Genomic DNA, 57,671 nt, shown 5'->3' on the forward strand with positions numbered 1-57,671 from the left:
GAAGAAGCTGTGGAAAAAGCCAAGGAAATGGCGTAAGAGGGGAGTGACCAGTCATGGCCAACCAGACCTACCTCCTCGAGGTGGTTACTCCCGAGCGGGTGGTCGTCAACGAGGAAGTGGAGGTCACCTCCGCCCCCGGTACCGAGGGAAGCCTTGGTATACTGGCCGACCATGCTCCCATGCTGACCGCCTTGAACATTGGCCTCTTGGAGTACGGCAAACACGGTGAAAACAAAAAACTGACCATCACCGGCGGTTTTTTGGAAGTCGCCAACAACAAGGTCACCGTCCTGGCGACCGCTGCCGAAAAAGTCCAGGAGATCGACCTCTCCCGGGCGGAAGCAGCTCGCCGCCGGGCGGAACAGCGCATTGAAAAAGCGCAGACCGGCAACTCTGAAGTAGATATCGACCGGGCCGAAATGGCCTTAAAACGGGCGTTACTGCGCTTAGAGGCTGCGAAACATAACCAATAGTAAATGGAATTGATCCCAAGGGATTGAAAAACGCCAACCTTCCGATGCGGAAGAGTTGGCGTTTTTTCTTTGACCGGTTGATCAAAGACTACAATAATAGTAAAAATTTAAATTTTAAGGTGTAGATTTGAATTTATTAGGTTTTATTGCTAGAATAATTATAGTCCTGTATCCTATCGCATAACAGTATTATCGCATAAACGATAACCGTAAAAACGAAAGTAATAGCATCATAAAGTAAGAACAACATTAGTCAGTAATCATGTACTATCAAGCGAATGGTTGTTCTATACTAGATAATGCGGTGATAAATAAATCGAATCAAACCGATAATCAAGAACAACAAAGTAGGTATTAACCAAATGAAAGAATTCCGGGTAGTCCTTATCGGATTGTATAACTCCAAAGCGTTGGGTGTTCGTGCGCTTTCCTCGGTGCTAAAAGCCAAAGGTTACACTGTTAGTATCATCTTTTTCAAAGACTTCAACAGTCTGAATGCCCGAGAACCTTCCGAAGCGGAGTATAGACTTCTCCTGGACAAGCTAATAGAAATTAATCCCCATATGATCGGCCTGAGCGTCATGTCTTCTTTTTACCTGTCTGCAGCCCACGAAATGTCTCGGCGGATCAAAGATAACATTCCACAAGCTCACCTGATTTGGGGAGGGGTATATGCTACCCTCTTTCCGAAAGAAAGTATGGAATACTGCGACTATCTCATGCGAGGAGAATGCGACGAGGCGATTATCGACTTGGCCGAAGCCCTGGAAGGTAAAAAAGACCTCAGTCGTGTTCCTAATCTATGTTACCGTCGCAGTGATGAAATCGTGTTTAATGAAATGAAGCATCTGCAGGCGACACTAGATGAACTTCCCTTTCCCGACATGGGCGGCAGCGATATGTATCATATCTCCAACGGCCAACTAAACACCTGCGATCCTCAAGTTAGCAGCATATCCTATGAAATGAGTGCGTCCCGCGGCTGTCCTTATGTCTGCTCCTACTGCAGCAGTTTAAGTTTAAGACGATTATATAAAGGAAAAGGGCCTTTTGTACGCCAGCGATCCGTAGAAAGCACCTTGTCTGAACTGAAGTGGGCCCAAAGGCATGTAAAAAACATGCGGATGGTTTGGTTTTGGGACGAAATATTCGCCGATGAAGAAGAATGGGTCAACGAATTCGTAGCTCGATATAAGCAAGAAATCGGCTTACCCTTCAACATTTGGGGGCACCCCTTAAAAATTAAAAGAAAGACCATCGAGAACCTCGTAAAAGCGGGCCTCCACCAAGTTGTTGTAGGTATTCAGCACGGTTCTCCGCGTATTCGCAAAGAGATTTATTATCGCAAAGAAACAAATGAACAAATCATCGAAATGAGTCGTATCTTAGCAGAAGCGAAAGTACCAGAAGTGGTCTATGATTTAATTTTAGACAGCCCCTTTGAGACGGTCAATGATTTAGAAGAGACCTACCACCTGTGTATGAAGCTCTATAAGCCCTATACCCTGAACTTGCACGGCCTCAGTTTTCTGCCGGGAACGGATATTGAAAAGCTCGCTGTGAACCAAGGATTGTTGACCTGGGAAGACCTTAAAAAGCAACAATCCAAACCGATTGAAGAAATGTACCGTACCTTCAGTTGGTGGACACACACCGGTTCCCAAGAAGACCGTGAACGGGCCTACTGGAAAAACATGATCCACTTGACCCAATTCGGCTGGGCCTCTGCCATCCTACCCCTGTTAGAAAAGGAATACTTTAAACGCAACCCCGAATCTATGAATTTCTTACGCACATCGGCTAACGGTTGGAACCTAATGCGTCGTGTTAACCGCAAAATCCTGCTGAAACTCGGATTAACCTAGATTAAAAATGAACCTAGATTAAAAGACACCCTCGATGGCAAGAATGGAAATAATTACTGCTGCTGAGGGTGTCTTTCATGATCAAACTTATCGTTCAAATCGCCATGCAGACGATTCTCTTTACTGTCGTCAGCGTTTATCTCCTCTTTCGCAATGACGGGGAAGGCGCCAAGTGGTTGATAACCGAAATCCCCATCGCGGAAAAGAAAATTACCGAATGTATCAGTGGATATATTCCAGCACTAACAAGACAATGGGATACTATACTTCACCTAGAAACGCCGTTGCAAATCTTTAATTCTTCGAACGGACAGAACGGTCATTCAAAAAGCACGATGACCAATGGCGGCATAGATTCAGAAATTGTAAATTCAAACCAAAACGATCCTGCCAAAAGTGAAGAACAGATAAAAATTAACGTAAATGCAATCACAAAAATATACACCGCCATGGAACAAGTATCTATACAACCCAAAGAAGGGGTAGTAACAGTATGGATACCGGTTAAATTTAATTTGCCGGGAGAGGAAAAAAGGGGCTTCTTTAACCTGGACAGAGTATATGGCTCTCAGGACCGGGATATCCAAGGTTCCGCCGAAACATATCTCCTCAACACCTACAAAAGGGTGACAAACCAAGATTGCACGGAAGCGCCTACCATCCGAACGGAGGGCCGGCGGCTTTATGGACGACTGCGAGGAGAAAATAACGGGGGAAACCCAGTCGAACTAACGTTACAAATGGAGGGCCAACAAGGGCACCTTACCGTTACAATTCGCCAGGACCTCCCGGAAATTTCCGGGATCTCTGCTTTTGAGAGCCTGAATAAACTGGCTGAAGGAAATCAAAAGTTCGAATATAGCATCACCCTGCTGGGAAGCCGGCCAGGGCATTTATCGCCCCAAGAACAAGAAGTCGCCATCAGTTCTTGTTTTGATCGCATCCAGGCCGAGCGGCTTCGAGTGAGCGTTGACGATGTGATGATCGTCAGCGCCTACTGGTCCCAGCTACCGAGTGGTATCAAAATGGGAGAACGAGACATCAATTTACAGGCTTTAGTGCGCTATCACGGTGTGGATCAGAGAACCTACTTTGCCATCGGTTACCCCTTGGTGATGCAGGAGATGTAGGATAGAAAAAAGGTTTTCGGAAAAATTATTTTAGGCAGGAAAGCCAATGAACCTGTCGAAAATTATTCAGGTTGGGAAAAAACCTAATAAGCTTCTACATATCCAGAAGAATATGGAAAAACCCTAAGAAGGGGGGAGCCGCCGGCTTCCAGAATCGTCGATGAAGACGGCATAAGCAGCAAATGGAAACAAAGATAGTCGTAAACGGGGGGATCCCCCTCGTAGGAAATATTCGCGTCGGCAACGCCAAAAACGCAGTACTACCGATATTAATCGCCACTCTCTTGGCTGACGGCGAATCGATTATCGCCGATGTGCCCCGATTGGCGGATGTCGATACGACCTGTTCGGTGCTCCAACATATGGGTTGCGAAGTAGCCCGTGTTGAGAACAATATCGTCGTCCGTTGCGGAAAACTGATCAGCCATGAAGCGCCCTACGAATTTGTCCGGCGCATGCGCGCCTCTTTCTTAGTGATGGGACCGTTGCTAGCCCGCTTGGGGAAAGCGAAAATCTCCCTACCCGGTGGATGCGCCATTGGTACTCGGCCGATCAACCTGCACCTAAAAGGCTTGGAGGCAATGGGTGCCAAGGTTCGGATGGAACACGGCCACGTAGAAGCCCGATGCCGTCGCCTGCAAGGTGCCCAAATCTATTTAGACTTTCCTTCCGTAGGGGCAACGGAGAACCTGATGATGGCCGCAGCCTTGGCTGATGGGCAGACAGTGATCGAAAACGCCGCCGAAGAGCCCGAAATTATCGACCTCGCCAACTACCTGAACGCGATCGGTGCCAAGATCAAAGGAGCCGGAACGCGCGTTATTAAGATCGAAGGCGTCAACCACCTGAACGGAGCCAGCTATACACCAATTCCTGACCGCATTGAAGCCGGATCCTATATGGTTGCTGCGGCCGCTACTGGCGGAGACCTCACCGTCGATAATGTCATCATCGACCATGTCAAACCAGTCATCGCCAAACTAAAAGAAATGGGCGTCACCGTTCAGGAAATGGAATCAAGCCTGCGAGTCAAAGCAGAACAACCGCTCCGAGCAGTAGACATCAAAACTCTTCCCTATCCGGGTTTTCCAACAGATATGCAAGCCCAGATGATGGCCTTGTTGGCAGTAAGCGATGGAACGGGCGTCGTCACTGAGACCGTCTTCGAAAACCGATTTATGCATGTGGATGAACTCAAGCGTATGGGCGCACAGATTAAGGTCGAAAGCCGGACTGCCGTCGTGCAGGGTGTATCGAAGCTCTACGGAGCTCCGGTCAAAGCAACAGATTTGCGAGCTGGAGCTGCACTTGTCATCGCCGCTCTCTCGGCAGAAATGTCTACCGAAATCAGTTGTGTTCACCATATAGACCGTGGATATGACGACATCGTCGGAAAACTGCGCGCGGTGGGTGCCCGCATAGACCGGCATAACGGGGACTGCTAAGCGTTGAGCCCCTAAAAGAAACAAATACGTAGTCATCTATGATCCCTCCTCGTCATAAACATGTAGGCGCATGGGCGATGACGGGAGGGATTTTTTATGCCCGCAAGACGAAGTCTATGGAAACCGTGGAAACTATATTTCATCGGAACCATCATCACCGCCATGCTGCTGGTCTTGGGAATTCCCTTGCTCATCCTCAAAAACCCACAAATCCTTTTTTGGAATGTCCCAGTAGAAGGGCCCAAGATAAAACTCCAACTAAAAGACGGAAAGGTCTACGACATTCCCATGGAAGAGTATCTTGCCGGTGTGCTTTCCGGAGAAATGTCCCCGCTAGACCCCCCTGAAGCATTAAAAGCGATGGCCGTAGCCGCTCGCAGCTATGCCTGGTATCACGCTTTAAAGGGAGAACCGATTTGCACCACTGTGCACTGCCAAGTTTGGCTCTCGTCGGAAGAGCGGGAACAACGGTGGGGGCAGAAAACACAGCTCTACACTTGGCGGATCGAACAGGCCGTTAAAGCGACTCAGGGGCAATTTCTCCTCTATCACAATCAGGTCATCGACGCGACCTACCACGCTGCCTGTGGCGGCCATACAGAATCGGCTGCAGACGTATGGGGAACAGACATCCTCTACTTGCAGAGCGTATCGTGCCCGGAAAAACCGGTTGTCAAGGAAGCCCGATTCACCCCGGAAGAACTCGATGCCAAGTTCGGGACTGCCTTAGCAACGATGAGCCCGAAAGACCGGGCAAAAGCGTTGCAAGTAGCTGACAAAACGGCCGGCGGTAGAGCGAAGACCATCCGGATCGGCCGAACCGACTTAGAAGGGACCAAATTTCGCTCTCTTTTAGGACTCTCCTCGACAGATCTGCAGATGGAATGGGACAAGGATCAACTGCGTATTCAAACCCGTGGGTACGGCCACGCTGTCGGTCTTTGTCAAACCGGCGATATCACTATGGCCGAAGAAGGGAAGAACTACGAAGAAATACTTGCTCATTATTATCCAGAAACAGAGTTAAAAAAGATGTATTAGCCCTCGAATACGGCAGCAATTCCCGAATATGACCGGATTTTACCGCCTTGCTCCGGCAACCCTCGCCGTTCTTTTTTCCTCCCTCCCTCATATAATCTAACTGACTTCAGGTGAGGGAGGGCCGGGCATGCAGGAATACATCCGCAAACGAGTGATGGAGGTATCTCAGTACATATTAGATACCGCCTCTACAGTACGCCAAACGGCAACCGTCTTTGGAGTCAGCAAGAGCACCATCCACAAGGATGTAACCGAACGCCTCCCGTCCATCAATCCGGAACTGGCCGAGGAAATCAAAAACGTCCTCGAACAAAACAAGGCAGAACGGCATATTCGGGGTGGGGAAGCAACGCGCAAAAAGTACCAAGAGGCGTTGTAAACAGTCAACCCAAAGACCGAATGTGCTTGTTGCAAAAATTTCATTCCCAGTTCCCCTTGGCTGCATGTATTCGACAGGGTATACTGTATTTGACATAGAAACTCGAAATTTTGTCGCAGACTAGGGGGACGGCGCGTGTTTGGGTTAAACGTGGACATTGGGATTGATTTGGGAACAGCCAGCGTGCTGGTTTTTGTAAAGGGAAAAGGCATTGTGCTCATGGAGCCTTCAGTGGTGGCCATCAACAAGGATACAGGCTCTATCATTGCCGTTGGTGAAGAAGCAAGGCGGATGCTTGGGCGGACGCCGGGCAATATCGTCGCTATCCGGCCCTTGCGGGACGGAGTCATCGCCGACTATGATGTGACCGAACGGATGCTGCGCTATTTCATCACGAAAGCTTGCGGCAAGTCTTTCTTTTTTAAACCGCGAGTGATGGTCTGCATCCCCTCCGGCGTAACCGGCGTCGAAGAGCGGGCCGTACGGCAAGCAGCACTCCAAGCCGGTGCCCGGCAGGCTTATCTCATTGAAGAGCCTCTAGCGGCTGCCTTGGGAGCCGGCCTGGACATATCGGAAGCCTCCGGTTCAATGGTTGTTGACATCGGCGGTGGCACCACCGACATCGCCGTCCTTTCGCTGGGCGGCATCGTCTGTTCTAAATCGCTTCGTGTCGGTGGGGACAAGTTCGATGAGGCCATCGTCCGTTACATCCGGAAAGAACACTCGCTCATGATCGGTGAGCGGACTGCAGAAGAACTGAAGATCAAAATCGGCACCGCCTACCCGCAAGGGCGAAAAGGGGAAGAATACGCCGAGATCCGTGGACGAGACCTCGTCAGCGGCCTGCCTAAGACGGTCCGGGTATCGACCATAGAAACCTACCGGGCCATGCAGGAAAACATCGAAGCTGTCGTCAGCGGCGTCAAAGAAGTTCTCGAACGAACCCCTCCGGAACTGTCTGCCGACATCATGAACAAGGGCATCGTCATGACCGGCGGCGGATCCCTGCTGAACGGGCTCGACACCCTTATCTCCAAAGAGACCCGGCTGCCTGTTCACGTGGCCGATGAGGCCATCTCCTGTGTAGCCTTAGGTACGGGGCTTGCCTTAGGCATGCTGAATTACCTACAGAAGAACACCATTCTATCGAAAAAAGTAATGTAGCACATAAACAAGTACAAATCATAAAACAATATAGTAAAGATTTCGTCGGCGACCGTTTATAGGTCGCCGACGGTGCTCTAGAGGAAGTGGTTTGTATTGCGTAAAAAGGTGCGAAAAGCCATTATTCCCGCCGCGGGGTTAGGAACACGATTCCTTCCAGCCACCAAAGCACAACCAAAAGAAATGCTTCCGATCATCGATAAACCGACGATACAATTCATCATTGAAGAAGCTATCGCAGCCGGTATCGAAGACATTCTCATCGTTACCGGCAGGAACAAACGGGCGATTGAAGACCATTTTGACCGTTCCGTGGAGTTAGAAGTGTTCCTGGAAGAAAAACAAAAATGGGATTTGCTCGATACAGTCCGGCAAATCGGAAGCCTAGCCGATATCCACTATGTGCGACAGAAAGAGCCTCTCGGCCTCGGGCATGCCATCTATTGCGCCCGATCCTTTATTGGAGACGAGCCATTCGCCGTATTGTTGGGGGATGATGTCATTCACGCCAACAAACCATGTATCGGACAACTGATGGAAGCGTACCACCAGGTCAAAGGAACTGTCGTAGGGGTTCAGCCAATCCCACGAGAGCACAGCCGTAGATATGGAATCGTATCCCTAGAAGCGGAAATCGGGCAGAACCTATGGAAACTCAATTCAATCATTGAGAAGCCCGATTCTGACAAAGCCCCGTCAGACTTAGCCGTTATGGGCCGGTACATCATTGAGCCGGATATCTTTGACGTCCTCGAACACCAGGCGCCGGGGAAGGGCGGCGAGATCCAACTGACCGACTCGCTCTATGCGTTGCACTCCGTCGAAAAACGGGGCCTTTATGCCTATATCTTTGAGGGGATTCGGTATGACGTGGGAGATCGGCTGGGATACTTGAAGGCCACAGTTGATTATGCATTGCGCAGAGACGATCTCGCCGATGAGTTTACTACCTATTTGCGAGAGATATTACAACGCCGGTGATATTAACCCCGGCGTTTTCTTATTCGTAATAAAATTTTACAAAAGGAAAAATTTTAAACTAATGATTCTTGAGAGAAATGACGATATAATTAGAGTGTTATTGTCTGCAGTCAAAATTGTTCGATTCCAGGGCTTCAAAACAAGTTACATAAGCCTGTTTATACACCGGGAGGTGGCCTACTCCGCATGATTCGTGGCTTATACACATCGGCTTCTGGCATGTTAGCTCAACAAGCAAACCAAGACGTGATCGCGAACAACCTGGCCAACGTCAATACAGCGTCTTACAAAAAAGACCGGGCTGTTTTTCAAGCTTTTCCGGAAATGCTCATCCGCCGCATAGCCGACTTTAGCCCGCCTGCACCGGGAGAGATCGAAAAAAATCCTATCATCGGCCGTTTGGGTACCGGTGCCACACTAGATCGGATTTGGACGGATACATCCTACACCGGTGTCCGCAATACAGACGTGCCTACCGATGTAGCTATTGTCGGACAGGGATACTTTGTCGTAAACACACCGGATGGCGAACGGTACACTCGCAACGGGCAATTTAAAGTGCGCCCTGACGGAACCCTTGTCACATCGGATGGGTTAGAGGTTCAAGGGCAAAATGGCTCCATCGTCGTACCTTCCAGTACCAGTATCCGTATCGACGAGAACGGCCGAATCTTAAACGGAACACAGGAGATCGCCCAGCTTCGGATTGTCGGATTTGACGAGGCCCAAGCCAGTCAAAATCTGCCGATTGAAAAACAAGGGGACAGCCTCTACCGGCCCAGTCAACAAAATGGAGCAGGCGGTCTGCAAAATCTGCCACAGGGGCAAATCCAGATCAAATCGGGGGCCCTCGAGTTATCAAACGTCAACGTCGTCCAAGAAATGGTTCAAATGATCAGTGCCACGCGGGCCTATGAGGCAAATCAAAAAGCCATTCAAGCTCAGGACGGCACCCTCGAAAAGACTTGTGGAGAACTTGGGAAAGCTTAGCATACCAGAAATGACCAAGAGGTGAAAGCGCTATGATGCGAGCCCTTTATTCGGCCGCCACGGGGATGATCGCCCAACAGCTAAATATGGATACCATTGCCAACAACCTGGCCAACGTAAATACATACGGATATAAGAAGAACCGCGCCGAATTTCAAGACCTCCTTTACAGTACGATGCGGAACGCAACAGCACAAGTTCCTACGGGAATGCAAGTAGGATCGGGGACACGGCCCAGTTCCATCACCACCATCACGACGACAGGCAACATGATTCAAACGGAAAGCCCAACCGACCTAGCTATCACTGGTGAAGGGTACTTCCGGATCACCAACCCGAATGACGATAACGTCCCCTTTTACACCCGTGACGGTAGTTTTAAGATAGACAGCCAAGGCTATATGGTAAATGCTGACGGATACCGACTCGCCGACATCGATCCCTTTCCCGAAGGGGCAACGAAAATCGACATCAATTCAGACGGTGCGATCTCTTACCAGGACATCAACGGAGATCGGGTCAACACCGGACAAAAGATTCAACTCTATACCTTTACCAACCCGGCAGGCCTAACCCGCCAAGGGCGCAACTTGCTGACGCAATCAGCAGCCTCCGGTGACGCTACCGGTGGTGACCCTAATGTGGACGGAAGAGGCGGTATCGCCCAGCGTTACCTAGAATCGTCGAACGTACAAGTTGTTGACGAGATGGTCAACATGATCACGGCTCAACGGGCTTACGAAGTGAGTACGAAGGCGATCCAGTCTTCCGATGAGATGCTCGGCCAGGCGAACAACTTGAAACGCTAAACCCCTTCGCTAACAGGAAAAATGATTTTTCTTTCATCGAGAATACCGTTTTGCAAATTTTGCAGACGGTCTTTCTTTTTCAGCAGGATAAATTAACGAGAAAAGAGAAAAAAGATACAAAACACCAAAGGGGGATCTAACGATGACGAGAAAGCAAATACCTAACCTTTTCCGAAAAATCGGGCTCGCCATCCTTTTGACTCTTTTCGCCGCATTCAGCCCATCCGCCCATCCCGCCCAAGCGGACGACGGAGGATATCAAGTCGAATGGGTATACAGCACCACCTCGCAAACAGATCTACGGAACATACGGGAAGCTGTCGACGAGTATATCCGGAATGACGGAGCCCTCCGCGGATATGCCGGACAACCCATGGTCGGATACGGCGGATATCCTGACTCGGAAGATCGACATCGCGTCTTATACAACATTCACTTCATCGGCTATAGTGATCCTAAGAAACCATTAGAAGTATCACCCGTAGAACTCAGTCGAGGTACAATCTCCTTTGGAAAGCTGCCTGATGGATACCAGAGCACCTACTCAGCTACCTTTCAAGTAAAAAAAGATGATTCTCAACCGGATAAATGGATTGTTGAATCGGTCTATGGCGGAAAACCGCCTTTCTACCGAATTGGATTTATCGTCGGTGGAAATGATTCCAGTATACCGTCCTACGCCACAGTCATCGTACCCCGAAGCGGTAAGATCACAAACATATACGAAACGACCGCACGGTTCCAAGCGAGTATTCCCAGTTCCTGTGTGGATACCGTTACGACCTTACGGTATTGGCAGTTAGATGTACAGAAAATCACCGGAGACCGTAACGTGTTACCGCCTTACCCGCTGCGGGGAATTCACTTGGAATCCCAAAAGGACGAAGGCAGAGCGACTTTGTTTGTAAATCCCTTTAAAATTCGGTTTGCCGTGGATGATATTCAGACGCCGAGCATCGCTCTATGGGACAAAGACAAGAAGACATGGCAACCTATCATAACCAACGTGGTTACCGATGGTAAAGAACGTTGGGCCGAAGCAGAGACGGCTTTCACAGGCGATTTTGCTTTGTTCTCGCAGGCTGTCAGCAAGCCTGTAGAAGCCGATCATAAAGCCAACATCTTTGACTCCCTTGAACAAATCGGCGGTGTCAACGTGAATAAAACACCAGTCCGCTTTGATATCGCCAAACCCTACATCGAAGATAATCGTGTTATGGTTCCCCTGCGGCCGATCGCGGAAGCCATCGGTGCTACGGTCCAGTGGGAACTTGACGAAGAACAACAAAAAGTAGAGATATACAAGAACGGAAAACAAATTGGTTTTTATATCGGTCAAAAACGGGTTATAACAAACGGGCCGGCGTTAGAAATCGATGTTCCAGCAAAAATCGTTGATGGACAGACCGTAGTTCCTGTCCGGTTTTTGGCCCAAGCTCTTGATTTAGACATCGCTTGGGATTCCCTGAATAAAATCGTGAACATCACCGCAAAGGATTAAACCATAAGGGACGCAACCAGCACGTTGCGTCCCTTTATTTGACACCTAAAAAAAAGCTACCTATAATGAACTTTGACTGACCATTCGGTCGGAATAGAGGAGGCAATAGGCCCATGGAACAGGGGAAGCCGTGATGAAACCGGATAAAGACAAACGAAGCCGGATCTTGTTAGCTGCCGTGCAAGCCTTTTCCAAGCAAGGCTATCACAAAACCAAAATCGAACAAATTGCACAAAAAGCAGATGTAGGAAAGGGAACCGTTTATGAATACTTCGCCAGCAAAGAACAACTATTCTTTGAGATGATTAAATACAGCTTTGCTCAGTATCGATACTACATACAAGAAGCGGTGGTAAAAGAAAAAAAGGTTGACGGGAAACTACGTGCCTTTATCACCCAACATTTCCAGTTTGCAGAGGAATACAGCACGTTAGCTAGGGTCATCTTTTTGGAAAACATCAATCAAGATGGCTCTTTGCATCGTTGGTTCCTCGAAGAACGGCAGCAGCATATCGCCTGGCTAGAGCAACTACTAGCACAAGCCAAACAACAAGGCGAAATAGTCGAAATATCAGAAAAAGTCCTAGCCCGGGCAATTTTTGGTGCTGTCGCTTCGGTGGGGCACATGTATATCCAAGAAAAAAGTGCACTTAATCGCCGAGATGTAACAGAACAATTACTCTCAACCTTTTTGTCAGGAATCACGAAAAATACAATAAGCACATAATGGAGAACGCAAGAGCAGCTAGTGAACAAGGGAAGGGCTTCCCGGAAACGATTGGGAGGCCTTGCTCATTTAAGGAATCTTTTACAAAACTGACGGAGAGGGAAGGAAGTCCAACCCTTGTGCAGAATATCAAGGATAGCCCGACCGACGACGTAGGGGAGAGGAACATTATGAAGTTGTTGAAACGAAAAGTCTCTACGCTAGTCCAAAAAACTGTCGCAATCTTACTGACTATCGCCCTAACCCTCACCATCATACCACTAAAGCCTTCATGGGCGGCGGCGACCGTCACCAAGATTACATACGCAGCCCAAGACGCGCCTGCCAACGGCAGCAGCGTCACATTATCACTAACGATCGTGGGAACAGGCGTCTCCACGGCAAATGCATCGAACATATACTTTAAATACGGCAATACAACGATTCCCTTCACAAAAACGGGTGGTTCATCGGCTGGGAGCGGGACAGACTTTATCACCGGTAATATTGTGATGAAAAGTGAGTATAACATTCCCTCGAACAGCTATCTAACCTTATTTTTTGACGGCAACTTATACGAAAACGGATTTCTCTATCGGGCACGGACGACAAGGGAACTTTCCGTAGATAAGACCTACGTACGAAACGACGTCAGCACCCAAGTCACCTTGAGCAGTTCCGGTTTTTTTGACGATGGCGACAACTGGGCCGGAACGATTGTAAAAGAGCGAGTAATCAATTTTGGCGGTTTATTGACGTTCCCTGTCGTCCAAAGCGCACCAGCGGGGCAGGAAACAAACTATGCCGTGAAAGCCGCAGGTTCGGAGAAGATCAGCTTCTGGACCCCGACCGCAGGCCAGGGATTATATGACATAACCATGCGACGAGCTATGGAATTCCCGTCCCCGGCGGGTGCCTTTATCAACCGAATCGAAGAAGATACCGTCTACAAGGGATTTGGCCTTACTGGAGATTACTCTCAACCGCCAGTTCTGACCAAGATTGAGGCGAAACCTCTCGCAAACCTTGATCCGGACTCAGACCCTCCCGGGGATCGTCCTGGAGACTTATCCCTCCAGTACAGAACTAGCGCTGTGCAAGACTTACAAGATTATATCCGCGTCTATGTATGGTTTACCGATATTGCCTCCAAACTGACCGATCCCAGTATTCATTATGATCTGGTCATCAAAAACTCCATAAATAGGATTTACAAGGATACTAACGGGTTATACTACGCGGACGTACCTCGAACAATTGCCCAAAGTAAAGAAAACGCTCAGGCCTTTGTGGCCAGAAGTGACTATATCAACTCCCTAGGATATTCCGTCACCCTTTGGGCCGACCCGTATCACCGCTATAACGGCAGCAATATCCAAATCAATAAACCGGTGATAGGCGGTGTGGTGTACTTAAAGAAAGGCGACACCTCAACGCTCGAAATCGCCGATACAAATGTCCCCGGCAACTTCAACATTAATAACCTGTCCGATCCTACAAGCATAATCAGTAATGACGAATTGCAAATCCGAGTCGGAAATAAAGAAAACGGCACCTGGTTAAAACCGGAGAACCAAGCGGTTAACGTGACCTCTCCAGGAGCAAATAAAATTACCTTCAGCCTTCAAGCGAATGTAGACGTCAACCCGGGAGAAGAAACTCCGATTTGGATCTTCAGCAAGTACGGCTACTCCAAAATCGATTCCAAGATCGTCTTTCTATCCCAACAGGATTCACCCAGCATCGCCTTAACCGATGGAGTAAAAGTCGATGCCTATAACGGTCAATCTGTCAGCTCCTATACCGTACACGCTACATATCCCCAAAGGGAGTCGGGCTTGGAACGCACTGTACCGCGCGACGCTGATAAGGTGGACGTCATCTTAACCGGTGTGAACTATATCCAAGGCGTCACCTGGGTAAAAATCGGCGATATCATCATTCCAAAGGAAGACATTAAAGTCAACCAACCAATCATTGGCAAACTCACCTTAACGATTCCAAAGAGTAAAATGCCGGCGCAGCCGGGCGACGTTCCCATCACTGTATACAACGGACCGGATCCGGCAACAGCCCCTAAATATGAAGAGACCGTAAGCCGTGACAAGAACAGCTTCAATACCGTCACCAACGGCTTTCGCTTCCTCAGCGTCCCCGATTTTCCCACACTGCCCCATAAACCAGAGACCGAGAAGTGGCCGGAACGGATCATTGATAACACACGATCAGACTACTACACCTTGTTAAACCAGTTTGTAGAAACACCAACACCGAAGCTTGACTGGCGGGGCAATCAAATCATCAAATTAAAAAATGGCCAAGATTTCTACCGTGTATTCTTTAAAGGGACTGACCCGGCTTCAGATCCAGACAAATGGATCACACCCAAGGTTACGGTAAAGCTCAAAAACGGAAACCTAGCGCCGTACACAGCCACCACCTTAGAAACCTACACACCAGACCCCGTATCAGGAGAAGTATCCTTCCGGATGCCCGATCTCAGCCAAAGTGGCTTTCCCGATCCGGCTACCAGCACCTTAAATCCGTATCGTGTCGACGTGGAAATCGAAAACCCCGATGGACAAAAGATCGTGCTGCCAGAGGCATTGGATATTGTCAACCGGAGCAGCACCAAACCGACGGTAGACACATTTATTCCCGACCAAGTGCCAAACGTAACCGGCCATGATGTTCTCGTGAACGGATCAAATTTTGCCGAATCCGTTAATAATCCTCCGAAAGTGTACATGGGCTTTTGGCCCACCGACACCACCTTTACAGATTCCCAGCACGTCATGTTTAAAACATACCAGCAAGATTTTCTCGAACCCTTAATCCAGTACATTGATGTACCGGTGACCGTCGTCAACCCGGACGGAACAGCCTCTGACCCGAAGAAGATCAGGGTCATAAAAAATACCCCAAACGCTCCATCCATCTCCGACGTAGTCCCGAAATTCGGCCCGGCCCAAAGCAATGCCAAACCGATCATCTTCGTCAAGGGCAGCAACTTCAAAACACAAGGACGCTTGCTAACCCAGATTTACATCGACGAGGTCCCGGCAACCTTGCCCAACCAGTACACGGACAACTTGATCAGCTTTGAACTTCCTTACATAACGGCCCCCCGCCAGAACATGCATATCATCTTGCGCTTCTCCGACGACTCAGTCGCCTGGAGCCCCTTTAACACCTACTTAACAAACCCAATGACCGTGAATGCTGTTGTACCCGATTCTGGCCCGGCTCTACAGACATCAGGACAAACACAACCTACCATGGCCGACGTCACGATTACGGGGAGCGGCTTCGGCACATCGCCGGAGGTATACGTCGGCGGCGTCAAAGTCACCCAATTCAACGCCACTCCCACTGACACGACGCTCATGTTCCGAGTTCCCCCGTTGCCTGCCGGTACCTATAAAATCACGATCGTCGACCCTGTAGGAAAATCTATCGGTTCTACCCCGAATGACTTTACCTATTTGGATACATCCAGCGCCACTTCACCGACGGTCACCAGCGTAAACGTATATGAAGGAAAAACAAATAAACCCGTTCCCCCACAACCTTTATCTTCTGGGGGGGGGCAACAAGTGACTGTCGTCGGGAATCTCTTCATGATGCCGAACACAACCAACCCTCCGAACCCGCGTGTCTTTATTGCCGGTAAAGAGATCCCCTCGTCTGCCTTCATCGAAACGCCCACAACGACCCGGCTCGTCTTTACCACCCAACCGACCGACCCCAGCTTCTTCAGCGCTAACGAGACGAGTAAAACCGTGGACCTGCAAGTGATGCGCTCCGACGGTGCGATTGCAGCTTGGAAAGTGACCATTGCCCGTTCGACCCCAGTGATCGACTCCATTTCTCCTTGTGGAGCAGACATTGATGACAGCCCACGGCCAAAAATTTATATTGCAGGAACAGATCTCCAAAGCGGGATGACCGTTCGTTTCGGCGACGACATCCCCGGCAAAGAAAAACCTGGAGAGGGACCTAACGATGTAACCGCCACGAGAATCGGAGATAAACCGGGCTCATCGACCGAAGGTATCAAACTCATCACCTATAACCGGGACACGAAAAAAGGCGTCTACCTTGTCACCGTTCCTGATTTGACCAACCTGTACGATAAAAATGATATGACGAAAAACTGGATACGAATCCGCGTCTACAATCCGGACGGACAGGTGGCCGAAAAGAACGGCTTCTACTTCCGTATTTATCAAGACGAACAAGGGCCAACCATCACCAGCATCGACCCGGACCGTCACTCCGCCAAAGGCGGAACGTACGCCACGATCACCCTGACAAACCTGAATATCGATTATACAGACAAAAAACAATGGCCCTACTTTGTCTTCGGCGGCATTCGCGTGATGCCCAATGACAGCACAGGCATCAACTATCCGCCTGATCCCAACCAAAACCTGACTAACGAACCGGTTGTACTCAAAAAGGCCCCCGATAGCCCTGATGGCGAATGGGTCTTCGACGTCCGTGTACCGGCCTTTCCCTGGCCGACGGAAGGGGCCTATAAAGATGCCGAAGAATACCCGAATGTAGAAGTCCTCGCCGTGAACCGCAACAATTGTACGGCCACGAAAGATACCGGTGTTGGACATATCACCTATACCCGCCCTCATGGCGACATCGTCATCACCAACATCGACCCCACGACCGGTACGACCGATGGCGGCACTGAAGTGACATTAACGGCAGCCATCATACCGGAGACTCCGACGACGGAAGGATCAAACGGTTTCTCTACCAAAAACGGCATGCCACGGGTCTTCTTCGGTAGTGTCGAGGGCACCGTCACCGACGTCTCGGAAGACGGGAAGACGCTCAAAGTAACCACACCGCCTCACGAAATCGGCTCTGTTCAAGTGATCGTCATCAACCCAAACAACGCCCAAGGCACAGCACCGAAACCGTTCGTCTTCGCCGATATTCCTGTCATCGACAGCATCAAACCGGCCAGCGGCCCCTACGCCGGCAACATCGCTGCGGTGATCAAGGGACGGGGCTTTACTGCTGATAAGGTAACCGTAACCTTTACCGTCGGCTCGGCTTCTGCTACGGCCACCGTCAAGAAAGCCACCGAAACGGAAATCCAGATCATCGTCCCTCAATCGCCGGCGACCATCCCCGACGGGGATATCAAAGTCAAAGCCGATATATCCGTGACAAACTCCGACGGCAGCAAAGGAACCAAGAAAGAAGCCTTCACCTATTACAAAGACGACGGGCAACCGGTAGAATCTCCCCAAGTCACCGTCAAAGTGCTCAATAAAAATGCCATCCGCCTCAGTTGGGACCCGGTCAACATGGCAAAGGCCTACGAGGTACAAGTCTCCGAGGGCGATCGGGGGAACTACCGCCTTGACCAAGTCGTGGACGCTGGCCAAACCCAAAACGGCAAAGTCTATGTCATCGTCAAGGGGCTTGAAGCCAACAGCCAATACTGGTTCCGTGTGCGAGCCATATCTTCGGCAGGGCTGGGGCCGTACTCAGAAGACATATCGGCGGAGACGAACAACAAAGACGGTTTCGATGGATTTGAACAGCCGGATAACCAAATCGTCACCGATCCAGAGGGAGCCAAACTCATCCTCCGCAAAGGAACCATCGAAAAATACTACGACTTGCGCAAAGATGCCTTAGGGGCGTCGGCAACGAAACAAGTATCTTTTAGTCCTGACGTGCAAGGGTTTAACAATCCCGTACTCCTCGATAACGGCAATTGGAAAGTCGTCATTCCCCCGACCTCTCTTAAATACAACGCCGGAAACATGATTGAAAGCTATGCCACTGTTCGCGTCGCCCCGGCACCAGGCCAAGCCAAAGAACAAGTCCTATTGGCCAACCGGAACCGCCAGCCCCTTTCGGAAGTCTACGAATTTACCCTGAACTATAATGATGGAAAACAGTCATTTACTCCCGCTGACTACGGCCAACCCTTTACACTGACCGTAAACTACCGTTCTCCTGGGCTGAACCGAGGTGCTGCCATGTACTATTACAACTGGCGGACTGGCCAATGGCAGCGACTCAACAGCTATACTGACCCAGTCGCCGTCTCGGCGAACATTGAGCACGCTGGATACTACACTGTCTTCCCTGAATAAAGGGAATCCCCAAAAAACAAGGGTGGTTTACCTATGAAAAAATTGATCAGTGCCCTTTGCATCACAGCACTTACCTGGGCCTCAACCTGCGGCCTGGCCGTCCAACCCGGATTGGCTGCGGCCTTACCAAACGAATTGCAAGGGGTTCCCTACTACCGGGAATTGATCCAAAACGGCACCTTCAACGACACCGGCTACCACTGGGCCGCCGAGGCCCTCTATATAGCCGGTGTCAACGGATTGCTCAAAGCGGATGCCAGCGGAAACGCCAACCCTGATGCGCCGCTGAGCAAAAAAGATGCCCTCCTGGGCATCGCCCAAATGTCCGGATGGATGCCGCAGATCCAAAGCGGAGGCCAAGGTCGAATCCCGGCGAACATGGATCCATGGACCTATTACGGCCAACAGGTTCTCACCGTTGCCGCCGGAAAAGGACTCTTTGGCAGTTCGACCGGCGCCGGTGGCGCCGTCCGGCCTAGGCCGATTACAGGAAACTGGGACGACCCGGCCACCCGGGAAGAGATGATCCTTTGGACGAGCCGGGCACTACAACTGCCATCCACGGTAAACGGCAGCCAAACGGGTGTCTATAACTATCAAGACTGGAACCAATTAGCCCCTGATTCCGTCCCATGGATAGAGGCCGCACTTCAACAAGGGCTTATCTCCGCGAGCAACGGCAACGGCCGACCGGCCCTGCGGCCGAAAGATAAGATAACCCGGGCGGAAGGGGCAGTCATACTGACCAGAGCTCTTCCGAAGGCCCTCATCCTCCAAGCACGTCCCATCATGACGGCCAATGTCTACGACATCGATGAAATTGGGGAAGGGCCGGGCAATGCCGCCCAGCGACGGATCCACCTAGTCTCCGCGGGAGCGCCACAAGGCCAGAAATCCACCTTGTTCCTGCAAGGGCCCAGCCAAGATAACCCATCCGGTCAAAGCATCGCCCTCTGGAAAGATGGCCCGGCCGATGGTAACGCCTTACAGCCGGGCGATCAGATCGAACTCTATCCGGTTGCCGGAACAGGGACGTCCAGCCAGGCGGCCAGAAGCGGCAGCAGCGACGCCTTAAACGCTCCCTATAAAGTGCCAGCCCCGGATGCGAGCGGCTTTGGCTCAACCACCATCGTCTACTTTGCCAAGGTCTTACCGACAGGCGTCCCCGTCGAAGGGACACTGCTGAACTATGACCCTAACTCAGGACGGGTCCTTCTGCAAGATTCCTGGGGGAACCAGCGGCAGGCCACTGTCATCCCGGGAGCCCGTATCTTCATTAACGGAGTGGAGCATACCCTAGCCGATGTCCCGAACGGAACATTCCTACGGGGCTCCCTTTCGGGAAACACCCTCAGCAGCCTTTCGACCGAACTGTCCGTGGCTCAGCCGGGAGCCATCCCGACGGGAAGCAACACACTTACAGGACGGGTCAAATCCATCGACGCCAACGGCCTCCGGCTCCTCACCAGCACCGGACAGGAACAGTACTACCCCTTTGCGCCGGGACTTCAGGTCTATGAAGGGCGTCAGATCGCCCGGCCTGTCGACATCAAAATCGGCGATCCCGTCACATTGCACATGGATGATTTCCGGGGATTACAGATCGCCCGGGTCGATCTTCCCACCGTCAACCGTTTGAACGAAGGCATCTATCGGGGTACCGTCGACTTCATCAACCCCGTTACTCGCATCGCTACCCTGCATAAAGCCTACAAATTTAACACAGGGAACTGGGAATCCCTGCCGGGCCAACTTCAAGTCCGCCTTGATTCGTCGACAGCCGTCTCGGTCAATGGTTCGCCCACGACAGGAGATGATTTTATCCGATATGGCACAGGGCAGGACATCTTATTTAGCGCCAGCCAAGATCTGGCCATGTCTGGACGGCCTTCCGGCGTCTATACCAACTTCGACACCGACGATACGACTACAGACTACAAATCTCCCGGCACGTCCTTAGGACTCAAAGCGTCAAGGCTGTCGGTCATTCAGGGCTCTGGAGAAAGGCTCAACGACAAGATCGAAAAAATTGACCTGCCGGGCCGTACCGTCCGCATGAGCGATGATGGCAGCACATTTGCCTTCGATGGAGCCACCATCGTCATCCGCAACGGCCGACTGGTAGACCCCGCAGAACTGCAAAGCGGTGATCCTGTCATCGCCTACACTGACGCCAGCCGCTACGGATATCGGGCATCCCTGATTGTTGTCGACAAAGACCTTCTGCCCTCCGGCAGCAGTCTAAACAGCCTGGCGAGCGGCCTCGTTCAAGGCGATCTCCGCGAAGTTTCCACCGACCGTAAAGTGAAGCTGGCTCTCTACAGCCAGTATCGGAACAACAGCTGGAGCTCTTTTGATGATGGCACCACCACATTTAAAGTAGACTATGACACTGTAGTCTACGACGTACGCGGCGCCAGCCTTGAGACGATCCCCATCGCCGATTTCATGTCGGAAGGGCCGGCGGACCTTTACGATGGCAGCTACGTCTACGCTTTCATCGAAGACAACCGGGCGCTCGCTGTCGTATTGAGCAATGACGCTCCGGCAACCAACCATCCCCCACAAGATTCGACGATCCTTGCCCGCGTTAAATCGATCACCCAGGGAACCCAAAGCAACATTATCGTCTTCGATCAGATCCGCCAGTGGTCAGACCGAAGAGAAACCTGGGTCTCTGACCCGACGACCAACTCCCTCAACGTCGACAACAGTGTCTTCATTAAAAACGACAAACTCATCGACATCGACGGCCTCCGAGTTGGTGACACCTGTCTCGTCATCCGGGACGGAGACAACGAACAAGCCCGCTTTATCATCAAGCAATAACACCGGCAACCCCTGCAGGGAGGCGGGAATGACCTGCCTCCCTGCACAGCAAACACGGAGGTGACCCCGATGCCGCTTAGACGTCGCGTCACAGGTCGAATCCTAGCCGGCCTTCTTACCGCCATTCTGGTAATGCCATCGACGAACGCCTTCGCCGAGTCGAGCCCGCTTACGATGGAAGGCGGAATCGCGAATGAATATGACTACCAGGAATACGTATTTCTCAGTGGAAAGCCCATCCTGATGACCGGTACATTTAAAGTCACCGTGAACGGCGGACAGGGCGGAGACGCGACCACCAAAATTACATACACACTGAAAGATCAAACCGGCAAGAATAAGCTCGACCGCAACGCTACATATGTGGAAAAAAGTGCCGATCGAGAAGATAAGAATCAAACGGTGCGGACGTCGCAACTAGACAAACTCACCGAAACAGCTACCATTGACGGGGTTAAATACACACTGGACGACGCGCGGCTCTCCAAATCGGTCCTCGTCGATAAACACCCCGTTACCAACTTTTATGCCGGCAACTGGGAAGGCCGCAAGATCTACTCAGTGAACAAAACAGAAGGGCGGCTCGTCGTCGATACATCGGGACGGACCGTTGGTTACGACCATAACTGGGGACGATCGGAAACGCAGACCATGACCCAAACGCTCCAATACACTCCGGAAAACCCAAAAACCGTAAAAGCCCTGAAAACCGCCTGGGAAGGGCAACTCGATTACACGACCAATTTGACCACAGACCGGGAGATCAGCTATCAATCAAACGAACCCTCTACGATCAGTTTCAGCGGAGGATACCTCCTCAATGAAACCGGTGCATCGACCACCATGGTTAACTACAACCTGCCTACGGTTAAGACAACCACAACAGACGGCACCAGCACCACCACCATAAAAAACGCCCAACGCAACCAGGGAAACGAACAGTTCAGCCTTCAAACGAACCCCAAGCTGACCCGTATGTACGTGCCGAACTATGACGACATCCGTGGGCACTGGGCCGAATCGGCCATTGAGACGCTGGCCGGTGTAAAAGCGTGGGATTCGCCGAGCGGCTACTTTGGCCCCGCCCAACCGATCACCCGGCTCGATTTTGCCCGGGCGACCGTGCAAGCTCTCGGCATCGTATCGCCGTCCGGGCCGAACGGCATGATCGCCTACACTGCCGGCTATCCCAACCTGCCTGAGCCAGGGAAAAAAGCCGGGACCTCCCCAACCCCCGTCACCACGCCCAACCGGGCCGGTTATAACGGCGCCACCGGGACCCCGCGTAAAGCCAACACGACGGCGCCATCGCTGCCATTTACCGATCTCAGCCCGAACATGTCCGGCTTCGATCAAGTCAAACTGGCCTACGCCGAAAAACTGATGGACGGCATCAGCTACGCCCGGTTTGACCCCTACGGCCTGCTCACGCGAGAACAAGCGGCCGCCCTCATCGTACGGGGCCTCGGACTCGATAACCTGGCTCCATCGGGATTTGTATCACTGCCCTTTGCCGACGACAACGACATCAGCCCATGGGCGCGGGATTCGGTCTATGTAGCTCGGAAACTGAACATTTTAAGCGGCGACAATTGGGGCTATTTCCGGCCCCAAGAATCGATGACGCGAGCAGAAGCAGCAGCCTTGCTGATGCGGGCCATCACTTTTCTCCAAAACGACCTGAAATCGGAATACCGAGACTATCTCATGGGGCTGCACTCTTAGGAGGAAGCCTCCTAGATGATTCAGGAGGTGAACTGATTGAATATCCGGCATATGAGCCGGCGACAAAAGGTTGTCCTGGCAATGATGTTCCTGCTGTTGCTTATCGCCCTCCCTACAGTGGCTATGGCAGGAACCATCAGTATGAGCGGGTCACCGAAATATGACGGCGGGCAAAACGACATGGATGTAGACGGCAGCATCACGGTTACCTTCAACGGCACGATCAGCAAAGGAGCCAACTTCGATCAGATCAGCATCAAAGCGGCCGACGACAGCACGACCAACCTGATCACCTCATCGAACATCCATATCGACTCTTCAGGTAAATCCATCGTGATTACGCCGTCCAAGCCGCTGAACTACGGTACCAGCTACTTCCTATACATCCCGGCCGGCGCCGTAACAAACAGCAGCGGCGATACGGGACCGACGACAGCTTACGCCGCTACGTTTACCACCGAAGATATGCCGTCGCCGAAGAACCTGACATACAAGGTTAGCGGCTCTGCAGGAGCGAGAACACTTGAATGGACATGGGAATACCCACCCAACACTGTGACGGGATTTCGTATCTATGACGGGAAGAACAAACTGATTTATGACCTGAAAGATTCTTCATCGAGAACCTCGACGACTGCACCGTTGAAGCCCTGGCGTGAGACAAACCTGCCGAACGGCAAATACACACGCTACGTCGTCGCTTATAAAACCGTCAACGGCGTTGACAACCTCTCACCGGCATCCCAATCGGTCACCGTCACCATCGATGACTTCTCAGGACTGGCTACACCGACAGAGTTTACGGGAACTGCCAAGAGCGACACAGAGATTCTCTGGTCCTGGGTCGACAACTCCAGTGACGAAACGGGATTTAAGATTTACGACGAAGACGATCACCTTGTCGGCCGTGTCGGGGCCAACCAGACTTCTTTCTTAGAGACCAACCTAGAGCCTGATAAGGAATATACCCGTTACGTCCGCGCCTTTAAGGCGGCTGATTTAGAAAACAGCGCCATGGAAGGAGACAAATCCGAGGAAGCCTCCGAAAGCACCGACGATGACAGTGACAGCGATTACAATAGCACTAACCGCACAGCCAGCCGGAGCCGCATTGCCGATGCGATCCAAAACGCCCTAAACGTCACCGTATCGCCCTCGGATATCGCCCTCGTACAATATGACGACGTGGATAGGGAAGAAGAGGGAAACTATAAAATCAGCACAGACATTAACCGCTTTGTTGCTTTCGATCATGACGCCCTGGACGGTTATGGAGACGGTCAAGTGCGTATCACCACTTCAGAAGTGTTGGTAAAAATACCGGCGGAGCACCTGCGCGTCAGCGACAACACCGGTGGTGTCGCTGTAGGCTTGCAAGAATACAGCGACAACACCCAACCGCCATCGGGTAAACAGCGGGTCGGCCGAGCCTATAGGATCAGCCTCGTGAAATACTCAGACTATAGCAAAAGCGGCTATACCGATGACGACTTTTCCTCCGACGATCCAGTCTATGTCTCCTTCTACTACGACTCATGGCGTGTTACCAACCCGGAATCGTTACGGATTCACAAACTCAACGGTGGAGTCTGGGAGCCGCTCGAATGCAGCGTCAACACGCTCGACCATGCCGTTCAAACGAAAGTCACCGAATTAGGACGATTCGCCCTCTTTGAAATCCCGAAGGGAACCATGGGCAGCAACCTGGGGTCCGGCAGCTACTTGCCGGGCGGAGGCAATACCTATACCCCTGGATATCCCCCGGGCTTCGGACCGGGCTATGGCGATGCCTACAACAGCGGAACTGCTTACAACCCTGCTCAATACAGTGCCTCGACCCCCTTGGGCAGCCAATATCCGCCCGGATATATTCCCGGCGGCAATAGCTACAGCCCGGTTAGCCCCTATGCGAGTGCCAGCCAGGCGCTCTTCGTAGATACGGTCAATCACTGGGCCCGGGCCCAAATCGAAGCACTGGCATCCAGTGGAATCGTCCACGGCACATCGGCACGCATCTTTGATCCAGATAAAAAAATAACCCGTGCTGAATTCCTTACCATGCTGATGGGGGCCATGGGCCAAAGAGTGACCCCCCCTGGGGCACCGCCGTTCGATGACGTCCGGGCCGATGACTGGTTTGCCGGTTCCTTGGCTCAAGCGATGCAAAAGCGGATCGTGACCGAAAGGGGCGGCTATTTCCGGCCCTATGATCCGATTCAGCGACAAGAAATGGCCGCTTGGATCGGCCGGTCCCTCACCGGAAAGACGATCTTCAAAAATGGCTATGATCCGGCCCTGTTCAGCGATTGGTCGAATGTAGACAGCCAACTTCAAGATGCTGTCGGCCAGGCAGTGCGAAGCGGCCTCATCAACGGCCGCCCCGATCGAACCTTCGATCCCTGGGGATCGGCAACACGGGCCGAAGCGGCGACCATCATCTACTCCTATCTAAACTTAGTACGATGAATCCCAGAGTGCGAAGCATGTTGTTTACTGGCATTCGAATTCCAATCATGTTACAATAGATTTAAATTTTGATTCAGCGCGGGGGAAGGGATTCCGTGGCCACCATCGTCTTATCCGGATATTTTGGATACAACAACGCCGGCGACGAAGCGCTGCTGAAAGCCATGATTGCGGCCTTACGTAGCAAGCGTCCGGATATACGGATCATCGTGCTTTCCGGCCAACCGGCCCTCACCCGGAAGGATCATCAGGTAATCGCGGTTCATCGGTATAATCCCTTGGCCATCGTGGCGGCGATCCTGCAAGCCGATTTGATCGTGAGTGGCGGCGGAAGCCTGCTGCAAGACGTGACCGGCAAATTGACCATTCCCTATTATTTGATGGTCGTCGCCCTTGGACTCCTTTTTCGGCGCAAATGCATGTTTTATGCCCAAGGTATCGGGCCGGTAAATGGCAGGTTTGGGAAAGCCCTCATCAAATGGGTGGCGAACCGGACCGACTTGATCACCTTACGCGATGCCGCATCGGCGAAACGATTACAACGCATGGGCGTCAAGAACCCCTCCATGCTTGTCACGGCTGATCCCGTCTTTGGACTGACGCCGGAAGAGAAGAAAAGAGTAACCGATTTGCAGACTGGCCGAGCAGAGGCCGTCTTCTGCCTGCGCGGTTGGAAGAATGGCCCTGACCTGGAAGGGGCTTGTCTAAAACTTGCGCAGCACCTGCTTGATAGAGGATGGCGAGTCACCTTCCTGCCGATGCATGCCGAAGAAGACCTCGCCATCTGCCGTAACATGACCCGCCAGTTGAATCACAGCCGGGTGCAACTGATCGACGAAGAGCTCCATTATGAAAATGCCATCAACACCATTGCGGAGTCGTCCCTCCTCGTCGGGGTTCGACTCCACTCGTTGCTCTTTGCCACCTTGCTGGGAATCCCGATCATCGGAATCGCCTACGACCCCAAGGTGACAGGCTTTTTGAACGAACTGGGCCGGCCTGCCTTTGGTGAAACCCCTGAACTGACCGGTTACCAACTGATCCGTGAATTTGAACGGATCCTGTCGAACTATGAAAAGGAACAGCAGGCCGTCTTTGACTTCGCCCATGAATTAAAAAACAGAGCCTTAGTCACAGCCCAACTGGCTATTGAACTGATGGAAGACAAAGGGCCAGACAAGCGAACAAAAAGCAGGTGAGCCTGTCATGCATAAAGAACCCTTCAAGGAACATCCCCGTGTAACCGTACTCGGTTCCCCGGTGGATAAGCTGACCATGGATGACGCCGTATCGTGGGTCGAAAAAAAACTCGACGAAGGCGGTGCCCGCCAGGTCATCACAGCCAATCCAGAGATCCTCTACGAGGCGGCCTCCGACGGGCATCTTCGTCAATTGATCGAGGAAGCGGACCTTGTCACTGCTGATGGAATCGGTGTCCTTTGGGCGGCAGCCCAAGGGGGAGATCCTCTGCCCGAACGCATCACCGGCATCGACCTCATGGCCGCCTTACTTAACCGGGCAGCGCAACTCGGCTGGCCGGTTTGCTTATTGGGCGGAAAACCCGGTGTGGCTGATGAAGCGGCAAAGCGCCTGTGCCGTCAGTACCCGAATCTGCAAGTGGCCTTCACCGGCCACGGCTATTTTAACGATCTAGAGGAACAAGAGATCATCCGGAAGATCGGTGAGCGGAAACCCTATTTATTGTTTGTGGGCCTCGGCGCACCCAGGCAGGAATACTGGATTGCGAATCTCATCCGAAACCACCTGCCCCCAAAGGCACATCTCGTAGCTATCGGCATCGGAGGCAGTCTGGATGTCTTCGCCGGACAAGTCCAGCGAGCACCGAAATGGGCCCAGCGATTCCATATTGAATGGCTATACCGGCTGATCACCCAACCATCACGTCTAAAACGGCAGTTAAAGCTGCCGCTCTTCGTTTTGACGGTCCTCCGCCAAAAGGGAAAGTAAGGGGGGATAGTCCATAGCCACCATGAGAACGCTGCGCCGGTTCGTAGCGGGAGTTCTAGTAGGGGCGTTGATCCCGACACTCCTCACCCCGTTGGAACCGGCGTTAGCAGCCCCGGCAGCCGAGCGAGTTGAATACCAATTTCTGAATGACCGAGTTCGCGACATGATCGGCGTCACCCCTCTCAGTGTCGCTGATTTTATCACCAGGGGAGGCCTAACCGGGAAAAACCAAATCGTCGCCATCGCTGATAGCGGTCTTGACAAAGGAAGCATGAGCGACCTCCATCCCGACTTTCAGAACCAAGCAGGGCACCCGCCGAAAGTGATCGCCCTTCGATCCTGGAGCGGGCGGCCGGCAGCCGACGATCCGATCGGTCATGGGACCCATATGGCCGGAATCATCGCCGGCAGCGGTGCCGCATCAGACGGAAAATATAAAGGCGTTGCACCAGACGCTTCGCTCTATGTCCAGTCCATCCTCAATCCTGCCGGAATGATTGAGGTCCCGTCGAATATGGGCTCACTCTTCCAGCCGGCCTATCAGGCAGGCGCCCGCATCCATGTCAACGGATGGGGTGCAGCCGGGAACAGCTATAGCCGAAGCTCCGCTTCGGCCGACGAATTCGTCCGCAGCCATCCGGACTTTCTCGTCATCTTTGGCGCCGGCAACAACGGGCCGGCGAAAGGGACGCTGACCAACGAGGCTAACAGTAAAAACGCTTTGACTGTCGGTGCCTCTCAAGGGAGCCGGCCCGGTTTCGATGCCAGTGGGAACGACGGCGGAACGACCATCGCCTTGTCGAGCCGCGGTCCTGCTGCAGGAGGGCGAATCAAACCAGAACTTCTTGCCCCGGGGGCTGCCATCATCGCCCCGAATTCTCGATTGACGAGCAGCAACTTTCCGGTCAATCCTTTGTATACGAGAATGCAAGGGACGAGCATGGCCGCGGCGGTCACAGGAGGGTGCGCCGCTCTGCTTCGGGAATACCTGCAAAAGGAGATGCACGCACCGAACAGCGACCCCTCGGCGGCGCTGATCAAAGCATTGCTCATCAATTATGCCGATACCAAAGGGCATGCCCCCGGATGGGACGGCTTTGGAAACATCGATATGGCCAGCACCGTCCTAGCCTTGAAAGCGAACGAAGCAGGCTTTATCGATGATCGCCAAGGCGTTCCGGATGGAGGAGAAAAGACGTACCAAATCCCCGTAACAACAACGACAGAGCCACTCAAAGTTACTCTGGCTTGGAGCGATCCCGTCGCCAACGGGGAAGGCGACAACGACAGCCGGCTCACCAACGATCTCGACCTAACCGTGACTGGGCCTGACAAGCATACATACCAAGGAAACGACTTCCTCAACGGAAACGGGCCCGATCGAAATAACAACGTTGAACAAGTCTACATTCCGGCGCCGCAACCGGGTACATATACCATCACCGTCCGTGGCTACCGGGTGCGTAGTGCCGCCACGTCAGAATCGACAGAAACAAAAAGGCAAGATTTTGCGCTTGCCTTTGGGCAGCCTCCACAGCGTGGCACTACCGAATCGCTACCGGCTGCACCGAGTCCGGCCCATACGCGCCTGTTGTTAAACGGAAAGGCCGCCCCATACAACGCCCTTTCCGTCCCGCCCGGTGCTGACTATTACCGGCTCGGCCCTGATATCTATATGGTCAGCCGACTCTGGCGTTCCGGTGGGATCCAGTGGATCAATGACCGCGGACGGCAAATGCTGCTGGAGATGAACCCGAATGCCCGGGAAGGCGGATACCGGATGGAACCGGGAGCGAAGAACAGCGTCAACGGCGAACCGGTGCAGAACATGGATGCGCTGCCTCCGGGATATGAAGTCAGTGCCTGGATCAATCCGGCTAGCCAAACGATCCGAAGCGTTGACGCACAGTTCAAAGAAATCGACGGCTACCTGGACTCGATCGATAATATACGGCACACCATTCGAGTGTTGAAAGATAACCGGACCTACAACACAGCCGACACTGTCACTACCACCTATATCGTACGACAGGTCGGCAGCGGATGGACCGACATCCCCTTCCAGATGGATAGTGGCCTCGAACAGCCCATGTCAGGGTTGCCGGTACGGCTTCTGCTTTCGCCGATCACCGGGGAAGTCATGCATATGGCCATCGAACGGCCCGTGATTCAAGGCGTAGCAGACCAGATCGGAATCCAAGATCAGACGATCCGTTTTGAAAACGGAGAAACATACCATCTCTTCCCAGGAGCTCAAGTCAAACGCAACGGCAGTCCCTCTACTGTAGACGCCATTCGACCGGGCGATCACCTTGTTGCTGTGATTCTCCCTGAGAGCAAAAAAATCATCGCGCTCAGCGCCTTTAGTACCGTTCATTGGGGGCGCATCGTCTACTATAGCCCGGAACAGAACCTGTTGCACTTCGTAGACCGCTTTAACCGGCTGACCACCTTTCACCTAAACGACAGCACCAAAGTATACCGTTGGGGGCTCCCTGCCGAAAAAAGCAGCTTATCAACGGGAAACTGGGCATGGATCAGCTTGACGCAGGGGACCGGTGCGGTTCAGCAGATCGATGTCGTGGAAGAAGGGGAAGAAGTTCAAAAACGTTTCCAAAGCTTTTCCCCGTCAGACGGCACGATTCAGACCGAAGATGGCGCTACCTACCGGCTCAGCCCAAGGACCATCTTGACCAAAAACGGATACCTCATCCAGCCGAAAGATTTGCAACCCGGTGAGTCCCTGAACATGACGAGCCTTTTAGCGCCGAGGGGGCCGATCTTAGGAACGGTTGAAGCGGTGACCACCGCCGCCAGTCCTCGGGTTGCCATCAAATCGTTTTTTGCGGGGAACCGTTTTTTTATCACCGGTACAACGACAGCCGACGCCATCTACCTCTACCGCCAGGGTGGAGAAGTGAGAGATGAGATCATACCGGATAATAGTGGCAACTTCGCCTGGTACTTTATTCCGAGCGTGGAAAACAACTCGATTCAGTTGATCGCCCTTGATCGCAGGCGTGGTGGAATTAAAAGCCTCCTCGTCACGATCCCGGAGGGACACAGCACGCAGTTTAGCGATATAGAACACCATTGGGCCGAAGATACCGTCCGCCTTTTCGCCTCGCGAGGCTTGATTAGCGGTTATCCAGACAGCACCTTTCGGCCGGACGGACCGGTCAATCAACTAGAAGCGATTGTCCTCGTCGCCCGTTCTCTCGGTTGGGAGAACGGAGACCCTCGACCGGCCATCGGCATGGAAGAAATACCAAGCTGGGCCCGGGACTCCCTCAGTCTGGCCACTCAGCAAGGGATCATCGAGCCGCAACAACTCGCTAGCCTGCAAAAACCGATGACCCAACAGGACATGATGGACTTGCTCTCGCGCTGCATCGAACCCGGTACGTTGGATTTGGCAGGAACAGCCCAGCGGCTGTGGCCCTCGGGATACGAACCGGCATCGCCACTCACACGGGCACAAGTGACGACCTTGTTGCAAGCACTGCTGAATGCCTTAGCGGAGGAACGAAAAGCACCACCATTGGAAAAACAGCATCAATAAGGCAGGAAGTAAGAAAAAAGAGGTTCGCTTAGCGAACCTCTTTTGTTTGCAACCATACCATGAAAACATGGCGATTGGCTTCTTCATCCCATTTGGTTAACTGATCTTGAATCGAAGCGATCTGCTGATCGAGCTGCGACTTTTTCTCTCCGTCAGTGACGCTGTCGCGCTGAGCCATCAATTGGCGCTGCTGCTCCAGAGTGCTGTCGAAGCGAGCGGAAATATCCTGCGTCTCCACTTTGCTGCTGATTATCGTCCCCAGTGCTCCTACCTGGTTGAGAACACTCGATGAAGCGTCTCCGGAAGCGGTGAATCGCAACACCACGACCGGCTGCCCTTTTTCGTCTTGCGCACTGATATTGGAGACATTGCTACCGGATTGAGAGGCCAGGGAGGCCAGGCTGGAGCGGGCTGCATCGATGTCATCGACGGCGATCTTCACGATATGGGAAGTGATCACCCGGGCCTTGCTGAGAAACACCGCATGGCTTTCACTTTGAGCTGTCTTAACTCGTCCCGGCGACAAAGGTTGTGGTTCCGGATGAACCCCGGAGACAGAACCTTTCCCAGAAGGGGAGGAGGTACGGTTTTCAGTGGAATTCACCGGATTCACCGGCTCTGCCGGTGGCGGCAATAGCTTCGTCGATACCGAAGCTTCCTGGCTGTGCAAGCCATCAGGCTGAACGGGCATCGTCGAAAGGGCGGAGTTCTCAACATGTGCACCGTCACCGACGGCCGTACCATCAGCGACCATTGGAGCCTGCGGAGGTATTCGGGTAGCGAGAGGAATCGCCGCACCGACAAGGGCGACGACAGCGGCAGCAACCGCAATGGAACGATTCCCTTTTCGATAAATTCGATCCCACAAACGCTGGGGCGGTGGCTCCAGCCGCCTCATAACTCCGGCTGCAAACCCCTCCGGCGGTTCTACAGGCTCGGCTAAACTTTGAAGCACCATACCGATCTCATCCCAGTCAGCTATGTCATGGCGACTGTTCATACTTGCTCACCTGCCTTCCTTTTGCGGGAATGTTTCCTAACTGCTCAGACATAGAAGTCAATTTATCCTTAAAGGCTTGTTTCGCACGGTTTAACCGGGACTTCACCGTACCCAGCGTACAATTGAGCATTTGAGCGACTTCGTCGTAGGAGTAACCGTACACTTCACGGAGGACAAGCACAGTGCGGTGCTCGTCGGTCAACTCCTTTAAGACAGTACGGACTTGCTCCCGAAACTCTTTCTCCTCATATAGCTCATCGGGTCTTTCCGTGGCCGCAGCCACCTCTCGACTCATGTCGCTTTCGCCATTATGTACCGGTTCGTCAAGAGAGATGTAAGTGACCTTTTTATGTTTACGCTGCATATTGATCCACGTATTGACGGCGATCCGATGCAGCCAGGTACCGAAATCTGCTTCGAGTCGAAAAGTACCCAATGCGGAATAAGCTCGGATAAAGACTTCCTGAGAGAGATCCTGAGCGTCATCGGCGTTACTCGTCAGATTGAGGGCCAATGAATAGATCCGGCTTTGATAGGCCAGCACCAACTGTTCAAAAGCTGACAAATCGCCTTTTTGCGCTCGCATCACCAGGGACTTCATATTATCCAATGAAGGACTCTCCTTCCGGGCTTCGTCTTTATACCCGGTCGATATTTAGACAACAGCATCGCTGAAAAAGTTCCCTCATTTCATCGAAAATCGGATTCAAAACAATTATATATGAAAACCGCAAAAAAACTATTGCGAACGAGAACACAATCTCATATTCTATGAATTAGTAAGCAGCAGCACCCAAGTTCTTACCCCATCGTTACAGTAATTTTATAACTTTTATGCGATGACCCTCAAAAGGGCCTCACTACCCCCGAACTATGTAGTGTAAGTGACCCACAGCAAATGAAAATACAACACTACACTGACGTTAAAAGAATTTTTTAAGGAGGTGACCACCGCCACTTCCAACAAACGAAATGGCTCGTAACGGTTCCCGAATTACCAAACAGGATTCGTAGCTACCTATCGCACTATTTCAGATCCACCACATCAAAGCAGTAAATTAAATTCAGGAGGGACCAACACGTGTTTAATGCCGCAAAGAAAACCGCATCCACTGTAGCTGCTTTTGCAGTACTTGCATCTGGCATCGTTATCCCTGCCGTCTCCCCGATGGCCGCTTATGCTGACGCCACCTACTCCACTGTGAAAACCGGATCTGCTGAACCAGGCGGCCAGTTTTCCAGCAAAGTCCGTGTAGAAATTCCCCAAGGCGCTTTGGGCAACAGCACTGAAACACTCCGCATTCGTGTTCCTAAGAACACCAAATCGTTCAGTGTTACAGAAAGTGTCCCCGCGAACGTTGACGGTACTACCCTCAACCAAATCGCTTCCGTCACCCCGGCTCAAGTTGATGCTGGTGCTACCAACCCGACTGAATACGAACTGACTGTTGTCGGCAGTGGCCAAGAATCGAAAGGTATCTTCTATCTGACCTTAGACGGCTATATCCCCAGCGGTTTCAACGGAGATTTCAAAGCTACTTTTGAAGCATCCAGCGGCTCTGTTTTCAATGACGGTGCTCTGACGATCGCCACCGTCGGTTCCGGCACAGTGAACATGACCATTGACGACATCAAAAACATCAGCTCCAGCGGCGGCACCATCGACGACATTCGCGTCAAAGAAGATCGCCCTGGCAGCCTTGACGATGCCTCTGACTCCATCAAACTCAAACTGCCCGAAGGCTACAAATGGGATAAGAGCGATGCTGCTGTTAAAATCAACTGGGGTGACAACCTGGCCCTGGGCGATGTGGAAACTACAGACGACGGCAACGCTGACAACAACGCTATCGATGTAAGCAGCGACGGCGGCCGTACCTTGAAAGTAAAAGTCGACGACAAGTCCACCACAGCTGCCTATGTAACCCTTTCCGGACTGAAAATCGAAGTTGATGAATCCGTCGCTAAATCCGGCGACATCACCGTTACTACCAATGGACAACCTTCCAGCATGGTTGTGGCCAAATACGGTGACTACAACGCCAGCATCAAAGCTTTCGGCGAACCTGCCACCGAAAAAGCAGGCCGTAACGATGAAGACCTCGGAAAACTCGTCATTGAAGAAGACATGGCTGGCAGCTTGACCGAAGGCCGTTCCATCACCCTCAGCCTGCCTGAAAACCTCAAGTGGAATGGCATGCCCGAAGTGGATGCTTCCAACTCCGAAGAAAATGGCCTCACCTTGAACAGCTGGCAAGCCGTAGGCACAGACGGACGGATGATCAAAACTACTGTAGCCACTCCTTCCGAAGATGATGCTGCAAAACTCGTTCTGAAAAGCATGTCCGTAGACGTAGCCCCGAACTACAATGGTGATGTTCACGTCACCGTAGGCGGCACGGCCGGCCTGAGCGGCGACATCGTCCTGGGCAAAACTGTTTCTCCCGTCACCATGACTGCATCGAGCGCTCCCGAAGTGAAGATCGGCATCAGCGGCCAACAAGTAGGCGACCTGTCCATCACCGAAGCTGCCGCTGAAGCGGTCATGGCTTCTGCAGACCATAACGAAATCCGCATCTACGCTCCGACCGGCGTTGACTTCACCAGCACCCCGAAATTCGAAGTAGCCAGCGGTGACCTGGTTCTGCAAGCTGACTCGGCCAGCACCGGTACCGACGGCGACCAAAAATACGCCTCTGTAAAAATCAAATCGACCAGCTCCACTCCGTCCACCATCAAAGTCAGCGGTATCAAACTGACCGTAGACCGCACAGTTCCGGAAGGCGACATCACCTTCAAAATCAAAGGCGCCAAAACAGCCCTGAACGAAACCTCCGGCTTCTCCTCTTCCACCATTGCGGCTGTTCCTATTGCGAAAGTGGTCACCCCGGCCCCTGGCGATGTAAAAGCCAATGTCACCTTCAAAATCGGCGATACTAAATATACCTTCAACGGTGTAGAAAAGACCCTCGATGTCGCTCCGTATATCAAAAATGACCGCACCTACTTGCCAGTCCGTTATGTTGCTGAATCCCTCGGCATCAACAGCAGCAACATCCTCTGGAATAACGAAACACAAACAGCTACCCTGATCAAAGGCGACAAAGTGGTTCAAATGAAAATCGGCAGCTACACCATGCTCGTGAACGGTGCTTCCATCGCCATGGATACTGCTCCGGAAATCATGGAACCAGGCCGCGTCATGCTCCCTGTCGGCTGGCTGCTGAACATCTTTGGTGCCACCGGTAACTACGACGCCGCTACCCAAACTGTCACCATCAACTAATTCCTAGAACACTAAAACTTTTCCAAAACATGATGCTGACGCGGCAGGCCAGTCCTGCCGCGTCTTCTGATCGAATAGATTGACTGACCGGTCAGTTTGGAGTACACTGCAAGTAGGTACATATTAAACAATACGGAGGAATAGACAATGAAACGATTCACCCGCCAGACGGCAGCGGCCCTTCTCGCCGGCAGCCTGATGGCCCTGCCGGGTGTTTTGTTGCAACCTACCCTGGCGTTAGCGAACTCCACGGAAGTTCTCGATAAGTTAGATGCCTCAGAGGCCGAAGCGAAACAACAAGAATGGTCTACCCCTTTCGACAAACAGCCGACAGATATTCCTGCCGCCAAAGGCAGCGAGGCACCTGGCCAAAGCACTGCCGGGCAACTCAGCTTTACCCTAGAAGCCGCCGTCGACAAAGCCTATGAAAACAGCCTAGACTACAAGCAAGCCGAACTGGATCTGAACCGCAGTTGGGAAGTTCGTGACGATGCAAAAGATTATATCGACTACACCCCGACGAGGCCGAATGCAACAGAAGCAACCACCTTCAACAAACTACTCAATGCTGACCTGAACTGGCAAATGTCCAAAAAGAACTTGAAAATCCAAAAAGATACGATTGAAGTATCGATAACGACCAAATACATGGATCTCCTGCGAGCCCAAGAGACGGTCGCCTACGCCAATAAGGCGAAAGAGGCCGCAGATTGGAAATTGAGAGCCACCCGTGCCGGCTTCTATGTCGGAACAGTCTCACAGCCTCAATTGGTCGACGCCGAAGCAACGGCGGCCACTGCCCAAGCATCTGTGGACAGCGCCAAAAAGCAGCTGGACGACGCTTATAACAAATTCAATATCGCCTTGGGCCTCAATGCCGGCGATCGTCCCGTCCTGACCGAAAAGATCAACTATAGCCCACTCGTCGTCGAAAGCCTCGAACATGAGGTGTCCCGCGTGATTGCCGAGAGCCCGACGATTTTCAAGGCTGAATACAACGTAGACCTGGCCAGCTTCAACCGGGAAGCGGCAAGCCCCTATAACGTCGGTCAGATTGATATTGAAAAAGCCAAGCTTGCTGTGGGGCAACTGAAAGACGGCACCGAAAAATCCGTCCGCAGCCTCTATTACAACATCAAAACACTGGAAGAACAACACAACGGCCTCGTGGAAGCCCTGCGTAATGCCCAAACAAACTACCAAGCAACGAAAGTGCGTTTCGACGTCGGGATGATCACCCAAGCGGACCTAGTTGCCGCCGAGAGCCAGTTAGCGAAAGCGCAAAAAGATCTCCTCGACAATGAAGCCCAGCACACCGCACTGGCCGTAACTTTCCAAAAACCATGGGGAGCCAGTGCCAGCTAATCGAAGAACATTGTAAAACCGCCTGACTGCCAGGCGGTTTTTTATTTTTTATAAGTTTTTTCTACATAAAGGGAACTTTCCTGCAGATCTGATTGTCTAAGAATATGTGAACACAGCGAAAAATAAAAAAAATTTCCCGCCAAGGGAACTTTCACTGCAATTGCTGTGTCTAACCAAATGTGTGAGACTCACAAGAAGCGGGGGGGAATGCCGCATCAAGGATTCCAGAACCGACATGTGAGACACAAAAGGACCCACATATAACAAATATTTTAGAGGAGGGTAACATACCTTGATTCTGACCAACATGAAAAAGAAGACGGCAACGACTGTCGCAGCCGCATTCGTGCTGAGCGCTGTCATGCCCATGGCCGCATTTGCGGACGTTACCTACAAAACTGTGAGAACGGCTACCGCCCAACCTGGCGAAGCTTTCAAAAGCACCGTTCGGATTGAACTTCCCCAAGGTTCCTTGAGCAAAGATGAAACCGAGAAATTCCGCATTCGTGTTCCTAAAAACACGGACAATTTCGACGTTAAAGCTACTGTCAATGATTCTTATGACAACGGTATTGCTAACATCGTTGAAGACTGCAAAGAAGTTGACGGCGAAGGCAGCGATATTGAAAAAGAATTTGAAGTCTCTCCTCGTCTCGTTAACGGTGCCGTTCCCGACACCAAAGGTTACATCACGTTGGATATTTCCGGCGATATCCCCTCCGGCTTTAACGGCGACTACAAAGTTACCTTCGAAGCAGAAGGCGGTTCCGTCTTTGAAGATGGCGCCCTGACCATCGCCACCGTCGGCAGCGGCACAGCGAAAGTAGAAATTGACGATGTTCAGAGCGGCAGCTCCGACTCTGACATTGAATTGGACACCATCCGGATTCGCGAAGATCGCCCTGGCGCCCTGGATGAAGCTTCCGACTCTATCAAACTGAAACTTCCCCAAGGCTTCAAATGGGTTACCGATGATCTCCAAATCAGTGACAGCTTCGGCAGCGGCCTCCAATGCGGCGACGCTACCTTAGCCGATGATGACCGCACCCTGAAAATCCCCGTTGAAACTTCCTCCAGTGAAAAGGCTGCTTACCTGCGCCTGACCGGATTGAAAGTCTCCGTTGATGAATCTGTTGCGAAAGCCGGCGATGTGACCGTTGCTCTCAGCGGCAAATCGACCCTGAACCCCAGCAGCATCGTTGTAGCTAAATACGGCGAATACAACGCTACTGTCAAAGCCTATGGCGATACCCCGACCCTGTTGGCCGGACGTGTCGACGAAGAACTGGGCAAACTCTCCATCGAAGAAGATATGGCTGGAAGCTTGAGAGAGAAGAAGAGCATTACCCTGACCCTTCCCGAAAACACCCGTTGGGAACTGGATGCAGACGGAGCTCCTTCCGATCCTCCGGCTGAAGACGGATCCAACTCCGACAAAGACTCCTTAGCTATTGGCGACTGGAAATTTGTTGACTCGGAAAAACGGATCTTGAAAACCACCGTTGAAACCGAGTCCACCGATGACCCTGCCAAACTCGTTCTGAAAAACGCCAAAGTCTCCATCGCTCCGAACTTCACCGGCGATCTGACTGTTGAAGTCAGCGGTAACGCTGGCGTAACCGGCAAAGTGGTACTGGGCAAAGTCGTTGCTCCTGTAACCCTGGCTGCCGCTACCGTTCCTGAAGTCAAAATCGGTGTTGACGGCCAAGCCGCTGGCGACTTGGTTATCACCGAAAACGTTAAAGAAGCCTTCATGTCCAAAGAAGAAGCCGCTCACAACAGTGACGGTGACGAACTGGATACCACCTACAAAGAAGTTAAATTCTATCTGCCTGCCGGCGCTGAATTCACCGCCACGCCGAAATTCGAAGTCACCGAAGGCGATCTGGTCATTGAACCCGATTCCGCTTCCACTGGCTACGACTCCGGCGAAGGTCAATACTACGCCAAAGTTAAGATCAAATCCACGTCCACCACACCTTCCAAAGTCAAAGTCAGCGACATTAAAGTCCGTGTGGACCGGACCGTTCCCGAAGGCGATCTGATCGTCAAAGTAAAAGGCAATGCTACCGCTCTGAACGAATTCGTTCCGAACAGCGTAGACCGCAAGCCTTTCTCCTCCTCCACCATCGCTACTGCTGCGATCGCCAAAGTTGTTACCCCTGCGCCTGTTGACCAAATCAAAGTCTCCGTCTTCAAAATCAACGAGGCCAAATACACCATCAACGGTATCGAAAAAACTGCCGACCAAGCGCCTTACATTAAAGATGGCCGCACCTACCTGCCCATCCGCTATGTAGCTGAATCCCTCGGCATCGACAGCAACAACATCCTCTGGGATGGCGCTAAGCAAACCGTTACCCTGATCAAAGGCGACAAAGTTGTTCAACTCACCGTTGGCAGCAACGCCCTGGTCATCAATGGCGCCGCCATCACCATGGATGTCGCTCCTGAAATCACTCCTGCTGGCCGCGTAGCTCTGCCGGTCAAATTCGTAGCTCAAGCCTTCGGCGCAACTGCTGATTGGGACGCAGCTACTCAGTCCGTCACCTTGAAATAAGTCTCATATTAACGTCTCCACAAGGGTACCCAGGTATTCATGCTATACTTGGGTACCCCTATATAAAAAAACATTTTTTGGGAGGTTACTTGAACGCATGAAGAAAAAAATTGCAGCGGCCGTAATCACAACAGCCTACTTAGCATCCATGGCTGCACCTGCGTTTGCTGATCCCAACGGTCTCTACTATGGTAGCAAGTTCTATTCGGAAGATTATGTTTCCGAGAATCCGAGCAAAGTATCCAGCCTCAAGTCTAAGAGCAACGCTTACTATGTAGAAGAAAACCAGTATCAAACCTATAAAGATTTTCTGGCCGGTAAAGACAACAAGAAAGACCTTGCTGATGCTAGCAAGTATCCTTTGACTGCTACTGTAAAAGACGAAAAAGGTAAATCCTTCGTCACCGGTTTCGCCAGCGCGGCAGTAGACGGCGATAAGCTGACCATTGAATTGAACAAAAAGTTCACTCTGACCAAAAACAACGTCAAAATCTATGACGGCACGAAATCTATTTCCGGAGCTGTCAAGGATGTCAGTGTTAACGATAAAACAGCTACCGTAACGCTGGACCCCGCTAAGCTGACTGGCGGTAAAACTTACAAGATTTACTACAACAGCAGCGACACAAGACTCACCTTTGATTACCAAGCTGCCCAACAAGTGACGGTAACGTCGATTAACGCTATTCCCGATGTTACCGTGGACAACGGAACGACCGCCGATAAGCTTGGCTTGCCCGCTAAAGTGACCGTTTCCACAAGTGATAATAAGACCGCTCAAGTGGCTGTCGCTTGGGATACGGCGGGTTACGACGGAACGAAAGCGGGCACCTATACGCTCAGCGGCGCGCTGACCATGCCGGAAGGCATTACCAACCCTCAAAACCTGAAGGCTTCCGTAAAGGTTATTGTGAAGGAAGCGGTTGTTCAGGATTTGAAGGTTGCTTCTGTAAGTGCGATAGACGCTAGGATGGTAGAAGTTACCCTTAATAGAGCATTAGCTTCTGGTGAAACTCTTACAAAAGATAACTTTGGCATCAATCTCAAGAACAGTTCCTCAACAAAGTTTAATGTTAAGACAGTTTCTGTAGACGGGGCCAAAGTTACCTTGGATTTAGAATCTTCTCTGACTTCCGGTTCGACATATGTTGTAAGTATGACATCTAAAGGCGCTACAACTTCTCAGGAGTTAGCATTTAAAGATGTTACACGTCCCACAATTAGTGATATCCAAGTTATTGACTCGAAGCATTTAGTTGTTACATTAAGTGAGCGAGTTTCTGCAACGGCAGCTACCGACTTTACAGTTCGTAATACCACTGCTGGTCAGGATACTGCTTTAGGTGGAAGCGATACCGTTACTTTGGGTACAGATGGAAGAACACTTCGGATGACTTTAAATACAGCACTAACTGATGCTGACTACACACTGTTTGTTGATACTGCCACTGCTACAACTGCCGACCTAGCTGGTAACGCGATGGCACAATATCATGGTAAAGCATTCAAAGGTGTTTCTACTGTTGATACAGTTGCACCAAAAGTAGTAAAAGCATCTTATTCGACAAGCACCAAGACGATTACTGTCGATTACGATGAAGTTGTTGATGCTTACCCAGTTACAAACGTTGGCGTAACTAAGTTTTCGATTACAAACGGAACAACCAGTGTAGCACTAACCGCAAGTGACTATGCGACAAACGCTGCAGACTCCTCTTCGCTTACATTGAAGCTCTCTGATGCAACCGCTGCTTCAGTAGCAGCACTTTCTGGAAACTTCTCCCTCAAGTGGGAATCCGGTGCTGTTAAAGATTTATCCGGTAACTTAGTAGATGCTGGAACAAGCACTGTTTCCGTAGTAAAAGCGCCCAAAGTTAATTCCGCTTCGTATGATCAAGCGGGTGATCTTTTAACAATTACGTTTGATCAAGACGTTCGAGTTGCTTCTGAAGCCATCGCACAAGGAAAAATTAAGTATACTGCGGATAATGGTTCAACTTCAGCAGCGATTAACGCAAATGCGAATGCAACTATTGTTACGACATCTAACAGTAGCTCCGTAACTTTTAAACTTTCTGCATCGGATGCAGCCGCTATTGAAGCAACAACAACAGCTAATTTGGAACTTATTTTAGATGCTGGTGCTTTTGAAAGTGTTGCCGGGGATAAAAACGATGCAGTTGTTGCTACAGATGATAAGAAAATTACATTTACTGCCGATACGGTCGCACCATCTGTCTCCTCAGCAACATATAATGACCTCTCTAACGTACTTACAATTAAGTTCAGCGAGAGAATTAACCCATCTAGTAAGGATCTAACTAAAATCTCAATTACAGATGGCTCTACCACTGTTGCCCTTAACAGTGATCATAACGTTGCAGAATCCTCTGCTTCCGATACCCTTACTATCAATATCGCTTCTGGAACATCGAAAGAAGCAGCTGTTGAAGCACTTGATTTAAGTAAGGCTCTATTAATAGTTGCTAAAGGGGCAGTAAAAGACCCTGCTGGTAATGATGTAACAGCAGTAGCATCTACCGACAATAAAGGTATTGTTGTAACTGATCTTACACCTCCAACTTTAGCTACAAATGGCTCGTGGGGTGCAAAAGCTCGTTCCACAAATGCTACTACGGCTCAAGTGTATTTCTCGGAAAAACTTGATCCCACTACTGTAGTGCCAGCTAACTTTACAATCTACCCAACGTCAAACTCAGCTGCCCTACTCTCCATTACTTCCGCTTATCTGGACGGAGATGGCCGGACTGTAACATTAGTAACAGGAACCCAAGAATATGGTCTCGGTTACACTGTTGAAGTTTCGGCTAACATTGCTGACCTCAAAGGCAATAAGGTCGTACCCAAAGTTGCTGGAAGTTCAACGACGACTTTCACCGGCGGCGCTGGAGTTGACTTAACTGGGCCTCAACTGGCTAGCTCAACCAGTGCAGTGTACTCTGATAAGGATAGCTCATTAAGTGTAAGTGCAGGAGACACTATTACATTATCCTTTAACGAGCCAGTCACTGTTGGGTCTTTATCAGTAAGCGATTTCCAAGTCGACCTTAATGGTGGTGACAACGGCTACTCTGTAGTAACGACTGAGTTCGGTTCAAACCCATCGTTTGCCAAGGGTACCTCAGCGAACGATGTAGTAATTACTCTGGGTTCCGGTTCGACTATCGTTCCTGGAACTACTGATATCAAGCCAGTTGCAAGTCACGAAGGCATAAAAGATTTGGCGGGTAATAACGTAACTGCTGCTCAATATGCTGTAATTCAGTCTCCTGATTCAGGAGCACCTTCACTTACTTCTGTCGTCTATACTGACAATAATGCAAGCGGCTCAGTTAATGCTGGTGATTACCTCACCCTAACCTTCAATAAACAGGTTGACCTTGTAACGGGTTCTGACTTTGCGAAAGATTGGTTTGCTAGTTCCCCAACAATTGATGGAACTGGATTTGCTATCGCAACAGTTGCAGGACAACCAAATCAACTGAAAGTAACACTGGGTTCCAACGCTGGTAATGATGACATCATATTTGGAACTACAACACTTGAACTTGCTCCTGCTTCAATGGATGCTCCCGCTGGTATCTTTAGTAAATGGGGTACGCTAGCAACAACTGCAACTACACCAGTTAAGATTACTAGTGCGGATACTGTCAAACCCACGTTGCAGAGTGTCCTGTGGCATGATAACAACAACAACAACATTATCGATGCTAATGACCAAATGACATTTATCTTCTCCGAGCCAGTAAGCGAGGATGCGACTGGAGCAACGTTAGCAGGATTCTACGCAGTTGGTGGTACCGCTTCTCCGTCCTTTGGAACAACAAGTGCAACACTTGACCCTGTTACCAATGAACCTACTAAGATGATAGTTACCTTAGTTGGATCTCCTGCTCTATATGCTGGTGCCACCAAAGTAGGTGTAGACGCTGGAGTTACTCAGCATATCCAAGATGCTTCTGATAATCTTATTACCTACAGCTCTGAGGTATCGATTGTTAAGGATAAAGATTTAGTAGGTCCTACAGCGCATGGGTCCACTCCGATTGCAGCTCTGAACGGTGGAGTAGCCGCTTCAGTTGATGCTGGCGATAAAATTACCATTAAGTTTAACGAAAAAGTTAAAGTTTCAAACATTACTCTGGCTAATCTTGCTCTTAGCTCTCATGCGTGGGGTAACGCAACCATTGCCCAAAACGGAACTGGTGATTATGACGATACTTTTGTAATCACTTTAGGTAGCACTTCAACAGTAGCAGGTTCAGAAACTATTACGCTGAACAAAACTAATGCTGTTGACGAAGCTGGTAACGTAGCTGCTTCTAACATCACCTTTACAGTTCCTGCTGCCGCTAGCTTCTAATCCAATGTTTTGGAATATGCCCTATTGACTTAGAAGAAACCAGCCCTAAATTGAATTGGGGCTGGTTTCTTCCATATTGTATAGGCAACGTTGGTAAGTGCTTAATCTACCGGTGCATGGTCAGTTAGCCGAAACCATGAGAGAATATCTCCATCATAAGCAGTGAATGGAGGTATGACCGTGACCCGGCAAGAACAATAGACCATCGTGGGTGAATGTAGGGCCAGTGGCATGAGAGCAAAAGCATGGTGCGAAGAAAAGGGCATTGATAATCGGAAGTATGTGATATGGGCCACCAAACAAAACAAAGAAGCGAATCGCGAACCGCAGCAGTAGGCCGATGTGGCATTAGTGAAAGAACGCCTCGGTCGTAGTGAAATCCGGATTCGATGCGGGAAATGGACCGGCATGTAAAATCCGGATTCTGTTTCTCACTACTGGCAGATGTAATTACAGCCTCAAAGGGATTGTGGTTGCTCAAGATTATTTTGAGAGGATAGAGCTACGCCGCCCTCAAAGCCCTCTTCATTTGGCTCTACGATCATAGGTTTCGATGGACTTTCTCATCCGGGATCCTAAGAAGCGCCGAGATCGCCACATCTTTCTCCTCAACTTTTTTCGAAAGGATTTCTAAGAACAAATCATTAGAGGTCAAAACGGCCTCGATCATGACAAACGCTGGCTAGCCTCTTTTTCCGGTCTCGGAATTGAAGACTGACGGAAAGCGGTTTACCGGCGTTTTTTTGAGGAGGAGATAGAACCTATGAAAACAGCGCAAATACAGGAACAGAATCAGCACATTGGAGAGGAACTCGATCTGGCGAAGTACGGTGTAGCCATCCGCGCAACCGCAGACCAAACTATTCGCTCGTCGGCTCTTGAGATTAACATTGCCGAGGAACCGATGAGAATACTGAATCCAACTCTCCTAAAACCATTTTTACTTTTTCATTAAATTCATATGTTAGGGTTTCTGTAGATGAGTTAAAAGCACAGCCTTTTGAACTTAAAACAACCATGAAATGGATTTAGGTACGATTTGTAATGTAATTTCGTTATATGAATGCTATAGTTCAAGTTAAACAGACAAAAAGTGGAGATACTAATAAAGAAAATACTAACGTCAATGTGGGATCTATAGCAATAAAAGAAAAGTATTGAGGCTTCAATGATTCAAACATTCCTTCTTACACACAATGCTTCATTGATCAATCTCCAACACGTAAAAACAATAATATGCTCCGAAGTGACAAGTATTAAATACTGTCGGTTTTTGTAAAGTTCTTTACTAAATGTCAAAAACACTGACTGGTCTGACGCCCAATGATATTCCCCTTCGGCTTCGGACGAAATGTGGAGAGGAAAACATGAAAACGAATAATCCGTTGCCTACAGCGTTATCTACCTTTATGTTTTGCTACGACGCAGACATTGAAGATCTCAAAAAAAGTCGTTGGAGAACGAAAGTCCATAAAACCGAATCCGATTTTTTTACTCGAAAGGAACTTGCTCGGTTAAAGCTTACGATAGCAATGCTGGATTTACGCGAACAGGCTATTCTCTTCTTTCTAGTTTCCTCGGGATGCCGGATCTCCGAATTAGCCGCATTAACCTTGGAAGATATCGACCTTGACAAACGCACCGCTTCTGTATCGAGAAAGGGAGAGCGGAAATGGATGGTCCCAATTTCCGAAGAATGTGCAGCTTTATTAGAAGAGTATCTGGACGCTCGTACCAACGATTCTCCATCTCTTTTTTTGGATAAGCAAGGACATCGGATCACACCAGAAGGAATATACCGGATCGCCCGGAAAGTGGGGAAAAGAGCAATGCTAGTCATGCGTTTTAGTCCCCACCTCCTTCGCCGTATCTTTGTAGCGGACTTGCTGGCGCGACGTGCGGAATTGATATTTGTTGGAAAGAAGTTAGTTAAAAAAACTCCAACAACACCGGAGCATACGCCTATACGTTGCTAATTTAGCTGAGATTCCGCTTCACGGGCGCCGTGAAGGTAATAATCAGAATATGAAGTCACACGAGACTTTTTATCGGATCATCGTGTGGCTTTTTTTATTTTTCCCTAAATAATAAATGAAAATTGTATTAGCTTACCCTACAAACGGAAAAAATATTAACACAACTTACATACTTAAAAATCACATAGGGAGGCCATTTCCATGATAGACACACCATGGTGCATCAATCACTCAAAAGTTCTTCCGCAGACGCAAGCAGCTGCCAATGAATATCTGCAATCCTTACAAGTTTCTAAACGCTCGGAAGCCACGATCAAAAAGTACCGCTCCATCTTACAACGATTCTTCATCGAATGCCCTAAAGAACTGACTGACTTAACCCCGGAGGATATTCTTTTGTGGCTGCGTACGACCTACGGGGAAAAAAAAGAACGGACCATGGAGCTCGTCATCACCGTCTTATCCAACTTCTTTACCTTTTGCCTGGAAGAGGAGTATGTACATAAAGTGTTGGTCAAAAGCCGTTGGCGGCCCAAAATCCCCAAATCTCTGCCTAAGTTTTTAAACCGGAACGAACTCGCCCGGGTCAAATTTCAGGCGGATTTGCTACCTCTTCGAGAACGTGTTCTCGTTGCCTTCCTGCTAACGTCGGGGTGCCGAAGATCTGAAGCAGCAGGGATAAACCTTGAGGATGTCGATCTGAAAAGCCAAACGGCGATCGTCTTGGGAAAAGGCAAACGAATCCGTAAAGTCCACTTTTCCATTGAATGTGCCCTACTCTTAAAACAATATCTAACGGAACGGACGGCGGATTCTCCGGCCTTGTTTCTTGATAAAAACGGCCAACGCGTAAAACCGGGCGGGATCTACCGGCTGACTCGCAAAGTGGGCAAGAAGGCCGGGCTACTTGCTCGGTTTAGCCCCCATGTATGCCGCCATACCTTTGCCACGAATCTTCTCTCTCGCGGGGCAGAACTGGAATTCATCGGTGACGAACTGGGGCACCGAGACTTAAACACGACGCGCACCTACGCCCGCACCTTATCGGAACAAATCATCCGTGCCTACAAAAGCAAAATGGGGAATGTCTAATGAAAAAAACACAAGAAACCATCAGGCACTTTATGGTCGATAATGCTGCACGCTTCTCGAAAGAAACCGTCCGGAGCTATCAACTCAGCTTACGTCAATTTTTTGAGTTCTGTGTGAAAGAGTATGACGAAGTGGTCGCGCAAGATATCCGGCGATGGCTCAGCTCATTGGGCGCGTCGGGGTTAAAACCTCGTTCCATTTGCGTGAAGCTGGCCTGTTTAAAATCGTTTTACAAGTATTGCTTGGAAGAAAACCAGATCGTGAAAAATCCCACCGCTCGGATTCAACGGCCGCGCCTGGACGATTCTCTGCCAAAGTATTTGGAGAAGGCCGACTTAGCCAAACTCTTTGAACAATCTCGCCATGACCCTAGAGACCGGGCTATCATCGAAACCTTATACGTTACCGGCGTTCGCATCAGTGAGCTCCTAAACATTCGCCTGGAAGATATCAAATGGGATACCCGGCAAATCTGGATTAAAAAAGGCAAAGGCAACCGGGAACGGTTTGTGTTAATGACAACGGAGTGCGCGGAGCGATTAAAGACCTACCTAAAGACCCGAGGCATTGACAGCCCCTATCTTTTTGCCAACCAGCGAAAAGGAAAGCTCAGCCGGGTCTGGGTGGAACACCGGTTTCGAATCTACTCGAAGCAGCTTAGCTTAAATATCCCCGTCACGCCCCATACCCTCCGGCACACCTTTGCCGCCCATTTGATCCAAAAGGGAATGCCGCAGACCTTTATCCAAGAGTTGCTGGGCCATGAAAACGTCAACAGCACGCGCATTTATACCCGGTTAAGTGATGCGGCCCGGAAAAAGCAATACGACAGCTATCAATAGGGAGGGAAATCCCGTGACCATACATGAATGGGAGATTCACCACGAAGCCATCCATCCAACGAACCGGGAGGCAGTCAACCAATTTCTCCTTACGAAATACCTCGCCAATCGTTCCCTTTTAACTTTGGACCATTACCGTCGCCATCTCCAAAAATTTCTGATTGATTGTCCCAAACTTCTCGTAGAGATCACCGCCGACGATGTGATTGGCTGGATTCAGATACACTATGGAGATAAAAAAGAAACCACCCGGAATAACCGCCTGACTGTCTTAACAAGTTTCTTTGCTTTCTGCGCCGACGAGGGATACATTCAGCATGTGCCGGTTAAACCCTGGTGGCGAGCCAAACTGCCGAAGCCGGTTCCCCGGTATTTGGACGAGACGGAACTGGCCAAAGTGCGCTTGGCGGCAGAAACCTTGTGGCTTCGTAACCGGCTCATCATCGAGTTCTTTCTCTCCTCCGGCGTTCGCATTTTTGAATTGGTTAATCTCCGTAACGATGACGTCGATGTGGCGCAGCGTACGGCGCGGATTATCGGCAAAGGCAAGAAATTCCGGTGGGTTCACTTTTCGGAAACATGTGCGCTGTTGCTTGAGGCATACCGGAACATCCGACCCCAAGGGGACCCAGAGTTGTTTCTCAATGCCACGGGCAAAAAACTGACGACGCGAGGGGTGCATTATATTGTGTCTGATCTTGGCAAGCAGGCCGGGCTCACCCGCAATCTCAGTCCCCACGCCTTGCGGCATAGTTTTGCCACACAACTGTTAAACAAAGGGGCCGATTTGGGGTTTATCTCCGAGGAACTCGGCCATGGTAATCTCAATACCACCCGCATTTACGCTAACTTGCCCAAAGAAGAGTTGGCGGCCATGTATGACCGGTATATGGGGTGATGCCATGACGACGACTATTTTGGAACAATACTTTTCCGATCATGCCGTCCGGTTTTCCCCTTTGACGCACGTATCCTACCGAAACAGCCTATACCAATTTTTCGCTTTTACGCCCAAATCCGTGGATGCGGTGACGGCCCAAGACATCCGCGAATGGATGCTTGAGTTGACGCGCCAGGGATATACCCCTAAAACGCTGCAGAAAAAGTTAGTTACCTTGCGTTCGTTTTACCGATACTGTGTAACGGAAGGGTGGACGAAACGCAATCCCACCCAGTCGATACCGCTACCTAAGTGTACCGAAAAGGAATGTTATTACCTCGATCGAGAGGCCCTGGACAGGCTCCGCCAGATCAGCGAAGGCCGGCTGCGCGATCGAGCAATCATCGAAACCTTCTATACCACCGGGGTGCGTTTAAACGAATTGGCCCATATCCAGATTCACGATATCGACTTTCCAAAACGGCAAATTCGCATATGGGGAAAGGGAAAGAAAGAGCGCATCGTTTTTTTTACCCGTCCTTGTGCAGAACTCCTCAAAACATATCTATCCACTCGTACCGATACGCTGCCTTATTTGTTTGTCAGCACTCGGGGAAGCCGCATTAAATCTCGATCCATCGGATATTTGTTTCAAAAGTATGCCCGCCTGCTGGGCTTTCCCGTAAGCCCTCATACCTTGCGGCATACCTTTGCCGCCCACTTGGCGGAGCGCGGTACGCCCCTGGCCTGCATTCAAGACCTCCTGGGGCATGATGACATGGAAAATACGCGCTTTTACGCTCGGCTGTTTGCCCAGGCGCGCAAGGAAAAATACGACCAGTTCTCGTAATTCCGTTCTCCACTGATAAGGAAGAACTGCGCAGAATGCTGTATTATGCAAACTAGATAAAAAGGCAAAAAACCCGGCAGCCCTTATCCAGCAAGGCCTGCGGGGTTTTGCATTTTCCGTATATTGGAACCAGAACGTCGATTAACGCTATTGCGGATGTTACCGTCGACAAGGGAACGACCGCCGACAAGCTTGGCTTGCCCGCTAAAGTGACCGTTTCCACAAGTGATAACAAGACCGCACAAGTGGCTGTCACTTGGGACACCACCGGTTACGATGGAACCAAAGCGGGCACCTATACGCTCAGCGGTGCGCTTACCATGCCGGAAGGCATCACAAATCCTCAAAACCTGAAGGCTTCGGTAAAAGTTATTGTTAAAGAAGCCGCTGCCCAAGGACTGCAGGTTAACTCTGTAAGCGCAGTTAACCTTAAAGAGGTAAGTGTCGTATTTAACCAAACCGTTGAAAAAACTTCTGCAGAAAAAGTTTCCAACTACACAATTAGTGGAATTGGAATCTCTAAAGCTGTTTTGAGTGATGACGGGAAAACTGTAACGTTAACAGTCAGCGGTAACATGACTAACAACCAGTCATACAATTTGTCCGTTAACTACGTTAAGGATTCAACCGGAGCAAATACAATTTCGTCTACTACGAAATCGTTTGTAGCTTCGGATGTAAATTTCCCAACGTTAGTAAGTGCAGTAGCTACTTCAAGTAAGACTATTAAACTTACTTTTAGTGAACCATTAGGAACTGCCCCCATTCCTGCTTCGCTATTGATCGATAACGTTACTTCTAACGCTGCAAACCTATTTGGTACTTACACCGTTACTGCAGGGGTTGTCGGTGATAAAGAATTTACCTATACAACAAGCAAACCCATCCCTGTAGGCGAACATACCATTGTTGTTAACAGTGATGGTACTGCAAAAGATTATGCCGGACTTGCGGTTCCGACAACCTCACAAAAAATTAATGTAGCTGCGGATACTACTGCTCCATTAGCACAATCTGCCTCAGCTATAAGCCAAACGGAAGCTAACATTATCTTTAATAAAGAAGTGTTAGAAGGCTCCGTGACCGCTGTTCAAACAAACTTCCTCTGGAATAACACTGGGTCTTTAACTGGCGGTCTTGCTGCTACCACTGTTACAAAAGTTGATCCCACCACCTATAAAGTCACATTTAGTGGTGCGAATGCAATGGCAGCTGGTAATGATTATATTGTAGTCCCCGCGGGAATTACCGACTTAGCTGGTAACCCAGTCGCATCCAAGGCTGTACCAATTACTGTTGTGGCAGATGCTGCTCCCGTAGTGAATACGGTATCAACTACGTCCGGTGTTATAGCTATTTCCTTCAACAAAGCTATGGACACTAATACAGCTACCACCAGCGGAAACTACGTTTTGAAAGACAGTGCCAATAACACAATTTCTTTAGCAGGTGCCGTACTGTCTTATGACTCAACAAACAAACAAGTAAACATTACTGGCCTTACTCTTACTGATACTTCCTATACTATTACAATGACTGGTATCAAGGATAATATTGGTAACGTCATGGCAACAACAACAAAACCTTTTACGAACACACCCAACGTTGCACCTTCTCGAATTGATGCAGCACGGTTACTTATAAGTGCTGATGGAGCCGGTAAAGACGTTGTTTACCTCCCGTTTGATACCCCCGTCGCTACTACAGGGGTATACTCAGCTCTTAACGCTGCAAAGTGGACTGTAGGCGGTGCAGCTCTAACAACAACATATCCATTAGCGACCATTGACATTAACCCAGCCGATTCCAAAGAAGTTCGAATCCATCTGAATGCTGCTATGACCGTCGCCGGTGGCGATGATACTTTTAGTGTAAGTAATATTGCAAGTTCTTACGGTACAATTCAAACAGCAGCACAAAACTACAGCGATATTACCGCTGGTCAAGCTGCCTTAGATATTGCTACCGGTGGAGCAACAAGTATTAAATTATTAGATAATAAAACCATTGAGTTAAAACTCAATCGAAAACTGTCTGGCTTAAGTGGTTATGATTTTGCGGTGAAGAGCAGTATTGACGGATACACCGCTGATATTACAACTGGATCTACAGCAAACCCCATTGCATCTGCAACCTATGCAAACACTACCACTGGTTCAACGATCACCTTTGTAATGACCAATGCTCTCGATACAACAAAATCTTATCGCGTAGCTACTAAAGCTTCTGTTACAGGCACACTGGACCTCGACGGTCTCGCATTGGCTACAGGTAAAACATATGGAACCAGTGCAACCTTATCATTTGCATCAAAGATTACTGGTGCGTATCAATTGGATACACGCTATGTAGTTGTTAAAATGGATCAACCTGTAAGTACTTTGGTTTCTAAAGATGACTTTATCGTAAAAGTAGATGGAACAGCCATTGCAGTTCAAGGCGCCGTCGATGGAACTACAGCCGGTGCGCCAAGAAAAGCTAATGAAATCGTTCTAGATATGGGCGCCGGTAAAGTTCCTGTAACGTCGACCGTAACTGTATCGACTGTTTCTTCGGACTTTATTCAGACTGAGTCTGCTAACGGTCAAAAGATTACTCCTATAGCTGCAACGAGTGCTATTACCGCTACTAACTTCATAGCTAATTCTTTAACACTAGTTAACTTAACAACAGGCACATCCGGTACCGAAGAGATTGGTGACAGCATCACTATTAAGTTTAATAAAGCTGTAGATCCTACTTCGGTTGGTTATGCAGCAGTTAACAAACAAGGCGATGGGTCATACAAGCGTACAGACGCAAGCTTGGTATTTGCGGCTGTTGGTGGTGCAGGAACAGACGATACCGTTACCATTACAATGAACACCAAAAATATCGGTGTGATTAACGTAAGTGATGTCACCGGTGATTGCCTCACTGGCGGTACTGTAACTGCAGATGCCGTATTGGGCGCAGATGGAAAGAGCTTAACACTTACATTTACTGGACTAGGTACTTCTGGTTTTGCGAATGCTAATTACGTAAAATCAACATTAGATATTACGCCTGCAGTTTCTGATATCACTAGTACCGAGAATGATGCCTTGAATAGCAGTGTATCCGCAGCAACAACAACTAAATTCTAAATAAGTCAAGACCGGAGGGAATCCTCCGGTCTTTCATTATGTTGTTAGAAGGATTCAACATAACGGCTAAGCTATGTAGTTAGCCAACCTGTCCCCTTCAAAAAGTCCATCCAAGACAATTTTACTTAAAACCGATACCTTTAAATGGGCAAAATAGCGTAAGCGCTTAATCTACCGGTGCATGGTCAGTTAGCCGAAACCATGAGAGAATATCTCCATCATAAGCAGTGAATGGATGTATCGCCGTGACCCGGCAAGAACAACAGGCCATCGTGGCTGAATAGGGCCAGTGGCATGAGAGCAAAAGCCTGGTGCGAAGAAAAGGGCATTGATTATCGGAAGTATGTGATATGGGCCACCAAACAAAACAAAGAAGCGAATCGCGAACCGCAGCAGTGGACCGATGTGACATTGGTGAAAGAAGGCCTCGGTCGCAGTGAAATCCGGATTCAATGAGGGAAATGGAGCGGCTTGTAGAAACCAGAATCTGTCTCTCGCTACTGGCAGATGTAATTACAGCCTCAATGGGATTGTGGTCGCTCATGACTATTTTGAGGGAATAGCGCTGTTTCGCCCTCAAAGCCCTCTTCAGTTAGCTCTACCGATCATAGGTTTCGATGGACTTCCTCATTCGGTATCCTAAGAAGCTCAAAGATAGTCCGTTCTTCCTCCTCAAACTTTTTTCGCAAGGGTTTCTAAGAACAAATCATTAGAGGTCAAACCGACCTCAATCATGACAAACGCTGGCTAGCCCCTTTTTCGGTCTCGGTATGTCAAGACCGGCGGAAAGGCGGTTTTCCGGCGTATTTTTTGAGGAGGAGATAGAACCATGATAACAGCTCAAATGCAGGAACAGAATCAGCACATCGGAGAGGAAATAGACCTGGCGTCGTTTTGCGCACCCATCGGTACCAGCGTAAGCAAAACTACCCGTATGTCAGGTGTGTTATCTGTCATCAACACGAAGAAAAACGGCAAACGCATCACACTGTCCTCGGAATTGATGGCCCGACTGAACGACCCCGAAACGGTGCAATTTGCCTTTCGGGAAGACCAAATTGCAATCGCAGAAAAATTGCCAAACAACGAAACATCCTTTGGACTCAAGCGGTGCGGCTCAAGATCCATTGTGTACGCGGCAAAGCTCGTCGAAGAGGTGACCCAGCGGTTCCAAATAGACTTTTGCGAGAGAACCACATACACTTTTCAGGACGTGATCTTCACAGAATTTGACGGATACCCGGTAGCTGTGGTCTCGGTTCGCTAACCACCGTACTGACAGACGGAAGAAACATATATCATATCCTTGAAGTCCCACCGGAACATCTTCGGATGTCTGGTGGGACTTTTCCTTTCGCCCGTCCGATCCGAACTGCCCGATTGGAATGCCTTCCAGAGGACCGCAGGAGACTTCCTACCGTGCTGTCCCCTTCAAAAAGTCCATCCAAGACAATTTTACTTAAAACCGATACCTTTAAATGGGCAAAATAGCACAAAAGGCATGGTCATACTTTTTAATTTTTCCCTGAAATTCTGCATAAAAATCAGTTTAAAGGCAATAAAAAAAGAGCAAAGCCGGCAGAAATAAGTCTTTGCTCAACAAAGACAACAACAATGTTCTATTCAACTTAAAGAATTACAGGCTAGTTTAGGCCGCTTTTTTATATGAATGATACAGCCCACTAAGAACAGGCGTTGACTTTAATTTTGTCTTGGCTACAGTGGTTGGTAAATAAGTGGGTGATGGGATTGGTGTCTGACCATGTATCCCCTGGTGTGTCCGGTGAGGATTATAATATCCTTGAATATACTCTTTCAATAAATAATGTAAGTGCTTTTCAGTTACCGGAATAATGTGATTTAACAGCTCTTGTCGCAAAGTGCCAATAACTCTTTCCGCATAAGGATTCTGCCAAGGAGATCGTATAGAAGTCTTTTTAGACTTTGGTGAAAGAAGAACTCTCCGGTCGCAGTGAAATCCAGATTCAATGCGGGAAATGGACCGTGTGGAAAACGCGATTCGGCCATTCGTGATGGGTAGAAAGGGATGGCTCTTTTCCGATACACCAAAGGGAGCTCATGCCAGTGCCGTCGTTTTTAGTATTGTAGAAACAGCGAAGGCAAATCACCTCAATGTGTACAAGTTTCTGGTACATAGAGGAAATTTATGAGTTTTATCGAAGTATTTATTGTTAATTCTACGCAGAGGGAAGGTGAACGAATTTGATCAAAAAAGCGATGCTCGGTACGATGGCATGTGCCTTGGCCATATCTCTAGCGGCTTGTGGAGGAAATACGGGTAAACCGGCCGGCAATACTTCATCTAATCCGTCTAATTCATCACCGGCGCATGTTCAACAGACCCAAGCTCCACAGGCGCAAAATGGAAAAAAGGGCGGAGCACCCCAAAAGTATACAGGTGACCTATACAATAAGATCAATCTCGATATGACCTATGCCCAAGTGGTTCAACTCGTCGGTGCTGATGGGGATGAGTCGGATAAAACCGAATCGAACGTAAAAACGTCGGCTGTTTATACCTGGAAAAACCCTGACGGTTCCAGCATGAACGTGACTATAAAAGACGGAAAAGTTGTCAGTAAGGCTCAAATGGGGTTACGATAACGGTACAGGGCATGAAAGCAAAACTGATGGTACAGTAGCGAAATAAATATACGCTCTACAGCCCCAGCGGAACATCGTTTGATGTCTGTTGGGGCTTTTTGTTTCCATCATAGTAATGAAAAGCTGGGGCTACTTATATAGGCATTGAGATATGGTTCCAACGGATGAATAATTTACTATTTAAATTATAAAGGTTATTTGTGCTAAAAAACGAAATATAAAGGCGTTGAAACTCTATTGATGATTTATAGGAGGTGGCTTTGTTCCTTTATTCGGATTGATTGGTATGCGTTCGGACCGATACTAAACTCATTACAAAAGGAGCATTCTTCATGAACAAGAAGTTAGCCTGCGCCGCACTAACTACAAGCTTCCTATTCACTTCCGTATCCGCCGCATTTGCCGTACCAACCGGACTTTATTTTAATGGGAAATATTATTCAGATGAGTATCTGGACCAAAACAGCGATAGCCTGAAATCGATCTTGAGTTCAGCCAAACGCAGTTCAAAAGCGTTTTACATATCCGAAGATGAACATAGCTACACCTTATACAAAGACTATACCGGCGAAAAGACCAAGTACAACCTTGATTTGAACAAAAAAAACCCTCTAGATCTCTTTTACATAGATGCGGAGACAAGCGACAAAATTCTCGGCGTAGTATTTAAAACTGGGACAGTATCCGAGGATAATGGGAGCGTCCTTCTGACTGCAGACAGGAATATGACCTATCCCAAAGTCACTGATTTTACTTTCGATAAAGGCGTAAAAGTAAAGTCGGTCACCACCTTACCCAATAACCAGATTCGCTTGATTACCTCAGGTCTCAGTGAGAGCGAAACATACAGCCTCTCCTATAAAAATGTGGATACCGGCATCAAAGTCACAGGGCTTGTACAACCCATAAAAATGAACCAACTTGTGGCCAAAGATGACACCCTGTCGATCCAGTTCAATAAAGCGCCAGAGATGGCTCCCGAAGTATCCAATTTTACGGTCTATCAAAAAATCAATAAAGGCCAAGAACAGCTAATAACGCCAGACTCCTTCGTTTGGGATGAATCGACGCTTACCGCAACCCTGCAGGTCCCCTCCGTGAAACAAACCCAAGATGTGCAGGTCCTGCGCTACAGTGTTTTCTATAACGAAATGAAGCTCGCTTCGAATACACTAACGATCAAAGCGATTCCGAAAATTGCTTCGGTACAAGCCACTGACGGCTTCGTTACCGTCAAATTGACAGATTCGCCGAAGACCGCTCCCATCATTGATGAATTTACGCTGACCCAAAAGATCGGTTCAAAGAAAGCCGAGGCCTTGTCGGGAGAACTCGTGTCTTGGGACAGCAAATCGAAGACCGCTCTCATCTCATTCGATCCGCTGCTATCGTCTGAATCGAGCACAAAAGTAGTTATCGGCGTCCAATACGGACTGTCCAAAAAGGATAATTTCTTTTGGACGGTGCCTTCCACGAGCGAAGTCCAAACTGTCTCTATCGTCAATGCCTCGAACCGCAAGGAATTGGTGGTAGGTTCAGAAAGTGAGTCTTCGCTTACACTAAGTGCGATTGCCTTGGATAAATCCAAGAAAGTGATTCCTGGGAAGTCCGCCACTTGGGATTCTCTCGACTCTAAGATCGCTACGGTTAATTCTTCCGGAGTGGTCACTGCCGTATCGGCCGGCACCACCAGCATTACCGCAACGATCGGGGGAAAAACAGCCTCCTTTCCCATAGTTGTGAAAGAAATGGATCAGAGTACAGCTACGGTCAGCCCATCTAGCACTACTCCCACACAGAACCAAGCATTTACATTAAATATTACCGGTGCAAAGGGAACTGATGGACAAGCCCTTGTCGGTGCCGTCGACGTCCAAGTTACCAGCAGTAACACGGCCGAAGGGACGACAGGAGTCATCTTTAATGACGCGATTACATTTACCGCAGGAGCGGCGACTATTCCTGTCATACTGGCCCAAACGGGTAGCCAAACGTTAACGGTAAAAATCGCTGGTGTAACCGCAGCCAAAACAGCCAACGTAACGGTGGCTGCCTCTAGCTTCAGCGCTGCCACCGACAGCACCACCGCCAACGATGTGCCCACCTTAGGCTTAGTCGGAACCACGGCAACTTCGGGTACGCCCTCCGTCGCGACGGCAGCTGTCAACTCAGGCACCGGTAAGATCGACATCACCTCTGTCAGCGCCGGTACGGCGACTATTACGGTGGAAGATGCGTCGAACCACCAGGCCACCATCGCCGTGACCGTCGGGCCCGACGGAGCGATTACCGTCGGAACGATCACCAAATACACCGTCGTCTTCAGTGCCGCCACCGACAGCACCACCGCCAACGATCTGTCCACCTTAGGCCTAGTCGGAACCACGGCAACATCGGGTACGCCTTCCGTCGCCACCGCAGCCGTCAATTCCGGCACCGGCAAGATCGACATCACCTCCGTCAGTGCCGGTACGGCGACCATTACAGTCGAAGATGCGTCGAACCACCAAGCCACCAT

At 50.0% G+C, this 57,671-nt stretch carries 39 protein-coding genes and 1 pseudogene (2 of these 40 cut by a window edge); 37 read left to right on the forward strand and 3 right to left on the reverse strand.

Annotation, left to right across the window (positions count from 1 at the left end; all coding sequences use genetic code 11):
* The 20 genes from atpD to GJ688_RS11495 all read left to right on the forward strand — a co-directional run.
* Positions 1 to 36, forward strand: partial view of a F0F1 ATP synthase subunit beta gene (gene atpD / locus GJ688_RS11400; protein WP_155476681.1) — the 3' portion only. The gene continues 1,380 nt to the left of window position 1, outside the view; only the last 36 of its 1,416 coding nucleotides appear in the window; its start codon lies beyond the left edge, outside the window; it ends in the stop codon at positions 34 to 36.
* Between the two features lie 17 nt (positions 37 to 53).
* Positions 54 to 473: a F0F1 ATP synthase subunit epsilon gene (locus GJ688_RS11405; RefSeq protein WP_155476682.1), complete on the forward strand. Its 420-nt coding sequence runs from the start codon at positions 54 to 56 to the stop codon at positions 471 to 473.
* 362 nt (positions 474 to 835) lie between these two features.
* The gene (locus GJ688_RS11410) at positions 836 to 2,338 is read left to right on the forward strand and encodes a B12-binding domain-containing radical SAM protein (RefSeq protein ID WP_155476683.1); all 1,503 of its coding nucleotides are present in this window, start codon (positions 836 to 838) and stop codon (positions 2,336 to 2,338) included.
* 77 nt (positions 2,339 to 2,415) lie between these two features.
* On the forward strand, positions 2,416 to 3,468 hold the full coding sequence (locus GJ688_RS11415) for a YwmB family TATA-box binding protein (protein WP_155476684.1): 1,053 nt from the start codon (positions 2,416 to 2,418) through the stop codon (positions 3,466 to 3,468).
* 182 nt (positions 3,469 to 3,650) lie between these two features.
* The gene (murA, locus tag GJ688_RS11420) at positions 3,651 to 4,913 is read left to right on the forward strand and encodes a UDP-N-acetylglucosamine 1-carboxyvinyltransferase (RefSeq protein ID WP_155476685.1); all 1,263 of its coding nucleotides are present in this window, start codon (positions 3,651 to 3,653) and stop codon (positions 4,911 to 4,913) included.
* Positions 4,914 to 5,009: 96 nt separating this feature from the next.
* A complete protein-coding gene (gene spoIID, locus GJ688_RS11425; RefSeq protein ID WP_155476686.1) occupies positions 5,010 to 5,954 on the forward strand; it encodes a stage II sporulation protein D in 945 nt (314 codons plus the stop codon).
* A gap of 127 nt (positions 5,955 to 6,081) precedes the next feature.
* Positions 6,082 to 6,333, forward strand: coding sequence for a sporulation transcriptional regulator SpoIIID (gene spoIIID / locus GJ688_RS11430; protein ID WP_155476687.1), 252 nt, complete (start codon positions 6,082 to 6,084; stop codon positions 6,331 to 6,333).
* A gap of 135 nt (positions 6,334 to 6,468) precedes the next feature.
* Complete coding sequence (gene mreB / locus GJ688_RS11435) at positions 6,469 to 7,497, forward strand: rod shape-determining protein (RefSeq protein WP_170291905.1); 1,029 nt, start codon at positions 6,469 to 6,471, stop codon at positions 7,495 to 7,497.
* Between the two features lie 96 nt (positions 7,498 to 7,593).
* Positions 7,594 to 8,478 (forward strand): UTP--glucose-1-phosphate uridylyltransferase GalU, encoded by an 885-nt coding sequence (gene galU, locus GJ688_RS11440; protein ID WP_155476688.1) that lies wholly within the window; start codon positions 7,594 to 7,596, stop codon positions 8,476 to 8,478.
* A gap of 186 nt (positions 8,479 to 8,664) precedes the next feature.
* Complete coding sequence (gene flgF, locus GJ688_RS11445) at positions 8,665 to 9,468, forward strand: flagellar basal-body rod protein FlgF (protein WP_155476689.1); 804 nt, start codon at positions 8,665 to 8,667, stop codon at positions 9,466 to 9,468.
* Positions 9,469 to 9,500: 32 nt separating this feature from the next.
* The gene (flgG, locus tag GJ688_RS11450; protein WP_155476690.1) at positions 9,501 to 10,277 is read left to right on the forward strand and encodes a flagellar basal-body rod protein FlgG; all 777 of its coding nucleotides are present in this window, start codon (positions 9,501 to 9,503) and stop codon (positions 10,275 to 10,277) included.
* 142 nt (positions 10,278 to 10,419) lie between these two features.
* The gene (locus GJ688_RS11455; RefSeq protein WP_155476691.1) at positions 10,420 to 11,778 is read left to right on the forward strand and encodes a copper amine oxidase N-terminal domain-containing protein; all 1,359 of its coding nucleotides are present in this window, start codon (positions 10,420 to 10,422) and stop codon (positions 11,776 to 11,778) included.
* A 133-nt stretch (positions 11,779 to 11,911) separates the two neighbouring features.
* Complete coding sequence (locus tag GJ688_RS11460; protein WP_155476692.1) at positions 11,912 to 12,505, forward strand: TetR/AcrR family transcriptional regulator; 594 nt, start codon at positions 11,912 to 11,914, stop codon at positions 12,503 to 12,505.
* 170 nt (positions 12,506 to 12,675) lie between these two features.
* Positions 12,676 to 18,618, forward strand: coding sequence for an IPT/TIG domain-containing protein (locus tag GJ688_RS11465; protein WP_170291906.1), 5,943 nt, complete (start codon positions 12,676 to 12,678; stop codon positions 18,616 to 18,618).
* A gap of 33 nt (positions 18,619 to 18,651) precedes the next feature.
* Positions 18,652 to 21,447, forward strand: coding sequence for a hypothetical protein (locus tag GJ688_RS11470; protein ID WP_155476694.1), 2,796 nt, complete (start codon positions 18,652 to 18,654; stop codon positions 21,445 to 21,447).
* Between the two features lie 69 nt (positions 21,448 to 21,516).
* Complete coding sequence (locus GJ688_RS11475) at positions 21,517 to 23,172, forward strand: S-layer homology domain-containing protein (RefSeq protein WP_155476695.1); 1,656 nt, start codon at positions 21,517 to 21,519, stop codon at positions 23,170 to 23,172.
* Positions 23,173 to 23,208: 36 nt separating this feature from the next.
* Positions 23,209 to 25,638, forward strand: a complete 2,430-nt coding sequence (locus GJ688_RS11480; RefSeq protein WP_155476696.1) for an S-layer homology domain-containing protein — start codon at positions 23,209 to 23,211, stop codon at positions 25,636 to 25,638.
* 95 nt (positions 25,639 to 25,733) lie between these two features.
* Positions 25,734 to 26,837, forward strand: a complete 1,104-nt coding sequence (gene csaB / locus GJ688_RS11485; protein WP_170291907.1) for a polysaccharide pyruvyl transferase CsaB — start codon at positions 25,734 to 25,736, stop codon at positions 26,835 to 26,837.
* A 7-nt stretch (positions 26,838 to 26,844) separates the two neighbouring features.
* On the forward strand, positions 26,845 to 27,606 hold the full coding sequence (locus tag GJ688_RS11490) for a WecB/TagA/CpsF family glycosyltransferase (protein WP_155476698.1): 762 nt from the start codon (positions 26,845 to 26,847) through the stop codon (positions 27,604 to 27,606).
* A 22-nt stretch (positions 27,607 to 27,628) separates the two neighbouring features.
* On the forward strand, positions 27,629 to 31,168 hold the full coding sequence (locus GJ688_RS11495; RefSeq protein ID WP_155476699.1) for a S8 family serine peptidase: 3,540 nt from the start codon (positions 27,629 to 27,631) through the stop codon (positions 31,166 to 31,168).
* A gap of 28 nt (positions 31,169 to 31,196) precedes the next feature.
* Here GJ688_RS11495 and GJ688_RS11500 read toward each other — a convergent pair whose 3' ends face one another.
* Together GJ688_RS11500 and GJ688_RS11505 are read right to left on the reverse strand one after the other, a co-directional pair.
* Positions 31,197 to 32,168 carry a DUF4349 domain-containing protein gene (locus GJ688_RS11500; protein WP_155476700.1) on the reverse strand — a complete coding sequence of 324 codons (972 nt, stop codon included), beginning with the start codon at positions 32,166 to 32,168 and terminating at the stop codon, positions 31,197 to 31,199.
* Entirely contained in the window at positions 32,152 to 32,769 is a 618-nt protein-coding gene (locus GJ688_RS11505) for a sigma-70 family RNA polymerase sigma factor (protein ID WP_328597361.1), read from the reverse strand. Before GJ688_RS11505 ends, GJ688_RS11500 begins: the two co-directional genes overlap by 17 nt.
* A gap of 480 nt (positions 32,770 to 33,249) precedes the next feature.
* On the opposite strand from GJ688_RS11505, the gene GJ688_RS21350 reads away from it, so the two are divergent.
* From GJ688_RS21350 to GJ688_RS11570, 14 genes are all read left to right on the forward strand, one after another.
* Complete coding sequence (locus GJ688_RS21350; protein WP_155476702.1) at positions 33,250 to 35,454, forward strand: copper amine oxidase N-terminal domain-containing protein; 2,205 nt, start codon at positions 33,250 to 33,252, stop codon at positions 35,452 to 35,454.
* A 147-nt stretch (positions 35,455 to 35,601) separates the two neighbouring features.
* Entirely contained in the window at positions 35,602 to 36,819 is a 1,218-nt protein-coding gene (locus tag GJ688_RS11515; RefSeq protein WP_155476703.1) for a TolC family protein, read from the forward strand.
* 292 nt (positions 36,820 to 37,111) lie between these two features.
* The gene (locus tag GJ688_RS11520) at positions 37,112 to 39,379 is read left to right on the forward strand and encodes a copper amine oxidase N-terminal domain-containing protein (protein ID WP_155476704.1); all 2,268 of its coding nucleotides are present in this window, start codon (positions 37,112 to 37,114) and stop codon (positions 39,377 to 39,379) included.
* A gap of 97 nt (positions 39,380 to 39,476) precedes the next feature.
* Positions 39,477 to 43,763: a beta strand repeat-containing protein gene (locus GJ688_RS11525; RefSeq protein WP_155476705.1), complete on the forward strand. Its 4,287-nt coding sequence runs from the start codon at positions 39,477 to 39,479 to the stop codon at positions 43,761 to 43,763.
* Between the two features lie 207 nt (positions 43,764 to 43,970).
* Positions 43,971 to 44,099, forward strand: coding sequence for an IS66 family insertion sequence element accessory protein TnpA (gene tnpA, locus GJ688_RS21565; RefSeq protein ID WP_407928951.1), 129 nt, complete (start codon positions 43,971 to 43,973; stop codon positions 44,097 to 44,099).
* Between the two features lie 427 nt (positions 44,100 to 44,526).
* Positions 44,527 to 44,718 carry a hypothetical protein gene (locus GJ688_RS11530; RefSeq protein ID WP_155476706.1) on the forward strand — a complete coding sequence of 64 codons (192 nt, stop codon included), beginning with the start codon at positions 44,527 to 44,529 and terminating at the stop codon, positions 44,716 to 44,718.
* A gap of 412 nt (positions 44,719 to 45,130) precedes the next feature.
* Complete coding sequence (locus GJ688_RS11535) at positions 45,131 to 45,739, forward strand: tyrosine-type recombinase/integrase (protein WP_170291908.1); 609 nt, start codon at positions 45,131 to 45,133, stop codon at positions 45,737 to 45,739.
* A 201-nt stretch (positions 45,740 to 45,940) separates the two neighbouring features.
* Positions 45,941 to 46,831: a tyrosine-type recombinase/integrase gene (locus GJ688_RS11540; protein WP_155476708.1), complete on the forward strand. Its 891-nt coding sequence runs from the start codon at positions 45,941 to 45,943 to the stop codon at positions 46,829 to 46,831.
* Positions 46,831 to 47,673 (forward strand): site-specific tyrosine recombinase/integron integrase, encoded by an 843-nt coding sequence (gene xerA / locus GJ688_RS11545; protein WP_155476709.1) that lies wholly within the window; start codon positions 46,831 to 46,833, stop codon positions 47,671 to 47,673. The genes GJ688_RS11540 and xerA (GJ688_RS11545) overlap by 1 nt, the downstream gene beginning before the upstream one ends.
* Positions 47,674 to 47,686: 13 nt before the next feature.
* A complete protein-coding gene (locus tag GJ688_RS11550; RefSeq protein ID WP_170291909.1) occupies positions 47,687 to 48,571 on the forward strand; it encodes a tyrosine-type recombinase/integrase in 885 nt (294 codons plus the stop codon).
* Positions 48,552 to 49,403 (forward strand): site-specific tyrosine recombinase/integron integrase, encoded by an 852-nt coding sequence (gene xerA / locus GJ688_RS11555; RefSeq protein ID WP_170291910.1) that lies wholly within the window; start codon positions 48,552 to 48,554, stop codon positions 49,401 to 49,403. The genes GJ688_RS11550 and xerA (GJ688_RS11555) overlap by 20 nt, the downstream gene beginning before the upstream one ends.
* A 107-nt stretch (positions 49,404 to 49,510) precedes the next feature.
* Positions 49,511 to 52,528, forward strand: a complete 3,018-nt coding sequence (locus tag GJ688_RS11560) for an Ig-like domain-containing protein (protein WP_155476712.1) — start codon at positions 49,511 to 49,513, stop codon at positions 52,526 to 52,528.
* A gap of 294 nt (positions 52,529 to 52,822) precedes the next feature.
* On the forward strand, positions 52,823 to 52,984 hold the full coding sequence (locus GJ688_RS11565) for a hypothetical protein (protein ID WP_155476713.1): 162 nt from the start codon (positions 52,823 to 52,825) through the stop codon (positions 52,982 to 52,984).
* A 373-nt stretch (positions 52,985 to 53,357) separates the two neighbouring features.
* Positions 53,358 to 53,795: a hypothetical protein gene (locus GJ688_RS11570; RefSeq protein ID WP_155476714.1), complete on the forward strand. Its 438-nt coding sequence runs from the start codon at positions 53,358 to 53,360 to the stop codon at positions 53,793 to 53,795.
* Positions 53,796 to 54,176: 381 nt separating this feature from the next.
* Here GJ688_RS11570 and GJ688_RS11575 read toward each other — a convergent pair whose 3' ends face one another.
* Entirely contained in the window at positions 54,177 to 54,563 is a 387-nt protein-coding gene (locus GJ688_RS11575; protein ID WP_170291911.1) for an integrase core domain-containing protein, read from the reverse strand.
* Between GJ688_RS11575 and GJ688_RS11580 the strand changes: the two are divergent.
* From GJ688_RS11580 to GJ688_RS11590, 3 genes and pseudogenes are all read left to right on the forward strand, one after another.
* A pseudogene (locus GJ688_RS11580) lies at positions 54,538 to 54,684 on the forward strand (IS66 family transposase); the annotation flags it as partial. The gene GJ688_RS11575 and the pseudogene GJ688_RS11580 overlap by 26 nt on opposite strands.
* Positions 54,685 to 54,751: 67 nt before the next feature.
* Complete coding sequence (locus GJ688_RS11585; RefSeq protein ID WP_155476715.1) at positions 54,752 to 55,153, forward strand: hypothetical protein; 402 nt, start codon at positions 54,752 to 54,754, stop codon at positions 55,151 to 55,153.
* 332 nt (positions 55,154 to 55,485) lie between these two features.
* Positions 55,486 to 57,671: part of an Ig-like domain-containing protein coding region (locus GJ688_RS11590; protein ID WP_207708805.1), annotated on the forward strand (this coding region is incomplete at its 3' end). 39 nt of the annotated region lie beyond the right edge of the window; the window shows 2,186 of its 2,225 annotated nt.

It is taken from the genome of Heliobacterium mobile (assembly GCF_009720735.1).
GTDB lineage: Bacteria > Bacillota > Desulfitobacteriia > Heliobacteriales > Heliobacteriaceae > Heliobacterium > Heliobacterium mobile.

Coding starts and splice junctions, on each gene's coding strand:
- GJ688_RS11530 (WP_155476706.1), top strand. CDS start 44,527: ATGAAAACAGCGCAAATACAGGAACAGAATCAGCACATTGGAGAGGAA.
- GJ688_RS11525 (WP_155476705.1), top strand. CDS start 39,477: ATGAAGAAAAAAATTGCAGCGGCCGTAATCACAACAGCCTACTTAGCA.
- spoIIID (WP_155476687.1), top strand. CDS start 6,082: ATGCAGGAATACATCCGCAAACGAGTGATGGAGGTATCTCAGTACATA.
- GJ688_RS11495 (WP_155476699.1), top strand. CDS start 27,629: ATGAGAACGCTGCGCCGGTTCGTAGCGGGAGTTCTAGTAGGGGCGTTG.
- spoIID (WP_155476686.1), top strand. CDS start 5,010: ATGCCCGCAAGACGAAGTCTATGGAAACCGTGGAAACTATATTTCATC.
- GJ688_RS11410 (WP_155476683.1), top strand. CDS start 836: ATGAAAGAATTCCGGGTAGTCCTTATCGGATTGTATAACTCCAAAGCG.
- GJ688_RS11470 (WP_155476694.1), top strand. CDS start 18,652: ATGAAAAAATTGATCAGTGCCCTTTGCATCACAGCACTTACCTGGGCC.
- GJ688_RS11500 (WP_155476700.1), bottom strand. CDS start 32,168: ATGAACAGTCGCCATGACATAGCTGACTGGGATGAGATCGGTATGGTG.
- GJ688_RS11460 (WP_155476692.1), top strand. CDS start 11,912: ATGAAACCGGATAAAGACAAACGAAGCCGGATCTTGTTAGCTGCCGTG.
- flgG (WP_155476690.1), top strand. CDS start 9,501: ATGATGCGAGCCCTTTATTCGGCCGCCACGGGGATGATCGCCCAACAG.
- GJ688_RS11505 (WP_328597361.1), bottom strand. CDS start 32,769: ATGAAGTCCCTGGTGATGCGAGCGCAAAAAGGCGATTTGTCAGCTTTT.
- xerA (WP_170291910.1), top strand. CDS start 48,552: ATGACCGGTATATGGGGTGATGCCATGACGACGACTATTTTGGAACAA.
- GJ688_RS11405 (WP_155476682.1), top strand. CDS start 54: ATGGCCAACCAGACCTACCTCCTCGAGGTGGTTACTCCCGAGCGGGTG.
- GJ688_RS11490 (WP_155476698.1), top strand. CDS start 26,845: ATGCATAAAGAACCCTTCAAGGAACATCCCCGTGTAACCGTACTCGGT.
- xerA (WP_155476709.1), top strand. CDS start 46,831: ATGAAAAAAACACAAGAAACCATCAGGCACTTTATGGTCGATAATGCT.
- GJ688_RS11465 (WP_170291906.1), top strand. CDS start 12,676: ATGAAGTTGTTGAAACGAAAAGTCTCTACGCTAGTCCAAAAAACTGTC.
- GJ688_RS11475 (WP_155476695.1), top strand. CDS start 21,517: ATGCCGCTTAGACGTCGCGTCACAGGTCGAATCCTAGCCGGCCTTCTT.
- GJ688_RS11565 (WP_155476713.1), top strand. CDS start 52,823: ATGAGAGCAAAAGCCTGGTGCGAAGAAAAGGGCATTGATTATCGGAAG.
- GJ688_RS11455 (WP_155476691.1), top strand. CDS start 10,420: ATGACGAGAAAGCAAATACCTAACCTTTTCCGAAAAATCGGGCTCGCC.
- GJ688_RS11415 (WP_155476684.1), top strand. CDS start 2,416: ATGATCAAACTTATCGTTCAAATCGCCATGCAGACGATTCTCTTTACT.
- GJ688_RS11540 (WP_155476708.1), top strand. CDS start 45,941: ATGATAGACACACCATGGTGCATCAATCACTCAAAAGTTCTTCCGCAG.
- flgF (WP_155476689.1), top strand. CDS start 8,665: ATGATTCGTGGCTTATACACATCGGCTTCTGGCATGTTAGCTCAACAA.
- murA (WP_155476685.1), top strand. CDS start 3,651: ATGGAAACAAAGATAGTCGTAAACGGGGGGATCCCCCTCGTAGGAAAT.
- GJ688_RS11570 (WP_155476714.1), top strand. CDS start 53,358: ATGATAACAGCTCAAATGCAGGAACAGAATCAGCACATCGGAGAGGAA.
- GJ688_RS11535 (WP_170291908.1), top strand. CDS start 45,131: ATGAAAACGAATAATCCGTTGCCTACAGCGTTATCTACCTTTATGTTT.
- GJ688_RS11515 (WP_155476703.1), top strand. CDS start 35,602: ATGAAACGATTCACCCGCCAGACGGCAGCGGCCCTTCTCGCCGGCAGC.